This is a genomic window from Aeromonas sp. Y318-3, from assembly GCF_027706185.1.
GTDB classification, from domain to species: Bacteria; Pseudomonadota; Gammaproteobacteria; order Enterobacterales; family Aeromonadaceae; genus Aeromonas; species Aeromonas veronii.
Genome location: NZ_JAPDCN010000003.1, coordinates 375,956 through 433,626, shown reverse-complemented (window position 1 = coordinate 433,626; position 57,671 = coordinate 375,956). Strand labels below are relative to the sequence as shown.

48 protein-coding genes and 1 other RNA gene (1 of these 49 cut by a window edge) are annotated in these 57,671 nt (G+C 58.9%); 21 read left to right on the top strand and 28 right to left on the bottom strand.

All coding sequences use genetic code 11. From position 1 onward, the window contains the following. Together OKB77_RS06555 and OKB77_RS06550 are read left to right on the top strand one after the other, a co-directional pair. Nucleotides 1–366 carry the 3' portion of a molybdopterin-dependent oxidoreductase gene (locus OKB77_RS06555; protein ID WP_270817187.1) on the top strand. It extends 126 nt beyond the left edge of the window, so the window shows 366 of its 492 coding nt (coding positions 127–492); its start codon lies off the left edge, out of view; its stop codon occupies nucleotides 364–366. 8 nt (nucleotides 367–374) lie between these two features. Then, complete coding sequence (locus tag OKB77_RS06550; RefSeq protein ID WP_333563153.1) at nucleotides 375–2,201, top strand: ATP-binding protein; 1,827 nt, start codon at nucleotides 375–377, stop codon at nucleotides 2,199–2,201. 321 nt (nucleotides 2,202–2,522) lie between these two features. On the opposite strand, the gene ffs is transcribed toward OKB77_RS06550, so the two are convergent. The 8 genes from ffs to OKB77_RS06510 all read right to left on the bottom strand — a co-directional run bounded on the left by ffs (nucleotide 2,523) and on the right by OKB77_RS06510 (nucleotide 10,408). Next, nucleotides 2,523–2,619: signal recognition particle sRNA small type (gene ffs / locus OKB77_RS06545), an RNA gene on the bottom strand. Between the two features lie 102 nt (nucleotides 2,620–2,721). Further along, nucleotides 2,722–3,510 (bottom strand): sulfite exporter TauE/SafE family protein, encoded by a 789-nt coding sequence (locus OKB77_RS06540; RefSeq protein ID WP_270817185.1) that lies wholly within the window; start codon nucleotides 3,508–3,510, stop codon nucleotides 2,722–2,724. 105 nt (nucleotides 3,511–3,615) lie between these two features. After that, on the bottom strand, nucleotides 3,616–5,052 hold the full coding sequence (gene arcD, locus OKB77_RS06535) for an arginine-ornithine antiporter (RefSeq protein WP_005336921.1): 1,437 nt from the start codon (nucleotides 5,050–5,052) through the stop codon (nucleotides 3,616–3,618). A 358-nt stretch (nucleotides 5,053–5,410) separates the two neighbouring features. Beyond that, nucleotides 5,411–6,190, bottom strand: a complete 780-nt coding sequence (locus OKB77_RS06530; RefSeq protein ID WP_139429631.1) for an SDR family oxidoreductase — start codon at nucleotides 6,188–6,190, stop codon at nucleotides 5,411–5,413. Nucleotides 6,191–6,242: 52 nt separating this feature from the next. Then, nucleotides 6,243–7,145, bottom strand: a complete 903-nt coding sequence (mmsB, locus tag OKB77_RS06525) for a 3-hydroxyisobutyrate dehydrogenase (RefSeq protein ID WP_270817184.1) — start codon at nucleotides 7,143–7,145, stop codon at nucleotides 6,243–6,245. A gap of 51 nt (nucleotides 7,146–7,196) precedes the next feature. Continuing rightward, entirely contained in the window at nucleotides 7,197–8,309 is a 1,113-nt protein-coding gene (locus tag OKB77_RS06520) for an enoyl-CoA hydratase/isomerase family protein (RefSeq protein WP_270817183.1), read from the bottom strand. Nucleotides 8,310–8,327: 18 nt separating this feature from the next. Beyond that, entirely contained in the window at nucleotides 8,328–9,110 is a 783-nt protein-coding gene (locus OKB77_RS06515) for an enoyl-CoA hydratase (protein ID WP_100647261.1), read from the bottom strand. A gap of 140 nt (nucleotides 9,111–9,250) precedes the next feature. Further along, nucleotides 9,251–10,408, bottom strand: a complete 1,158-nt coding sequence (locus OKB77_RS06510) for an acyl-CoA dehydrogenase family protein (protein WP_270817182.1) — start codon at nucleotides 10,406–10,408, stop codon at nucleotides 9,251–9,253. A 305-nt stretch (nucleotides 10,409–10,713) separates the two neighbouring features. Here OKB77_RS06510 and OKB77_RS06505 point away from each other — a divergent pair, with 305 nt between their 5' ends. The 9 genes from OKB77_RS06505 (at nucleotide 10,714) to OKB77_RS06465 (ending at nucleotide 22,352) form a co-directional block, all read left to right on the top strand. Next, nucleotides 10,714–11,856, top strand: a complete 1,143-nt coding sequence (locus OKB77_RS06505) for an isovaleryl-CoA dehydrogenase (protein ID WP_270817181.1) — start codon at nucleotides 10,714–10,716, stop codon at nucleotides 11,854–11,856. After that, nucleotides 11,853–13,454, top strand: a complete 1,602-nt coding sequence (locus OKB77_RS06500; RefSeq protein ID WP_270817180.1) for a carboxyl transferase domain-containing protein — start codon at nucleotides 11,853–11,855, stop codon at nucleotides 13,452–13,454. The genes OKB77_RS06505 and OKB77_RS06500 overlap by 4 nt, the downstream gene beginning before the upstream one ends. Nucleotides 13,455–13,465: 11 nt before the next feature. Next, a complete protein-coding gene (locus tag OKB77_RS06495; protein ID WP_270817179.1) occupies nucleotides 13,466–14,320 on the top strand; it encodes an enoyl-CoA hydratase-related protein in 855 nt (284 codons plus the stop codon). Next, the gene (locus OKB77_RS06490; protein WP_270817178.1) at nucleotides 14,317–16,287 is read left to right on the top strand and encodes an acetyl/propionyl/methylcrotonyl-CoA carboxylase subunit alpha; all 1,971 of its coding nucleotides are present in this window, start codon (nucleotides 14,317–14,319) and stop codon (nucleotides 16,285–16,287) included. The genes OKB77_RS06495 and OKB77_RS06490 overlap by 4 nt, the downstream gene beginning before the upstream one ends. Then, the gene (locus OKB77_RS06485) at nucleotides 16,284–17,252 is read left to right on the top strand and encodes a hydroxymethylglutaryl-CoA lyase (RefSeq protein WP_270817177.1); all 969 of its coding nucleotides are present in this window, start codon (nucleotides 16,284–16,286) and stop codon (nucleotides 17,250–17,252) included. The genes OKB77_RS06490 and OKB77_RS06485 overlap by 4 nt, the downstream gene beginning before the upstream one ends. Nucleotides 17,253–17,254: 2 nt before the next feature. After that, nucleotides 17,255–17,665, top strand: coding sequence for a MerR family transcriptional regulator (locus OKB77_RS06480; protein ID WP_270817176.1), 411 nt, complete (start codon nucleotides 17,255–17,257; stop codon nucleotides 17,663–17,665). A gap of 36 nt (nucleotides 17,666–17,701) precedes the next feature. Then, complete coding sequence (locus tag OKB77_RS06475; RefSeq protein ID WP_270817175.1) at nucleotides 17,702–18,463, top strand: substrate-binding periplasmic protein; 762 nt, start codon at nucleotides 17,702–17,704, stop codon at nucleotides 18,461–18,463. A gap of 52 nt (nucleotides 18,464–18,515) precedes the next feature. Beyond that, on the top strand, nucleotides 18,516–21,530 hold the full coding sequence (locus tag OKB77_RS06470) for a DUF748 domain-containing protein (protein WP_270817173.1): 3,015 nt from the start codon (nucleotides 18,516–18,518) through the stop codon (nucleotides 21,528–21,530). Nucleotides 21,531–21,755: 225 nt separating this feature from the next. Continuing rightward, entirely contained in the window at nucleotides 21,756–22,352 is a 597-nt protein-coding gene (locus OKB77_RS06465) for an acetate uptake transporter (RefSeq protein ID WP_005336948.1), read from the top strand. Between the two features lie 336 nt (nucleotides 22,353–22,688). Here OKB77_RS06465 and OKB77_RS06460 read toward each other — a convergent pair whose 3' ends face one another. From OKB77_RS06460 to sdhC, 9 genes are all read right to left on the bottom strand, one after another. Beyond that, nucleotides 22,689–24,179: an autotransporter outer membrane beta-barrel domain-containing protein gene (locus OKB77_RS06460; RefSeq protein ID WP_270817172.1), complete on the bottom strand. Its 1,491-nt coding sequence runs from the start codon at nucleotides 24,177–24,179 to the stop codon at nucleotides 22,689–22,691. Nucleotides 24,180–24,456: 277 nt separating this feature from the next. Beyond that, nucleotides 24,457–25,329 (bottom strand): succinate--CoA ligase subunit alpha, encoded by an 873-nt coding sequence (gene sucD / locus OKB77_RS06455; protein WP_005346088.1) that lies wholly within the window; start codon nucleotides 25,327–25,329, stop codon nucleotides 24,457–24,459. Further along, nucleotides 25,329–26,495, bottom strand: a complete 1,167-nt coding sequence (gene sucC / locus OKB77_RS06450; RefSeq protein ID WP_005346090.1) for an ADP-forming succinate--CoA ligase subunit beta — start codon at nucleotides 26,493–26,495, stop codon at nucleotides 25,329–25,331. Before sucC ends, sucD begins: the two co-directional genes overlap by 1 nt. Nucleotides 26,496–26,599: 104 nt before the next feature. Next, nucleotides 26,600–27,787, bottom strand: coding sequence for a 2-oxoglutarate dehydrogenase complex dihydrolipoyllysine-residue succinyltransferase (gene odhB, locus OKB77_RS06445; protein ID WP_182925578.1), 1,188 nt, complete (start codon nucleotides 27,785–27,787; stop codon nucleotides 26,600–26,602). Between the two features lie 33 nt (nucleotides 27,788–27,820). Then, nucleotides 27,821–30,631 (bottom strand): 2-oxoglutarate dehydrogenase E1 component, encoded by a 2,811-nt coding sequence (gene sucA / locus OKB77_RS06440; RefSeq protein WP_270817170.1) that lies wholly within the window; start codon nucleotides 30,629–30,631, stop codon nucleotides 27,821–27,823. A 115-nt stretch (nucleotides 30,632–30,746) separates the two neighbouring features. Then, nucleotides 30,747–31,463: a succinate dehydrogenase iron-sulfur subunit gene (locus tag OKB77_RS06435; protein ID WP_005333549.1), complete on the bottom strand. Its 717-nt coding sequence runs from the start codon at nucleotides 31,461–31,463 to the stop codon at nucleotides 30,747–30,749. Nucleotides 31,464–31,479: 16 nt separating this feature from the next. Further along, a complete protein-coding gene (gene sdhA, locus OKB77_RS06430) occupies nucleotides 31,480–33,246 on the bottom strand; it encodes a succinate dehydrogenase flavoprotein subunit (protein WP_040066317.1) in 1,767 nt (588 codons plus the stop codon). A 1-nt stretch (nucleotide 33,247) separates the two neighbouring features. After that, nucleotides 33,248–33,592, bottom strand: coding sequence for a succinate dehydrogenase, hydrophobic membrane anchor protein (gene sdhD / locus OKB77_RS06425; RefSeq protein ID WP_005333558.1), 345 nt, complete (start codon nucleotides 33,590–33,592; stop codon nucleotides 33,248–33,250). Beyond that, on the bottom strand, nucleotides 33,586–33,963 hold the full coding sequence (sdhC, locus tag OKB77_RS06420; RefSeq protein ID WP_005333571.1) for a succinate dehydrogenase cytochrome b556 subunit: 378 nt from the start codon (nucleotides 33,961–33,963) through the stop codon (nucleotides 33,586–33,588). Before sdhC ends, sdhD begins: the two co-directional genes overlap by 7 nt. A 442-nt stretch (nucleotides 33,964–34,405) precedes the next feature. On the opposite strand from sdhC, the gene OKB77_RS06415 reads away from it, so the two are divergent. Both OKB77_RS06415 and OKB77_RS06410 read left to right on the top strand, forming a co-directional pair. Beyond that, nucleotides 34,406–35,692, top strand: a complete 1,287-nt coding sequence (locus OKB77_RS06415) for a citrate synthase (RefSeq protein WP_005333572.1) — start codon at nucleotides 34,406–34,408, stop codon at nucleotides 35,690–35,692. Nucleotides 35,693–35,784: 92 nt separating this feature from the next. Further along, a complete protein-coding gene (locus OKB77_RS06410) occupies nucleotides 35,785–36,105 on the top strand; it encodes a DUF4377 domain-containing protein (RefSeq protein WP_247822924.1) in 321 nt (106 codons plus the stop codon). A gap of 78 nt (nucleotides 36,106–36,183) precedes the next feature. On the opposite strand, the gene OKB77_RS06405 is transcribed toward OKB77_RS06410, so the two are convergent. Next, nucleotides 36,184–36,624: an acetyltransferase gene (locus tag OKB77_RS06405; protein WP_247822925.1), complete on the bottom strand. Its 441-nt coding sequence runs from the start codon at nucleotides 36,622–36,624 to the stop codon at nucleotides 36,184–36,186. 58 nt (nucleotides 36,625–36,682) lie between these two features. Then, nucleotides 36,683–37,528 (bottom strand): DUF5718 family protein, encoded by an 846-nt coding sequence (locus OKB77_RS06400; RefSeq protein ID WP_270817168.1) that lies wholly within the window; start codon nucleotides 37,526–37,528, stop codon nucleotides 36,683–36,685. A 299-nt stretch (nucleotides 37,529–37,827) separates the two neighbouring features. On the opposite strand from OKB77_RS06400, the gene OKB77_RS06395 reads away from it, so the two are divergent. From OKB77_RS06395 to OKB77_RS06385, 3 genes are all read left to right on the top strand, one after another. Beyond that, the gene (locus tag OKB77_RS06395; protein WP_270817167.1) at nucleotides 37,828–38,385 is read left to right on the top strand and encodes a class IV adenylate cyclase; all 558 of its coding nucleotides are present in this window, start codon (nucleotides 37,828–37,830) and stop codon (nucleotides 38,383–38,385) included. Nucleotides 38,386–38,402: 17 nt separating this feature from the next. Next, complete coding sequence (locus OKB77_RS06390) at nucleotides 38,403–38,795, top strand: NUDIX hydrolase (protein ID WP_270817166.1); 393 nt, start codon at nucleotides 38,403–38,405, stop codon at nucleotides 38,793–38,795. A 488-nt stretch (nucleotides 38,796–39,283) separates the two neighbouring features. Beyond that, a complete protein-coding gene (locus OKB77_RS06385; RefSeq protein WP_270817165.1) occupies nucleotides 39,284–40,402 on the top strand; it encodes a glycerol dehydrogenase in 1,119 nt (372 codons plus the stop codon). A gap of 106 nt (nucleotides 40,403–40,508) precedes the next feature. On the opposite strand, the gene pdxY is transcribed toward OKB77_RS06385, so the two are convergent. The 3 genes from pdxY to OKB77_RS06370 all read right to left on the bottom strand — a co-directional run bounded on the left by pdxY (nucleotide 40,509) and on the right by OKB77_RS06370 (nucleotide 42,988). Beyond that, complete coding sequence (pdxY, locus tag OKB77_RS06380) at nucleotides 40,509–41,372, bottom strand: pyridoxal kinase PdxY (RefSeq protein ID WP_019446110.1); 864 nt, start codon at nucleotides 41,370–41,372, stop codon at nucleotides 40,509–40,511. 173 nt (nucleotides 41,373–41,545) lie between these two features. Further along, nucleotides 41,546–42,322 carry a DUF429 domain-containing protein gene (locus tag OKB77_RS06375; protein WP_139436300.1) on the bottom strand — a complete coding sequence of 259 codons (777 nt, stop codon included), beginning with the start codon at nucleotides 42,320–42,322 and terminating at the stop codon, nucleotides 41,546–41,548. Nucleotides 42,323–42,406: 84 nt separating this feature from the next. After that, complete coding sequence (locus OKB77_RS06370) at nucleotides 42,407–42,988, bottom strand: VC2662 family protein (RefSeq protein WP_270817162.1); 582 nt, start codon at nucleotides 42,986–42,988, stop codon at nucleotides 42,407–42,409. 260 nt (nucleotides 42,989–43,248) lie between these two features. Between OKB77_RS06370 and ybcJ the strand changes: the two genes are divergently transcribed. Then, complete coding sequence (gene ybcJ, locus OKB77_RS06365; protein ID WP_005333598.1) at nucleotides 43,249–43,482, top strand: ribosome-associated protein YbcJ; 234 nt, start codon at nucleotides 43,249–43,251, stop codon at nucleotides 43,480–43,482. 33 nt (nucleotides 43,483–43,515) lie between these two features. Here the strand turns inward: ybcJ and OKB77_RS06360 are convergent, their stop codons facing one another. The 4 genes from OKB77_RS06360 to OKB77_RS06345 form a co-directional block, all read right to left on the bottom strand. Then, nucleotides 43,516–43,989: a DUF4442 domain-containing protein gene (locus OKB77_RS06360; protein WP_005352552.1), complete on the bottom strand. Its 474-nt coding sequence runs from the start codon at nucleotides 43,987–43,989 to the stop codon at nucleotides 43,516–43,518. A 166-nt stretch (nucleotides 43,990–44,155) separates the two neighbouring features. Beyond that, on the bottom strand, nucleotides 44,156–45,907 hold the full coding sequence (locus OKB77_RS06355) for an ABC transporter transmembrane domain-containing protein (RefSeq protein WP_005361118.1): 1,752 nt from the start codon (nucleotides 45,905–45,907) through the stop codon (nucleotides 44,156–44,158). Next, on the bottom strand, nucleotides 45,904–47,640 hold the full coding sequence (locus OKB77_RS06350) for an ABC transporter transmembrane domain-containing protein (protein ID WP_270817159.1): 1,737 nt from the start codon (nucleotides 47,638–47,640) through the stop codon (nucleotides 45,904–45,906). Before OKB77_RS06350 ends, OKB77_RS06355 begins: the two co-directional genes overlap by 4 nt. 166 nt (nucleotides 47,641–47,806) lie before the next feature. Further along, on the bottom strand, nucleotides 47,807–50,611 hold the full coding sequence (locus tag OKB77_RS06345) for a hybrid sensor histidine kinase/response regulator (protein WP_270817157.1): 2,805 nt from the start codon (nucleotides 50,609–50,611) through the stop codon (nucleotides 47,807–47,809). A gap of 187 nt (nucleotides 50,612–50,798) precedes the next feature. Between OKB77_RS06345 and trxC the strand changes: the two genes are divergently transcribed. Continuing rightward, nucleotides 50,799–51,233, top strand: a complete 435-nt coding sequence (gene trxC, locus OKB77_RS06340) for a thioredoxin TrxC (RefSeq protein ID WP_270817155.1) — start codon at nucleotides 50,799–50,801, stop codon at nucleotides 51,231–51,233. 161 nt (nucleotides 51,234–51,394) lie between these two features. Further along, nucleotides 51,395–52,777: an SLC13 family permease gene (locus OKB77_RS06335; RefSeq protein WP_005333606.1), complete on the top strand. Its 1,383-nt coding sequence runs from the start codon at nucleotides 51,395–51,397 to the stop codon at nucleotides 52,775–52,777. 63 nt (nucleotides 52,778–52,840) lie between these two features. Here the strand turns inward: OKB77_RS06335 and OKB77_RS06330 are convergent, their stop codons facing one another. Together OKB77_RS06330 and OKB77_RS06325 are read right to left on the bottom strand one after the other, a co-directional pair. Beyond that, nucleotides 52,841–55,315 (bottom strand): glycogen/starch/alpha-glucan phosphorylase, encoded by a 2,475-nt coding sequence (locus OKB77_RS06330; protein WP_236295506.1) that lies wholly within the window; start codon nucleotides 55,313–55,315, stop codon nucleotides 52,841–52,843. 375 nt (nucleotides 55,316–55,690) lie between these two features. Next, a complete protein-coding gene (locus tag OKB77_RS06325; RefSeq protein ID WP_005333612.1) occupies nucleotides 55,691–55,888 on the bottom strand; it encodes a DUF4250 domain-containing protein in 198 nt (65 codons plus the stop codon). A gap of 230 nt (nucleotides 55,889–56,118) precedes the next feature. Here OKB77_RS06325 and OKB77_RS06320 point away from each other — a divergent pair, with 230 nt between their 5' ends. Continuing rightward, nucleotides 56,119–56,604 carry a cell division inhibitor gene (locus OKB77_RS06320; protein WP_043824471.1) on the top strand — a complete coding sequence of 162 codons (486 nt, stop codon included), beginning with the start codon at nucleotides 56,119–56,121 and terminating at the stop codon, nucleotides 56,602–56,604. 412 nt (nucleotides 56,605–57,016) lie between these two features. After that, nucleotides 57,017–57,451: a YcgN family cysteine cluster protein gene (locus tag OKB77_RS06315; protein ID WP_005352569.1), complete on the top strand. Its 435-nt coding sequence runs from the start codon at nucleotides 57,017–57,019 to the stop codon at nucleotides 57,449–57,451. Nucleotides 57,452–57,671: the final 220 nt, after the last annotated feature.

Sequence of the window (57,671 nt, the reverse complement as noted above, 5' to 3'; positions counted from 1 at the left end):
CTGGCCCTGTGGGACAGCGCCATGCTGGATCAACTGCCGGTACACGAAATCAAAACCCATACCCCCTGGTATGACGAAGCCAAGACTTTTCGCGGCCCGCTGCTGCAAGATGTATTGGCCAAGGTCGGGGCAACCGGCAAACAGCTCACCATTACCGCGCTCAATGACTACTCGGTACAGGTGCCGACAAGCGATGCCGAGCAGTATCGGGTCATCCTCGCCCGCACGATCAATGGCAAGCCACTATCGGTGCGTGACAAAGGGCCGCTGTTCCTTGTCTATCCGTTCGATCAATATCCCGAACTGCAAAACAAGCTCTATTACGGTCGGGCTATCTGGCAGATCAGTGCGATAAAAGTGGAGTAGATCCCATCATGCGTTCCATGGCGGCCAGTCAACGTTTCTTGTTTGTGGTGCTTTGTGTGCTGCTCCTAGCCTTTGCCGGTATTGGTACCATCCAGTACCGGCAATTTCAGGATCTGCAGCGCAGTACCAGCCAGGGCGAAGACAACGTGATGTGGAACTATTTCCAGCTCTATAACGAAGCGCTGCGTTTTCAAAGCTCGCTGCTCCATGAGTCGCAACCGACCTTCCAACTCAGATACGATATTCTGGTCAGCCGCATGGATCTGGTGCTGGAGAGCAAGGATCGCAGCCTGCTTCAGCAAACAGAGATCTACCAGCAGGCAAGCAAAGCCATTCGCTCCTACATCTCTCTGGCGGATATCTGGCTCGGACCGGAAACCACCAAGCCGCTGGACAATCTTGCCCATCAGGAGCTGCGCCAACAACTCGCCTCTCTGCTCCCCCTGCTCCATCAGCTGACCCTGGAGGTGAACCAGCAGGCGACCCTGTTTGATGTGGCGCGTCGCGACAGCGTGAGGGAGCAGATCATCACGACGACACTCATCGCGACCCTGCAATTTGCGCTGCTCTTTGTGCTCGCCCTGCTGATCTGGCGGCAAATGAATATCTCGTTTCTGCAACACAAACTGATGCAGCAGCTCAATGACAAACTGCTGCGGGCAAATCAGGCGGCAGAGGCAGGCACAAGAGCCAAAAGCAGCTTTTTGGCCAACATGAGCCATGAAATTCGCACCCCCATGAATGGCATTCTCGGCATGCTCTCACTGCTGGCCGACCGGGATATGGATCCGAGGGAGCGAGACTATCTGGAGACGGCGCGCGAATCGGCAAACCATCTGCTCGGTCTGCTCAACGACATTCTGGATGTATCCAAGCTGGAAGAGGGCAAGATCGAGCTGCAACTGGCCCCCCATCACTTGCCCCAGCTGCTGGAGGATATCCGTGCCCTGATGCAGAGCAACTGCGATGCAAAAGGGATCAAACTAACCCTGACTGTTGCCCCTGATACGCCGGAGTGGTTGATGATCGACCCGCTGAGAGTGCGCCAGATCCTCTTCAATCTGGTGAGCAATGCCATCAAGTTCACCCATCAGGGGGAAGTAAAGATCCATGTTGATAGCACCCTGTTGGAGCAGGATCGCCACTCGATACGCATCTCGATCCAGGACACCGGGATCGGCATGAGCAAAAGTCAGCTAAAGAACCTGTTTCAACGATTCGCCCAGGCGGATGTCTCGATCACCCGCCAATATGGCGGATCGGGCCTGGGACTTGAAATATCCCGTAATCTCGCACGCCTGATGGGCGGCGATATCTCGGTAGAGAGCAGCGAAGGGCATGGCAGTACCTTTACCTACATCTGGCCCGCCAGAGCCACGACCCCCTCGATTGTTTGCCTGCCGTCCAAACCGCTGGATCAGGAGAGTTATCGCATCTTGCTGGTTGATGACAATGCCACCAACCGCAAGGTGATCGGCGCCATGCTCGACTCCGTGGGCCATCAGGTCACACTGGCCGTTCAGGGAGAAGAGGCGCTGGAGAAACTGGGTCACACCGAATTTGATCTGGTGTTGATGGATGTCCAGATGCCAGTGATGGATGGCCTGGTGGCCACCACCCGGATCCGCACCTCCCAGATGCCTTGGGCAGATATCCCCATCATCGCCCTGACTGCTGATGCGATGCCGGAATCCAAGCAATACTATCTCTCCCATGGCATGAATGGATATATCACCAAGCCCATCAATAAAGAGACGCTACTGAGCGAGATAAACAGACATATTTCCCATGGTCGGCTCAAATACAACGCCACCCTGCGTGTCACCAAGCAATAACCCCCCCCCCTGATTCCGGGCTACTGATTGCTCATGTGGGGCAACATTGATCTCTGCAGGCAACTGAATGGGCTTGGGTCTGGAATGCACACAGGCAAGCCGCTTCGCAACAGCTGCACGGGCCGTCAGCTTGTCTCGGGTATGCAGGGATTTGTTGATCTCTTTGCGGCGACCACAGGGGAGCGTGGTGACGTTCCGGTAATACCAGATGCCGTGGGGACTGAGCCAGAGATTCATCGATGAGCGCCTCATCGTCGACACAAAGTGGATGACCAAGGGCTTTGGGAAGCTAACTTATTGAATTGCAGAAACAAGTGGTGGCCCTACCAGCCACATCCCGGCACTCGAGTCCCCCGCCTTGGCTGCTACCTTCCGGTCCTGACCAGGTCGACGGGTTATCAATGCGAGAGGACCAATAGGACCACCGGCGAGGAGAATAGGCAAACTGGGCGTTCAATGCAACGGCTTTCTACCCTCCAACAGATCGTTTGCCTTATTTTTCAACAATCTGCCGAATGAATCAGCTAAACAGCATAAATTTCGCCCCCACCAGCAGCATCAGCAGAGCAAATGCCTGCTTGAGGCGTCTTGGTGACAATCGGTGTGCCAGCTTGGCACCAAGGCGGGCAAACTGGGTACTGGTCAGCACAATGCCCAGCAGGGCGGGCAGATAGATGTAGCCCACACTCCACTCGGGCAGATCGGCATGACCCCAACCCGCATAGAGGTAGCTGAGGCTCCCCGCCAGCGCGATGGGCATGCTGCAAGCTGCAGAGGCCGCTACCGCATTGCGCATTGGCACCGAGTTCCAGCTCAGGTAAGGGACGGTGAGCGAGCCACCGCCAATGCCAAACAGCGCTGACATCCAGCCAATGATGGTACCGGCGATGCCTGTGCCGAACGCTCCTGGCAGGTGTCTTTCCGCCTTGGGCTTGAGGTTAAGCCCCATCTGCAGCGCCATAGTCCAGGCGAAGCAGCCGATAATGATATTGAGGGTGCCGGTACTGAGCAGATTGGCCGTCATACCACCGAGCCAGGCACCAACCAACATACCAGCCCCCAATCTGCGGATCATCACCCAGTCGACGGCGCCCGCTTCCTGGTGCGCTCTAAGCGAGCTGAATCCGGTAAAGATCATGGTGGGAAGGGAAGTGCCGAGGGCCAGATGGGTAATTATTTCAGGGTCGATACCCTGAGCGCGAAAGGTCATGACCAGCACGGGGACAATGATCAATCCACCGCCAATCCCGAACAGCCCCGCCAGCATGCCGGCAAAGGCGCCCAGCAGGAGGTAACCCATAAACAGCATAAAAATTCCTGTGTTAAACAAAAACTGGCCAACACGGCCGGGCAACAGTGGATATCTGCATGAAAAAAAAGAGATGGCGCGAGGGCCATCTCTTCATTGTGCCGGTTAGTGCAGTGGAATGGTACCGTCCATCACCTTGTAGAAGGCCAGCACGGCACAGCCGAGCAGGGCCGCCGTCATCCCCTGCTCCAATCGGTTAAGGCCGCGCAGACCGTGATGCTGACGCGCCTTCCAGTAGATGAAGATGCCCGGACTATAGAGCAGCGCCACCAGCAACAGGTACTCCACACCGGCAGCGTAGACCAGCCAGCAGCCGTAAACGGTCGCCACCAGGGCCAGCAGCAGGTCACGCTTGCGCTGATGAGGTTGACCCTGATAGGTCTCCCCTTTCAATGCCAGCTTCAGGCCATAGGCACCGGAGAAAACGTAGGGCACCAGCGCCGCCGAGGTGGCGATGTTGACCAGCGCCAGATAGGTGCTGCTCTGGAAGTAGATGATGATCAGGAAGATCTGCACCAGACAGGTGGAGCACCAGAGGGACACCTGCGGCGAGCCGTTTTTGTTCTCCTTGGCAAACCAGCCCGGGAAGACGCCGGTCTTGCCTGCGATATAGGGCACTTCAGCGGCCAGCACGGTCCAGCTGAGCAGAGCACCCATTACCGACACCACCAGACCGATGTTGATAAGCCAGGCGCCCCAGGGGCCGACTACGGCTTCAAGGATCATGGCGGTCGAAGGGTTCTTGAGCGCCGCCAGTTGCGGCTGGCTCATGACACCCAGCGAGAACAGGGTCACCATCACGTAGAGCGTCAGGGCGCCGAGCAGCGCCAGCACGGTGGCACGGCCCACATCCTTGCGATGACGGGCACGGGCAGAGACTACCACGGCCCCTTCAATCCCGATAAAGACCCAGAGGGTCACCTTCATGGTGGACTTGACCTGATCCATCACGGAGCCCAGCTCCATGTTGTTCTGGCCCCAGATATCCAGAGTGAAGGTATCCATGTTGAAGGCCAGCAGGATCGCAACACAGAAGACGATGAGCGGCACCATCTTGGCGATGGTGGTGACGATATTCACCAGCGCAGCGACCTGCACCCCGCGCAGCACCAGCGCATGCACCGACCAGATCAGGATGGAGGCCAACGTGATGGCGACCGGCGTATTGCCGTCACCGAAGATGACGTTGTCCGGCGTATCGAAGAAGTAGCTCAGGGCGCTGAACACTACGATGGCGTAAGAGACGTTGGCCAGCAGTTGGCAGAGCCAGTAACCCCAGGCAGCGTTGAAACCGATGAAATCGCCGAAACCGGCTTTGGCATAGCTGAAGATACCGCCATCGAGATCGGGGCGGCGCATGGAGAGGTTCTGATAGACCAGCGCGAGACAGATCATGCCAAGACCGGTGATGGCCCAACCCAGGGCGACCGCCCCGGCACTGGCATGCGCAGCAATGTTTTGTGGCAGACTGAAGACCCCGGCGCCGACCATGGAGCCGATCACCAGCGAAATGAGGGCGCCCAGCCCTAGTTTCTTGTCCATTTCAATCCTGTTTATTTAGGCGGCGGCAGAGCGTCCGTATTCATACTGCGCGCAATATGGGAGGGGCTGGGAATCCTGACCCCGTGAAAAAGGCGGCAACTATATTGCATGACTATTCCGACCGCAATCCCTCGTCCCGTCAATCATGCACCGCCTTGACCGCGCGCAATTTTACAGCACTGACCCATATGGCCTGTGAGCTGGCTCAAATTAACCAAGACCCATTGATATTTCTCATTTTTCTGCCAACACAACCTGACTCGCATGGTTCCTATGCATCGCCATTCAGGCGCTCTCTGTATAAATAATCTGCATAAAAAAGCCCCGGTGGAAACACCGGGGCCCATTATGTAAATCCCTATAAACGCAAACCGCCATCCAGTTCTACCATCCGCCCCGACAGATAGTCGTTGGCAAAAATAAAGCTCACCGTCTCGGCCAGCTGTTGCGCCTCGCCAAGGGTGCCGACCGGAATGGCCTGCTGCATCCGCGCCATCGCCTCCGGCTTCATCGCCGCCGTCATGTCGGTGGCAAACACCCCAGGGGCAATTCCCATGACCCGAATGCCATGGCGAGCCAGCTCCCGCGCCCAGGTCACCACCAGCGAGGCAACTCCCGCCTTGCTGGCGGCATAGTTGCTCTGGCCGATATTGCCGGCGCGAGCAATGGAGGATATGTTGATGATGACGCCCCCCTGCCCCCCTTGCGCCATCAGCGCCGCCCCCTCGCGACCGCAGAGGAAGGTACCGGTGAGGTTGACGTCAATCACGCTCTGCCACTGGGCCAGCGTCATCTTCTCCACCAGCTCACCCTCTTTCACCTTGATCAGCATGCCATCGCGCAAAATGCCGGCGCAGTTGATAAGACCGTGCAGCACGCCAAAACGCTCCTTGATGCCAGCAAAAACCGACTCAACCTCGGCTTCGCTCGCCACATTGCAGACAAACAGCTCGCACTGGCTATCTTGATCGCACTGATCATTCTGACTGCGCACCAGGGCGGCGGTCGCTTCCAGATCGGCGCGATTGATGTCGAGCAGTGCCAGCGTCGCCCCCTGTGCGCCCAGGGCCAACGCAATGGCCCGTCCCAAGCCACGTCCGGCGCCGGTAATAACGATGACCTTATCTTTGATATCCATCAATGCTCCTTGTAGCTGGTCGAAGGGAGATGCCTTGAAGAGAGGTGGCCCGTCAGGCGGGACCCTGTTTATCCAGATAGAGTTCGACGATGCTCGAGAAATCGCGACTCCCCTGCCCCTGGGCGGCATGCAGGTTGAACAGGTTGCGGGCCAGCGCCCCCATGGGCACAGCGCTGTGCCCATGCTCGGCCAGCGCCATGGCCAATCCCAAATCTTTCACCATCAAACGGGTCATAAAGCCCCCCTGATAGTTGCGAGCGGCAGGGACATTCTCCATCACCCCGGGCCAGGGGTTGTAGCGCTCCAGACTCCAGTTGTTGCCGGAGCTCTTGCCCATGATGGTGGAGAGCACGGCGGGATCCAGTCCCTCCTTCACCCCGAGGGCCAGCGCCTCGGCAGTGCCCGCCATATGGATCGCAAGCAGCATGTTGTTGCACATCTTGGCGATCTGCCCGGCACCCAGCGTCCCGGCGTGAAACAGGTTCTGCCCCATGCAGGCGAGCAGAGGTTTCGCCGACTCGAAATCTGCCGCGTCGCCGCCAACGATAAAGGTGAGCGTCCCAGCGGCCGCACCGACGACACCGCCCGATACAGGGGCATCGATAAAGCGCAAACCACGGGCGCGGGCTGCCTCCCCGACCTGACGGGCAGAGTCGACATCGATAGTGGAGCAGTCGATCACCAGTGCACCAACCGGCAGGGCTGCCAGCAGATCCTGCCCCTCAGACAACCAAAGGTCGCGCACATGCTCCCCCGCAGGTAGCATGCTGATCACCACCTCGCAGCCGGTCACCGCCTCTCGGGCATCCCCCGCTGCGATACAGCCAGCGGCGATGGCGCGCTCAATGTTTTGAGCAACCAGATCAAACACCTGCACCGTGTGCCCGGCCCTGGCCAGATTGGCCGCCATGGGCCCGCCCATGTTGCCGAGCCCGATAAATCCTATCCTTGTCATCCCGCTTGCTCCTTGCGTTGCTGATGGCGGCGTCCGACGGTTGCCAACCTGTTATTCCTTGCAGGCCAACGGATTGCTCCCCTGCGGCCAGCGATAAAACTCATCCAGCCACTCCCCCTCCGGTGGTAGCTGCTGCCAGCGGGGACCTTTATCCTTGTCGATCAGCAGTGCTCGCACCCCTTCCACAAAATCGCCCTTGAGCACGCAGTTGACCGAGAGGGTCAGCTCCTCGGCAAGTACCTCGGCCAGGGAGTAGCGGCGAGCCTGCCAATATTGGCGCCACAAAATGGCACGGCTGATGGGGCTGCCGGTGCGGCAGAGCTGCTGCGCCTGCTGGAGTACCGCCTCCTGTTCATCGAACTGAGCCTCGAACAACCGCGCCAATACCCCTTGCAGCGTGCGCCCCGCCAGCAGGGCATCGATCCTCTGTTGATGGGGCAGCAGCACAGGCGCTGGCAAGCGGGCCGCCACCTCACTGTGCAATTCCCTGAGCAACAGATCGATCTGCTCACGGGGATCACCACTGCCAGTCCAGTCGAGCACGGCGAAGCGTGACAACAGCGCACTGCGCTCGCCACTGGCGATTGCGTGATCCGCCAGCCCAAGACCGATGGCATCACTCCCGTTGAAGCGGGCGCCAGTCAGACCGAGCCAGAGCCCCAGCCGCCCCGGCATCCGGCTTAAAAACCAGCTTGCCCCCACGTCGGGGTAGAGGCCGATGGTCACCTCCGGCATGGCGAACAGGCCTCTTTCGGTCACCACCCGAAAATCAGCTCCGGCAAACAGGCCAATACCGCCCCCCATGCAGATACCGTCCGCCACGCAGATAAGGGGCTTGCGGTAAGAGTGGATGTGGTGGTCGAGCCGGTACTCCTGCTCGAAAAAGTCGCGGGCATACTCGAACAGTTCCTCCTCGCTCGCCTCCTGTTTGCGGTAATAGAAGGAGCGGATATCGCCACCGGCACAGAACGCCTTCTCACCCGCCCCCTGCAGCAGCACACAGACGATGGCGGGATCCTGCTCCCAACGGGTCAGCGTCTGTTGCAGGATCTGGATCATCGGCAGGCTCAATGCGTTGAGAGACGCAGGGCTGTCGAGGGTCAACACCCCGATCTGATGACCATCTTCGGTGGGATAACAGCTAACCTTGACCGACTCACTCATAAACGGCTCCGTATGGATTTATTCTGTTGGGCCATATTGCCAGCGCGGTAAGCGTTTCTCCAGAAAGGCGGCCACCCCTTCACGCTGATTGGCATCGCTAAAGAGATCGAGAAACAGCGACCGCTCACGAGGCAAGGCGGCATCCCGCGGGCCACTGCGGCCCTGATTGATCAGGGTTTTGCAGGCGCGCAGGGCACTCGGGCTCTGGCGCTCCACCAGATGGGCCATCTGGTGCGCGGCCTCCCATGCCTGACCGGTTTTCACCACCTCCTCCACCAGCCCCATCTCGTAGGCCAGCGAGGCACTCACCTTCTCACCGCAGAGGATCATCCGCTTGGCCCAGCCCGGCCCCACCAGTTCGGTCAAACGCTGGGTGCCACCGGCACAGGGAAGCAAGCCCACCGAGGCTTCCGGCAGTCCCAGCAACGCCTGCTGCTCGGCGATGCGGATATCACAGGCCAACGCCACTTCCAGGCCACCGCCCATGGCATAACCATTGATGGCGGCGATACTGACGCCATGAAAACGGGCCAGCGCCTCGAAGGCCTTGCCAAAGGCCTCGGCTACTTCGCGGGCCAGCTCGACATTCCCCTCGACAAACATATTGAGGTCGGCACCGGCGCAGAAAAATTTGTCGCCCGCACCACGGATCACCAGCGCCACCACATCGGGACGACTGTCGAGCTCCACCATCATCTGCAAAAAGGCCTGCAGGCTGGCGAGGGTCCAGGTGTTGGCAGGGGGATGGTCGAGAGTGATATAGGCCACGTGGCCATGATATTCGAGTCTGATCCTTGTCATAACATTGTCCTTGTCGATGAAGCTGCTGCCATGATGACAGGCTTGAATGACGCCAACCTGTGGCTGGCTCACAAAGCCGAAACCGGCATGGCATGGTGCAAATCGGGTGGCAGGCAACACACCCTTGATGCGACCACCGATTAGCCCAGCGACAAACCGGGATCGGCCAGCAGGCGGCGCGCGATGATGAGTCGCATCACCTCGTTGGTGCCCTCCAGAATGCGGTGTACCCGGGTATCGCGCAGGTAGCGCTCGAGCGGATACTCGCGGATATAACCATAGCCGCCAAAGAGTTGCAGAGCCTCATCACAGATTCGATAACCCACATCGGTGGCAAACCGTTTGGCCATGGCACACCAGGCACTCTTGTCGGGTGCCCCGCGATCCAGCTTGTCGGCGGCCTGACGTACCAGCAGGCGGGCGGCAGCCAGCTCTGTCGCCATATCGGCCAGGCGAAACTGCACGCTCTGGAATTCGCTGATCGGGTGACCAAATTGCTGGCGCTGCTGCACATAGGCCAGCGCATCGTCCAGCGCCTGCTGGGCTGTGCCCACCGAACAGGTGGCAATATTAATGCGCCCCCCATTGAGGGCCTGCATGGCGAACTTGAATCCTTCCCCCTCTTCGCCCAACCGATAACAGGCAGGAATGCAAACCCCGTTGAAAACAACCTCCCGGGTCGGCTGGCTGTTCCAGCCCATCTTCTCTTCTGCCTTGCCATAGCTCACGCCGGGGGCATTAGCCGGCACCATAAAGGCAGAGATCCCCTTCGCACCTTCACCACCGGTACGGGCCATCACCACCAGCACGTCAGTGCTGCCCGCTCCCGAGATAAAGACCTTGGTTCCCTCGATGAGGTAGCTATCACCCTCGCGAGTGGCTCGGGTCTTGAGCGCCGCCGCATCGGAACCCGCACCCGGCTCAGTCAGGCAATAGGAGCCCAGCAGCTCACCGCTGGCCAGTTTGGGCACCCACTCCTTGGCAACCTCGGTGGGCAGCCAGCTGCCCAGCATCCAGCTCACCATGTTGTGAATGGTCAGATACGCCGTGGTCGAGGTACAGCCCATGGCGAGGCGCTCGAAGATGAGACTCGAGTCAAGTCGCGGCAACCCCAATCCGCCAAACTGCTCCGGGGTATAGAGACCGCAAAACCCGAGCTCGGCCGCCTGCTTGATGGTCGGGATCGGAAACTCATGCTCCTTGTCCCAGCGCGCGGCATGGGGTTTGAGCGCCTCATCGGCAAAGGCGGCGGCCGCCTCCACATACGCCTGTTGATCATCGGTCAGGGTAAAATCCATCTTGTCGTTCGCTCCCTTGTTGCCCCGCGCTTCTTTTCCTGAGTTAGTGCTTTATGACGCGGCGCCCACACGCTGCGTCTGTCGGATCTGCCACTATGGCGCTGTTGTCGTGGCAGCTGATGACGCTCTCACTACCACCGCTTTATCAACACACAACAGATTAACAATTGATTTACGTTTACGCTAACGTAAACTTGTGGCAGAAGTGAAGTACAAAATGGACCGACCACTGCCAGCCGTAACGCCGAGTCAGCCGGTCGAACCAACCTTCCAAACCGACTGTCATATCCGCAAGGAGAGCATGGATGCAGATGGATGAGACCCTGAATGCCCTGACCGAACAGGTTGCGGCCTTCTGCCAGAAAGTGATCGCCCCGCGCGCCAGCGAGATCGATCAGAGCAACGCCTTTCCCCGTGATCTCTGGCCCCGGATGGGTGAACTGGGGCTGCACGGCATCACAGTGGCGGAGGAGTATGACGGGGTGAACCTCGGCTATCTGGCCCACGTGCTGGTGATGGAACAGGTAAGCCGCGCCAGCGCCTCGGTCGGCCTCTCCTACGGCGCCCACTCCAATCTCTGCATCAACCAGATCCACCGCCACGGTACGGCGGAGCAGAAAGCACGCTACCTCCCCCCGCTGGTGAGGGGCGAGCATGTGGGGGCGCTGGCCATGAGCGAGCCGGGAGCCGGGTCCGATGTGGTCAGCATGCGCCTGACCGCGGAGCGCGAGGGCGATCACTTCGTTCTCAACGGCAACAAGATGTGGATCACCAACGGCCCGGATGCCGACACCTTCGTCATCTATGCCAAGACAGATACCAGTGCGGACCCCAAAGGAATTTCTGCCTTTATCGTTGAAGCCGGCACTCCCGGTTTTTCTACCGCCCAGAAGCTCGACAAGCTGGGGATGCGCGGCTCCAGCACCTGCGAGCTGGTGTTCGACAACTGCCGAGTGCCGCAGGAAAACCTGCTGGGCCCTCTGCACGGCGGGGTCAAGGTGCTGATGAGCGGGCTCGATTACGAGCGGGTGGTGCTGGCTGCGGGCCCCCTTGGCATCATGCAGGCCTGCATGGATGTAGTGCTGCCCTATGTGCGTGAGCGTAAGCAGTTTGGTCAAGCCATCGGCGAGTTCCAGCTGGTGCAGGGCAAGCTCGCCGACATGTATACCCGCCTCGCCAGCAGCCGGGCGCTGGTCTACTCGGTGGCGAGCGCCTGCGATCAGGGTCGCACCAGCCGTAAAAATTGCGCCGCAGCCATCCTGTTTGCCGCCGAAAACGCCACCCAGATGGCCCTCGACGCTATCCAGCTGCTCGGCGGCAACGGTTACATCAACGAATACCCCACCGGCCGTCTGCTGCGGGACGCCAAACTCTACGAGATCGGAGCCGGCACCTCGGAGATCCGCCGCTGGCTCATTGGCCGCGAGCTGATGGGAGAAAATGCATGAGTCGTATCCACTCCCGCCTCGACACGGCGAGCCCGGAATATGCGGCCAATCGGGCCGCCATGCAGGGGCTGGTCGACGATCTCCACGCCCGCATTGCCGAGATTGCGCAAGGGGGCGGCGCGGCCAACAACGCCCGCCATCAGGCCCGTGGCAAGCTGCTGCCCCGCGAGCGCATCAATCAGCTGCTGGACCCGGGCTCCCCGTTTCTCGAACTGTCGGCGCTGGCTGGCTGGCAGGTCTATGACGAGCCGGTACCCGCCGCCGGTATCATCACCGGCATCGGCCGGGTCTCGGGCAGGCTCTGCATGCTGGTGGTGAACGACGCCACCGTGAAGGGTGGTACCTACTACCCGCTCACGGTGAAAAAACACCTGCGCGCCCAGACCATCGCCGAGCGGCTGCGCCTCCCCTGCCTCTATCTGGTGGATTCCGGCGGCGCCTTTCTGCCGATGCAGGACGAGGTGTTCCCCGACCGGGATCACTTTGGCCGCATCTTCTACAACCAGGCCCGCATGTCGGCCCAAAACATCCCTCAACTGGCGGTGGTGATGGGGCTCTGCACCGCAGGCGGCGCCTACGTGCCCGCCATGGCTGATGAATCCATCATGGTCAGGGAGCAGGCCACCATCTTTCTGGCGGGTCCGCCGCTGGTCAAGGCCGCCACCGGCGAGGAGATCAGCGCCGAGGCCCTCGGCGGCGCCGAGGTACACTGCGCCCACTCCGGCGTTGCTGATCATATGGCCCGTGACGATGCCCATGCGCTGGCTATCGCCCGCACGCTGGTTACTCATCTGGGTAACGAGCCGGTAGAGAGCAGCCCCGGCTACGAGCCCCCCAGCTACCCGATCGAGGAACTCTACGGTCTGGTGGGCACCAGCCTCAAACGCCCTTACGACGCCCGCGAACTGATCGCCCGACTGGTGGATAGCTCTGATTTTGACGAATTCAAGGCGCTGTTCGGCACCACACTGGTGACCGGCTTTGCCCGTATTTGCGGCATGGAAGTGGGGATCCTCGCCAACAACGGCGTGCTGCACAGCGACAGTGCCCAGAAGGGGGCCCACTTTATCCAACTCTGTAACCGGCGTGCCATCCCGCTGCTCTTTTTGCAGAACATCACCGGCTTTATGGTGGGGAGCAGCGCAGAAAAAGAGGGGATCGCCAAGCACGGCGCCAAGCTGGTCACCGCCGTGGCCTGCAGCCGGGTGCCCAAGATCACCCTGATCGTCGGCGGCAGCTTTGGTGCTGGCAACTACGGCATGTGCGGCCGCGCTTATGAGCCCGATTTTCTCTTTAGCTGGCCCAACAGCCGTATCTCTGTCATGGGGGGCGAACAAGCTGCCGGAGTGCTGGTACAGGTGCGTCGGGACAAGCTGGCTGCCGAGGGCAAAGAGTTGAGCGAGCAGGAAGCGGCCGCCATCCGAGCCCCGGTGATCGAGCAGTATGAGCGCCAGGGTCACCCCTACTACGCCAGCGCCCGCCTCTGGGATGATGGCGTCATCGACCCGGCCCAGAGCCGCACCGTGCTGGCGCTGGCGCTCGCCGCCTGTCAGGGTGCCCGCATTGAAACCGAGCAGTACGGCATCTTCCGGATGTAAGGAGCAAAACGATGTCAGATCCACTTACTTCCTCAGCACTTGGCTCTTCAACACAGGGCCCGTTTCGGCTGGAGCGGCACGGCCCACTGGCCGAGCTGGTGCTGTCGCGCCCGGCCCGCCACAACGCCTTTGATGCCGACCTGATGCTGGGGCTGCTCGACTGCCTCGATGATCTGGCCCATCTCCATGGTCATGATCTCGCCGAACGTCCTCACGCCCTGCTGCTGCGGGCCGAGGGCAAACACTTCTGCGCGGGCGCCGACCTCAACTGGATGCGTAATCTGGCCCACGCCGATTTCGAGCACAATCGCGAAGACGCCCGGGTACTGGCGCGGCTGATGCAGACCCTCGACGAGCTCCCCTTCCCTACGGTGGCGCTGGTGCAAGGGGCCGCCTATGGCGGGGCGCTGGGGCTGATCTGTGCCTGCGATCTGGTGCTGGTCAGCGACGATGCCCGCTTTTGCCTATCAGAGGTAAGCCTCGGGCTAGTGCCTGCGGTGATCAGCCCCTACGTGGTACGCGCCATGGGAATGCGTCAGGCGCGCCGCTACATGCTCACTGCCGAGCCGTTCGATGCCATCACCGCCTGTCGGCTCAATGTGGCACACCAACTCTGCCAACCGGATCAACTGCTGGCGGAGGGACGGGTGCAAGCCCTTCGTCTGTGCCGCAACGGGCCGGAAGCGATGAAAGAGACCAAACGGCTGCTGGCGGCGATAGAGGCCCATCCTTCCCGCCTGCACGAAGAGAAAACTGTTGAGACCATCGCCCGGGTTCGGGTGGGGCTCGAAGCCCAGGAGGGGATGCAGGCCTTCTTTGACAAACGCCCTCCCGCCTGGCGTCCCCGTTTCAAGGATGAGACATGACCCATCACACTCAAATTAAGCGCCTGCTGATTGCCAATCGCGGCGAAATCGCCGTGCGCATCATCAAGACGGCTAAACGCCTCGGCATCCACACCATCGCCCTCTACTCCGGTGCCGACGCCCACGCCATGCACACCCGTCTGGCCGATGAGGTCTGGCATCTGGGGCCCGCACCGGCCAGAGAGAGCTATCTCGACACCGGCAAGGTGCTGAAGATTGCCAAAGAGGCGCGCGCCGATGCCATCCATCCCGGTTACGGCTTTCTGTCGGAAAACAGCGATTTTGCCACCGCCTGCGAACAGCGCGGCCTGCGCTTTGTCGGCCCAAGCGGCGCCGCCATTCTCGCTATGGGCGATAAATCGGGCGCCAAGGCGCTGATGCAGGCTGCCGGTGTACCTGTGCTGCCCGGCTATCACGGCACGGATCAGCGGCCGGACTTTTTACGCGATCAAGCGAGCCAGATTGGCTTCCCGCTTCTTATCAAGGCCGCCAGCGGCGGCGGTGGCAAGGGGATGCGCCGGGTCGATCAGCTGGCCGACTTTGACGAGTCGCTGGCGGCAGTCAAACGGGAAGCCAAGGCCGCCTTTGGCGACGATCGGGTGCTGCTGGAGCGCTATCTGCCCCAGGCTCGCCATGTTGAGGTGCAGGTCTTTGCCGATAGCCTCGGCAACGCCATCTATCTGGGGGACAGGGACTGCTCCTTGCAACGACGCCATCAGAAGGTGATCGAAGAGGCGCCCGCCCCCGACATCCCTCCGGCTCTGCGCCGCGCCATGGGGGAGGCAGCCGTGGCCGCAGCCAAGGCCATCCACTATCAGGGGGCTGGCACCATCGAGTTCCTGCTCTGCAAGGATGAGTTCTTCTTTATGGAGATGAACACCCGGCTGCAGGTGGAGCATCCGGTCACCGAAGCGGTGACCGGGCAGGATCTGGTGGCTTGGCAACTGGCCGTGGCCGAGGGCAAGCCACTGCCACTCACCCAGGATGAGGTGGTGCTGCGCGGCCATGCGGTGGAGGCGCGCCTCTACGCCGAGGATGTGGCGGCCGGTTTTTTGCCTGCCAGCGGGCCTATCCACTGGCTCCACTGGCCCGTTGGCGTGCGCATCGACACTGGCGTCACCGCTGGCGATGAGGTGAGCCCCTATTACGATCCCATGATCGCCAAGCTGATCGCCCACGGCCAGAGCCGCACCGAGGCGTTCGCCAAACTTGCCGATGCGCTGGCTGCGCTGGATCTCGGCCCGCTGGTGCACAACGGCGCGCTCTTGCTACGCCTTTGTGAAGAGCCTGACGTCTTGGCCATGGGCCACCATACCCAGTGGCCCATCCCCACCACAGCGCAGCCCATTCCTGAACTCGCCTGGCCGCTGGCCACCCTCTGGCTGGCGAGCCGCCCTGCGGGTCACTCCCCCTGGCAGCAAGCCTGCGGATTTCGGCTGGGACCGGATCGCTGCTGGACGGCGGCGGTACGCATCGGTGATGAGCGCCGGGTATTGACCCTTCACGATCATGGCGGCCAGTTTGAGTGGCAAGGGGAAACCCGTTGCTACCAGAGAGGTGATGATCATATCTGGCTGCAGCAGGGTGACTGCTGGCAACAGATCCCCATTCAGACGGTCGCAGGCTCGGAGGCAGCCTTCATCATGACCCTGGGGGGCCAGCGCATCCGCTTCGCGGCCGATGATCGGCAGCACAGCCACCACCATGAGCAGGCAAACGAGAAGGCGCAGGGAGCCATCGCGCCCATGCACGGCATAGTGGTAGCCGTGCTGATCGAGCAGGGGCAAACAGTCAGCAAGGGGCAACCCCTGCTGGTGCTGGAGGCGATGAAGATGGAACACCAGTTGCGTGCAGAGCGGGACGGGGTAATTGAAGCCCTGCAGTGCAAACAGGGCGAGCAGGTAAGCCAGGGAACTGTGCTGGTGCGCTTTGCCGAAGAGATAGCTTCACAGGAGGATCACCCATGAACCGATCACAGGACGTCCGTGACGACAGGGTCAGTTTGGTGGAGATGGGGCCGCGAGATGGCCTGCAAAATGAAGCTGCGCCCCTCTCCCTGGTACAGCGGCTGGAGCTGATCCAGCGCCTTACCGACAGCGGCCTGCAACGCATCGAGGTGGGTGCCTTTGTCTCTGCCAAAAAAGTGCCGCAGATGGCGGACTCCGCAGCGCTGTTCGAGGCACTGCCGCGCAAGGGCTCAACCCGTTACGGCGCTCTGGTGCCCAATCTGCAAGGCTTGCAGGCAGCCATTGCCGCCCGCGCCGATGAGATTGGCCTCTTCACCGCCTGCTCCGACGGTTTTACCCGCGCCAATATCGGCATCAGCGTGGAGGAGTCGCTGGTGCGCTTCGCCCCGCTGGTGCAGGAGGCGCGCCGCCTCGGCATCAAGGTGCGCGGCTACCTCTCCACCGTCATCGCCTGCCCGTTCGATGGCCCGACCCGGCCGAAACGGGTCGCAGCCATGGCCGAGCAACTGCTGGATCTCGGTTGCCACGAAATTTCGCTGGGGGACACCATAGGCGTCGGCACTCCGGGCACCGTGGCCCCCATGCTGGATGCGGTGCTGCACGAGATCCCGGCGGGGCGACTCGCGGTCCATTTTCACGACACCTACGGCCAGGGGTTGGCCAACCTGCTACCCGCGCTGGAGCGCGGCATTCGCACCATCGACTGCTCGGTGGCGGGGCTTGGCGGCTGCCCCTATGCGCCGGGCGCTTCCGGTAATGTGGCGTCAGAAGAGGTGGTCTACCTGCTGCACGGCCTTGGCATGACGACGGGGGTGGACCTCGACACACTGGCGGCCACCGGCCAGTGGGTCAGCGAGCAGCTCGCTCGCCCCAACGGCTCGCGGGTCGGTCAGGCCCTGCACGCCAATGCCGAGCGGCTGCGTGCCCGCCTCTGCCAGCCACACGCCCAGCAACAGGAGTCATGACCATGTCCCGTTCCCTGCCCAGCAAGGAGATCACCTACAGCATCTCGGAGCTGGCCCACGAATTCGATGTCACGCCACGCACCATCCGCTACTACGAGGATGAGGGGCTGCTCACCCCGCTGCGGGAGGGGCAAACCCGCATCTACAGCCATCGGGACAAGATCCGGCTCAAGTTGACCCTGCGCGGCAAACGGCTGGGGTTTAGCCTGGCCGAGATCCGCGAGCTGTTCGATATGTACGACACCGACAAATCGAGCAAAAACCAGCTCAACTCCATGATCAGCCTGATCGAAAGCAAGCGCAGTGCCCTGCACCAGCAACTGGAGGATATCCAGATGGTGATGGCCGAACTGGAAGCCGCCGAACAGCGCTGTGTTAATTCCCTTAACAGCTTGAAAACTGGCGCAGATTAACCGAATCTGGGAGCAAGCTATTGCCCTGGGGATCCCATGAGATATTGGTGCTGGTTTTTGCTCTTGTTCAGCCTCTCTGGCTGGAGCCATCCCCTCATCAAGGTTGGCGGATACCCCTATGCCCCCTTTGTGGTCAAACTCCCCGATTCCCGCTATGAAGGGCTAACGCTGGACCTCATCGCCAAACTCAACGAGATCCAGCAAGAGGTAAGATTCGTGTTTGTTCCCACCTCGGCCGCCAACCGTTACAAGGCGCTCGATCTGGGCCGTTTCTCGCTGATGCTGTTTGAAGACACCAAATGGGGCTGGGACACCGATAAATTCAAGATGACAGCCCCCTTCCTCGGTGGTGGCGAGGTCTATGTGGCCCTGAACAAAGCGGGCCGGGATCAGCGCTTTTTCGATGACCCCTCTCGGCATCATCTTATCGGGGTGACCGGCTACCACTACGGCGTGGGCCAGTTCAATGCCGATCCCGTCTACCTGCAGCGCAAGCTCAATATCACCCTGGTCAAAGACAACGTCAGCGCCCTGCAAGCGCTACTCAAAGGGCGCGGCGAGGTAGCCATTATCAACGTCTCATACCTTAACCAGTATCTGCTGGCCCACCCCGACACAGCCGATCAGATGCTGATCTCGCAGAAATGGGATCAACGATATCAACACCGCGCCATCCTTCACCCTGAGGCCCCCATTACCCCTGCCCAGCTGGAACAGTGGCTGGCAGCGCTGCAACAAAAGGGTGAACTGGATCGCCTTTGGACAAAGTACGGCGTACAACAGCACGCAACCCCATGATTACTATCCAGCTTTTCTGTACCATGGCGGGAATCAAATGGGAGTGCACCAAATGAACACCACCGAGCCCGCGTCCCCCAAGCTCCGCTTGCTGCGCTACCTTGCCTACGCTTTCCTGCTGTTTCTTATCCTGATCACTCTGCTGCTGTGGCAAACCCCCCGTCTGATCCAACGCTATCTGCCCGGCTGGCTGGCCGAGCACTATGGCCTGCAACTGACGCTGGGGGAGATTGACGTAGGAGTGCGCAACCCTTCTCTCACCCTCGGCGCGACCGCCCTGCTCGATGCCAAGCAGCAGCCCATCATCGGTTTTGAGCAGCTCTTTATCACCCCAAACCTGCAAGCCAGCTGGCAGCAGAAAGGGGTCGTGCTTTCCACCGTCACCCTGATCAAACCCGTGGTGCAGCTGCAACGGCTGGCAGACAAAAAGGGGGATGTTCGACTCAATCTGACCGATGCGCTGACAACCCTGCTCGCCCCTGCGCCCGCCCCCGAGCCCGAGCCCGAGCCCGAGGCAGCCAGCGCCCCGCTACTGGTCGACATTGCCAGTATCGCGGTCACTGACGGTGATGTGCGCTATCAGGATCAGCGCAAGGAGAGCGAACCCGGCTGGTTGCCGCCCCTCAATCTGGAAAAAGTGACCCTCAAGCTCGATAACCTGCGCACCGAGGCAAATCACCCGACCGCCTATCAGCTGAGCGCCGCCATCAACGGCAAAAGCAGCCTCGCCGCTCACGGCAAACTCGATGTGATGAGCGGCATGGGTCAGGGCAAGGTGAGCCTCAAGCAGGTCGAGCTGAAACCCTTCGCGCCGCTCTGGGCACCCTATCTCAAGCTGGATCTGGCCAAGGGCCACGCCAATGCAGAGGTGGAGTACCAGCTTAAAGAAGGCAAGCAAGGGGTGCTGTGGCAATTGTCCAAAGGCAAGCTGACCCTGGACAACTGGCAGCTTAAAAAACACAAGGGCGACGAATTTGCCCGCTTCGGCCAACTGGCCCTTAGCGATTTGGCTGTCGATGGCCAGAAACAGTCGCTCCAGATCGGCAAGGTGACCCTGCAACAGCCCCTGCTCAAGGCCACCCTCAACCCACAGCAGGAGCTTGATCTGGCTGACTTGCTGATTGAACAGGCCCCCGCCAAGCCCGTCAAAGGGGCCCACGCCGCAAACGAGGTGGCCAACAATGCGGCGCCCAAATCGGCACAGCAAGCAAAGGCAGCCGGTAACGGCAAGAAGCACGGGGCAGACAAACCCTGGCAGTGGCAGATCAAGCAGATCCTTATCGAAAAGGGCGATCTCACCCTCACCGAATCGAGCAGCGGCAAACCGCAGGCACGCCAGCTCTCCGGCCTCAAGCTGGCGCTGGGGCCACTGGGCAGCAAAGGGGAGCAACCGAGCAAACTGACTCTGGCCACCCAGTTCAACCAGAGCAGCCCCCTCGCCTTTGATGGCCAACTGACCCTGACTCCTTTCACCTTAAGCGGCGACATCAACCAGCAGGGGCTGCCCCTGACGCTGGCACAGCCCTATCTGGCCGATCTGGTGCGTATCAAGGTGCAAAACGGGCTGCTGAGCAGCAAGACCAGACTTGATCTCGCCACCACCGCCCAAGGAGATCTCAGCAAGCTGACCCTGCAAGGGGGGCTCGATATCAACGGGCTCAAAGTAGTCGATCGGGCAGACAATCAGCGGCTGCTGGAGTTCAACACCCTGGCACTCACCGGTCTGACGTATGACGGCATCAGCCAGCAGATGCGGATCAAGGACATTGCTCTGAACAAGCCCTTCGCCCGCATCGAGATCAACGAAGATGGCACCACCAACCTGCAACAACTGCTGTTACCGCAGCCAGCGGCAGCCAAAAGTACTCAAGCGGCGGCCGGCAGCAAGACTCCCGACTTTCGTTTCACCATCGACCAGCTGCGCACCGAGCAGGGCAACCTTCGCTTTGCTGATCGCAGTCTGAGTCAGGATTTTGTGGCCGATATCGCCTCACTGGGCGGCCAGAGTCGCCATATCAGCAATATTCCGGGGCAACATTCCGATCTTGCCTTCAACGGCAAGGTGGATCGCTATGCGCCGGTGACTATTCGCGGCGGTACCAACCTGCTGGTCGCCAACCCGATCCTCGACATCGCGGTCGCCTTCCACAATCTGGAGCTCACCACCTTCACCCCCTACTCGGGCACCTATGCCGGTTATGCCATCGACAAGGGGCAGCTCTCCATGAAACTGCACTACAAGCTGGAGGGCAACCGGCTGGAGGGAGATAACGACATCACCATCAAGAAGCTGCAACTGGGCGAGAAGATAAAGAGCGATCAGGCCAAGGATCTGCCGCTGGGGCTGGCCATCGCCCTGCTGAGCGATGCCAACGGGGTGATACAGATGAACCTCAAGGTGAAGGGCGATCTCGATCAACCGGACTTCAGCATCGGCAATATCTTCTGGGATGTGCTGGGCAACACACTGAGCAAGGCGATCACCTCCCCCTTCTCCCTGCTCGCCTCGCTGGCCGATGGCACCGAAGATCTCGACGAACTTCCCTTCCTGCCGGGGGATCCCGATCTCACCCCCACCCAGCAGGAGAAACTGGTCAAGCTGGCGCAGGCCCTCAAGGATAGACCCAAGCTCAGCATGAACATTCGCGGCAAGGTCAACTTCAACGAGGAGCGCCCCATCCTGCAACGACAAAAGCTGGAACGGGTACTGGCCAAGCTCACCGGCAATCAGGCGGATCTCGACCTGCTGGAACAGGACCCCGCCCTGCAAGAGGCGCTGGCCCAGGCCTATGAAGAGCGCTTTGGCGAAGATCTGGAAGATCTGGCGGACCGCCTCCATCTGGATGAAGAGAGCACGGCACTGCGAGCCCAGGCGGTGATCCTGCTGCGGGATCAGCAGCTCATCACCGCCAAATCCCTGCGCAATCTCGCCATGCGCCGGGCGCAAAATACCAAGGAGTTTCTGGTCGACAGCCAGGGGATCGCCCCGGAGCGGCTGTTCGTGCTCGACAGCCAGGTCAAGGAAGAGGACAAGGAAGCCAAAGTGATCCTGACACTGGATCAGTGACGCCGCCGCACTTCGTAAAAAGCGTAATAAAAATACAACCCCTCAACTATTTTGACACCTTTTGCTCACCAAACAGCCTGCCTTGGTGAGCATTTGGCCTCTGATGCAAATAATCACGTAGTTTTTTTACGATTTATCCCCATTGCCCCCTTGCGGGCGCGCCACAGCCTGCCTAAAATCGCGCGTCTTTTGTTAACCCCCACCTCTATTTTTGGAGAACGCCACGTGAGCGAAAAATTGGCCAACCCTGCCCCTCTGGGTCTGATGGGTTTCGGTATGACCACCATCCTGCTGAACATCCATAACGCAGGTTTCTTCCCCATCAGCGCCATGATCCTGGCCATGGGCCTGTGCTACGGCGGCATCGCCCAGATCATTGCTGGCATCATGGAGTACAAGCGTGGCAACACCTTCGGTGTGACCGCGTTCACCTCCTACGGCCTGTTCTGGCTGAGCTTGGTGTTCCTGCTGATCATGCCGACCATGGGTCTGGCCGAAGCCACTCCGCACGCCTACATGGGTTGGTATCTGCTGATGTGGGGCATGTTCACCCTGTTCATGCTGGTTGGCACCATCAACTACCCGCGCGCCAAGCAGTTCGTGTTCGCCTCCCTGACCGTGCTGTTCTTCCTGCTGGCCGCCCGTGACTTCACCGGCAGCACCCTGATCGGCACCATCGCCGGTTTCGAAGGCATCATCTGTGGCGCCAGCGCCATCTACTTGGCCATGGCCACCGTGATCAACGAGCAGTTCGGCCGTACCGTGATGCCGATCGGCGATCACAAGAAAGCCGCCGCCGTACAGCTGAAAGCCGCTGCCTGATAGGCAAGCCACTCAGATTGTGAAAAAGGCACCCTCGGGTGCCTTTTTGCTATCTCGCAAAGCTGACGTTCCTGCGCACACATCTTCCCTTTTCAGCCCTACATCCGGATATCCGTCTCTAGCTATTCGGCACTCCTGCCCCTCCCATTTGTGGATATATCCATCAACTAAATAAGGCTCTCACGGACCACCACAAGGGATGCAGTTTGTTATTCGGTATGAAGCCGTATGACCACTCCCTTTTGTTGGCAACTGTCAGGTGAATACCATCTCCATACATGTAATTTAAATCAAAGTGCCGACCAAGATATCGGTACTTTTATCTCCCTATGTAAGTTAAAAATTCACTGCGGCGTTAAATCTAATATCCCAGAGGTCAAGGTCCTGACGCCCGATACTGTAATAACCGGTAATAACTTCAAAACGCTGATGACGCTGAGGAGCTACCGCCAGTACAATCCGTGCAGATCCACTCCACGGAGTCGTACTTTCCATTGTCAGATTTTCATTCAGGATCTGACCGTCATTGGGACGCTCAATATCATAACGAACCCCAAGACGCAGGGCCGGTATAATTTGAACACCATCGGTTGTGGTGAAAATACGACTGATATCCCCTGATGCTTCACTGGTGGCATATTCAAAAGAGTTTTCATTAACCCGTAATGTCACGTTATAAATCTGGTTTGCATAAGGCAATGAGCCTGTGTAATCAAACGCATCGGATTTATTGTGACTGTAAAAGAGGGCAAGCTTGGGCCGCAGCAGATATTCACCAACGTCGTAGCCACCGGTCAGGTTGGCTGAGATCAACCCGGTCGTTGACTTGAAACTCCCTTTAAGTACATCGAGTTCGGTATCGTTATCAGTTCGTCCCCATGCAGCCCAGCCATCCAGCAGCCAGTGCGTATCTAGCCTATAGCCGCCATATGGCCCGACAAAGAAACTGTCCCCCTCATTTCGTACCGAACTGCCAAACGTGCCAAGAGAGGTTTTGCTATTGGCAAATGCAATACCGCCCAGCCCGTCTTTACCAAGGGATCTGTGTATACCGATCAAAAAGCTGTTGGCATGTCCGGATGTGTCTATCTCGTTACGATCATCGGAGACTCCGGTATGGCGTACATCAGTCCATACCTGCCACAACCCCTTTTGACTGGCAATATCTTCAAATTGGTCAAGCCCGACAACGACACGATCTGAAATACTGAGAGAGCCGCTCAAATAGCCCATCAAGGTATCTGCACTGATACTGGTCACAATATTGCGGATCGGGTCACTCCCACCACCGGTGCCACCACCACTACCACCATTGCTGCCATCCCCCCCGCCAGTTCCGCCACCAGATCCACCATTGCCGCCATCCCCACCGCCGGTTCCGCCACCACTTCCTCCATTACTGCCGCCACCACCTCCGGTTCCGCCACCAGTGCCACCGTTACTGTCCCCCCCATCGATCGGGGGAATATTTGGAAATACAGGATTGTTCTGGTTTCTCGAATCGAGGAAGCAGTTGAAAGAACCATCCGCATTGAGGAGATCCAGTTTGTGAGTCCCGTTAAGGTCATCAAGTACTACAGGTGAGACACTCAAGTGCAACGACGCGCGGTTTGCATTCCAACTATCGATTTCAGATACCCCGGGAGCAGAGAGGCGAAAATTACCCCCAGAACCTGGACTTGAAAGCCATAGTGATACCGAATTGTCAGCCGAACGCCCAAGAAACTCTAGATGCTGCCCCGGTTGCCTGTTCGGGCAATCCGCCGCCCATGCTGTTGGCAAGCAGATACTGGTAAGGCAGCCAATTCCCAGAATACGTGAAATCATTATGTCCTCCTGACACTACGTTATCTCACTGACATCCTTGCGTGACTTTTAGCATTACCCACAAACAGGTCACTCGATGCAATGGGTAAAGGAACCAATCAATCTGACAAGTTCAAATCGCAGATTATTTTAGTATCCACACTGTTTCTGGTCTCCTGTAATAAAATTCGTTTAGCGCCTGAATCGCGATGATTGATTAAATCAAACCACTTTAAAACCCATAAAAAAAGCCGCCCATTGGGCGGCATTTTTATTAGAGATAACGGGCTAACAGGAATTACCAACCGGTCACTTCGCGCAGGGCCTTGCCGATATCGGCCAGGGAGCGGACGGTTTTCACGCCAGCATCTTCCAGCGCGGCAAACTTCTCGGCGGCGGTACCCTTGCCACCGGAGATGATGGCGCCAGCGTGGCCCATCCGCTTGCCGGGAGGGGCTGTAACACCGGCGATATAGGAGACCACCGGCTTGGTGACGTGGGCCTTGATATAGGCGGCAGCGTCTTCCTCGGCGTTGCCACCGATCTCGCCGATCATCACGATCGCTTCGGTCTGCGGGTCGTTCTGGAACATCTCCAGAATGTCGATGAAGTTGGAGCCCGGGATGGGGTCGCCACCGATACCGACGCAGGTGGACTGGCCAAAGCCCTCGTCAGTGGTCTGCTTGACCGCTTCGTAGGTCAGGGTGCCGGAGCGGGAGACGATGCCCACCTTGCCCGGCTTGTGAATGTGGCCCGGCATGATGCCGATCTTGCACTCACCCGGGGTGATAACGCCCGGGCAGTTCGGGCCGATCATCCGCACGCCGGTCTCTTGCAGCTTCACTTTGACGTCCAGCATATCCAGGGTCGGGATGCCTTCGGTGATGGTGACGATGAGCTTGATACCTGCGTCGATCGCTTCCAGGATCGCGTCCTTGCAGAACGGTGCCGGCACATAGATGACGGTGGCGGTGGCGCCGGTCGCTTCGACTGCGTCACGGACGGTGTTGAACACCGGCAGGCCCAGATGGGTGGTGCCGCCCTTGCCCGGGGAGACGCCGCCGACCAGCTGGGTGCCGTAGGAGAGCGCCTGCTCGGAGTGGAAAGTACCCTGACCGCCGGTGAAACCCTGGCAGATGACTCGGGTGTCCTTGTTGATCAGTACGCTCATCAGTTGGCCTCCGCTGCTTTGACGACTTGCTGCGCGGCATCGGTCAGACTCTTGGCCGCAATGATGTTGAGGCCGCTCTCGGCCAGCTTGATACCACCCAGCTCGGCGTTGTTGCCTTCCAGACGGACCACGACGGGCACCTTGACCCCCACTTCCTTGACCGCACCGATAATGCCTTCCGCGATCATGTCGCAGCGCACGATGCCGCCGAAGATGTTGACCAGCACCGCTTTGACGTTGCTGTCGGAGAGGATGATCTTGAACGCCTCGGTTACGCGCTCCTTGGTGGCGCCGCCGCCGACGTCAAGGAAGTTGGCCGGCTTGCCGCCGTGCAGGTTGACGATGTCCATGGTGCCCATGGCCAGACCCGCGCCGTTGACCATGCAGCCGATGTTGCCATCGAGAGCCACATAGTTCAGCTCCCACTGGGCAGCGTGCGCTTCGCGGGGGTCATCCTGTGACGGGTCGTGCATCTCGCGCAGCTTGGGCTGACGATAGAGGGCGTTGGCGTCGATGTTGATCTTGCCATCCAGGCAGTGCAGGTTGCCCTGCGCGGTGATCACCAGCGGGTTGATCTCCAGCAGCGCGAAGTCGCAGTCGAGGAACATCTGGCCCAGACCCATGAAGATCTTGGTGAACTGTTTGATCTGATCGCCGACCAGACCCAGTTTGAAGGCCAGCTCGCGCGCCTGATAGGGCTGCGGGCCAACCAGCGGATCCAGGGTGGCCTTGTGGATCAGATGGGGGGTTTCGTGGGCGATCTTCTCGATGTCCACGCCACCTTCGGTAGAGGCCATGAAGACCACGCGACGGGAGCCACGGTCAACCACGGCGCCCAGGTAGAGCTCTTTGGCGATGTCGGTGCAGGATTCAACCAGGATCTTGGTGACCGGCTGGCCGTTGGCGTCAGTCTGGTAGGTCACCAGATTCTTGCCCAGCCAGTTCTGGGCAAAAGCACGGATCTCATCCTTGCTCTTGGCCACTTTCACGCCGCCCGCTTTACCGCGGCCACCGGCGTGTACCTGGCATTTCACCACCCAGGTATTGCCGCCAATCTTGTCGGCCGCTTCGGCCGCTTCCTGCGGGGTAGCACAGGCATAACCTTCGGAGACCGGCAGGCCATACTCGGCAAACAGCTGTTTTGCCTGATATTCATGCAGATTCATAGATGCTCTATCCGTGTTGTAGGTATTTCCGTCCGGGGCTCGTGTTTCTCAATCCCCTGTGAGTGGGGGCCTCGGGGGCCCCTCGTTATCTTTCAGTTGGTTGCTCAGACGTCCAGCAGCAGGCGGGTCGGATCTTCCAGCAGCTCCTTGACGGAGACCAGGAAGCCTACCGATTCGCGCCCGTCGATGAGACGGTGATCGTAGGAGAGGGCCAGGTACATCATCGGCAGGATCTCGACCTTGCCGTCAACGGCCATCGGGCGATCCTGGATCTTGTGCATGCCCAGAATGGCGCTCTGGGGCGGGTTGATGATCGGGGTGGACATCAGGGAGCCGAACACACCACCGTTGGTGATGGTGAAGTTGCCGCCAGTCAGCTCATCCACGGTCAGTTTGCCGTCACGGCCCTTGCCGGCCAGATCCTTGATGGCCTTCTCGATGTCGGCAAGGCTCATGTTGTCGCAGTCACGCAGTACCGGCGTCACCAGACCACGGGGGGTGGAGACGGCGATGCTGACGTCGAAGTAGTTGTGGTAGACGATGTCGTCACCATCCAGCCCGGCGTTCACTTCCGGATAGCGCTTGAGGGACTCCACTACCGCCTTCACGTAGAAGGACATGAAGCCGAGCTTGATGCCGTGCTTCTTCTCGAAGATCTCGCCGTACTGCTTGCGCAGATCCATGATGGGCTTCATGTTGACCTCGTTGAAGGTGGTCAGCATGGCGGTGGTGTTTTTCGCTTCCAGCAGACGCTCGGCGATGCGCTTGCGCAGACGGGTCATCGGCACCCGCTTCTCGCTGCGACCGGCCAGCGCGGCAACCGGTGCGACCGGCGCAGCAGCCACCGGCGCGGCTGCGGCAGGCTTGCTCAGCGCCTTGATGTAGGCTTCCACATCATCCTTGGTGATGCGACCGCCCTTGCCGGTGCCGGTCAGCTTGGCCACGTCGATGTCGTGCTCGCCAATCAGACGACGCACGGAGGGGCTTAAGGCCTCGGCGCCATCATCGGCAACCGCTTCAGCCGGCTTCTCCTTGGTCTCTTCACCGGCCACGGCAGCCGCCTTGATGGTGGCGATCAGCTGGCGGGAGAGGACGGTTGCCCCCTCTGCCTGCAGGATGTCGCCCAGCACACCAGCTTGCGGTGCCGGCACTTCCAGCACCACCTTGTCGGTTTCGATGTCGACCAGCACTTCATCACGGGCAACCAGATCACCCGGCTTCTTGTGCCAGGTGGCAATGGTGGCATCCGCCACTGATTCCGGCAGGTCCGGTACCTTGATCTCGATAGTCATCTAATCAGTTCCTTGTTACTTCTTGTTCAGGGCTTAGGCCAGAGTAAGGGCATCTTCCACCAAGGCTTTCTGCTGCTTGGCGTGGACGGACATGTAACCAACCGCCGGCGAGGCGGACGCCGGACGACCGGCATAACGCAGGGTGGCTCCGGTCGGCAGCACGTCATCGTAGTTGTGACGGGTGCAGTACCAGGCGCCCTGGTTTTGCGGCTCTTCCTGACACCAGACAAAATCGGTGACGTGGCTGTAATCGGCCAGAATGGCGCGCACTTCCTCTTCCGGGAAGGGGTAGAGCTGTTCGATACGCACGATCGCCACATCCTTCTGCTCCGCCTTGCGACGGGCTTCGAGCAGGTCGTAATAGACCTTGCCAGAGCAGAAGACCACCCGCTTGACCGCTTTCGGATCCAGCGCGTCGATTTCGCCAATGGCGTTCTGGAAGGTGCCTTCCGCCAGATCTTCGAGCTTGCTGACCGCCAGCGGATGGCGCAGCAGGGATTTGGGCGTCATCACGATAAGCGGACGGCGCATCGGGCGCACGACCTGACGACGCAGCATGTGGAATACCTGAGCCGGGGTTGAGGGCACGCACACCTGCATGTTGTGCTGGGCGCACATCTGCAGATAACGCTCCAGACGGGCGGAGGAGTGCTCCGGCCCCTGCCCCTCGTAACCGTGCGGCAGCAACATGGTCAGGCCACACATCCGGCCCCACTTCTGCTCGCCGGAGGAGAGGAACTGGTCGACCACCACCTGAGCGCAGTTGGCGAAGTCACCGAACTGGGCTTCCCAGATGGTGAGGCCGGCCGGCTCGGCGCTGGCGTAGCCATATTCAAAGGCCAGTACCGCGTTCTCGGTCAGTACCGAGTCGTAAATCTCGAACGGACCCTGCTCGTCGTGCAGGTTGCACAGCGGGGTGTAGGTGCTGGCATCGGTCTGGTTGTGCAGCACGGCGTGGCGGTGGAAGAAGGTGCCACGGCCGGAGTCTTCACCGGTAAAGCGGATGCGGGAACCCTTGTCCACCAGAGTGGCGTAGGCCAGGGTCTCGGCAAAGCCCCAATCCACCAGCTTCTCGCCGGCAGCCATCAGACGGCGGTCTTCGTAAATCTTCTCGACCTGACGCTGCAGCACATGGGTCGCCGGATACTGGCTCACCCGCTCGCCGAGGGCTTTGAGGTGATCCATCGGCACGGCACTCTCATATGCCATGTTCCAGTCGTGGCCCAGATAAGGGGTCCAGTCGACGGAGTGCAGCTCCATCGGCCGCCACTCTTTGCTTACGCGCTCGCCGCGATCCAGCGCTTCGCGATACTCGTTGACCAGTTCAGTCGCCCGCTCCTGAGCGAGGCTCCCCTCGGCCACCAGCTGATCGGCGTAGATCTTGCGCGGGGTCGGGTGCTGCTTGATCTTCTGGTACATCAGCGGCTGGGTCGCGCTCGGCTCGTCCGCTTCGTTGTGACCGTGACGACGGTAGCAAACCAGTTCGATCACCACGTCGCGTTTGAAGGTGTTGCGGTAATCCAAGGCAATCTGGGTCACCAGCACCACGGCTTCCGGATCATCCCCGTTGACGTGCAGCACCGGCGCCTGCACCGCCTTGGCGATGTCGGTGCAATATTCGGTGGAGCGCAGGTCACGGATATAGGAGGTGGTGAAACCAACCTGGTTATTGATGACGATGCGCACCGTCCCGCCGACACCATAGGCGCGGGTCTGGGACATGTTGAAGGTCTCGGCCACCACGCCCTGACCGGCCATGGCCGAGTCACCGTGAATGGTGATGGGCAACACGCTGGAGCCATCCTTGTCACCGCGACGATCCATACGGGCACGGACCGAGCCGATGACAACAGGGTTGACGATCTCGAGGTGAGAGGGGTTGAACGCCAGCGCAAGGTGGACGTTGCCACCCGGGGTGGCGAAGTCGGAGGAGAAGCCCATATGGTACTTCACATCACCGGTGCCCCAGGATTCGCCATGCTTGCCGGCAAACTCGTCGAACAGGTCCTGCGCCCGTTTACCGAGCACGTTGATCAGCACGTTGAGGCGACCGCGGTGGGCCATACCGATAACGGCCTCTTTGCAGCCCTGCTCACCGGCGCGACGGATCAGCTCCTTGAGCATGGGGATCATGGCGTCTCCACCTTCCAGCGAGAAGCGCTTAGCTCCCGGGAACTTGGCGCCCAGATATTTCTCCAACCCTTCGGCGGCGGTCAGGCTCTCGAGGAAACGGGTCTTCTCTTCGAGGGTGTAACACCCCTTCCCTTCAATGGATTCGAGACGCTGTTGCAGCCAGCGCTTCTCTTCCGTGGAGGTGAGGTGCATGTAGTCGGCGCCGATGGAGCCGCAATAGGTCTTCTTCAGCGAGGCGTAGAGGTCGGAGAGCACCATGGTCTCGCGACCGATGGCGTAGGAGCCCACATTGAAGGTGGCCTCCATATCTGCGCCCTGCAGGTTGTGGAACGCAGGATCCAGTTCGGCAACGGTTTCACGCTGCCACAGGCCCAGCGGGTCCAGATTGGCATTCTGGTGACCACGGAAACGGAAGGCGTTGATCAGCTGCAATACCCGCACCTGCTTGGCATCCACTTGCGGATCGGAGACAGGCGCGCTGTAACGGGAGGGATCCTTGGCCAGACGACGGAAATAATCGCGGACCTGGGAGTGGGGTTGTTCAACCGCATGGCCATTGACCTGGGGCAGCTCGCTAAACAGGCTGCGCCACTCGTCGGACACGGAGTCAGGATTTTCCAGGAAGGATTCGTACAAATCCTCAATATAGCTTGCATTCGCACCAGCCAGGTGAGATGACTCCAACCAGGCCTTCATCACGCCGTTATGCATTTCTATCCCTTGTACTTCTTGTTACTGCTGCGCAGCTTGTAGGGGTCAAATAGCCATCCTGCCACGGGTGGGATGGCTATCCAGAGGTCGGGCCAGCACCTGGCCGGCCCTGATACTAAACAGCCCGATTGAGCAACATCGACTTGATCTGGCCAATCGCCTTGGTCGGGTTCAAGCCTTTCGGACAGACGTTCACGCAGTTCATGATGCCATGGCAGCGGAACACGCTGAAGGCGTCGTCCAGATTCCCCAGTCGTTCGGTGGTCGCGGTGTCGCGGCTGTCAGCCAGCCAGCGGTAGGCGGCGAGCAGCCCGGCCGGACCGATGAACTTGTCGGGATTCCACCAGAAGGAGGGGCACGAAGTGGAGCAGCAGGCACAGAGAATGCACTCGTACAGGCCGTCAAGCTTGGCGCGCTCTTCGGGGGATTGCAGGTGCTCACGCACCGGCGGCAACTTGTCATCATTGATGAGGAAGGGTTTGACCTTCTCCCACTGGGTGTAGAACTGGGTCATGTCGATCACCAGATCACGGATCACCGGCAGGCCGGGCAAGGGGCGGATAACGACGTTATTGCCCTTCTTCAGCAGGTCGGAGAGCGGGGTGATACAGGCAAGACCGTTCTTGCCATTCATGTTGAGACCGTCTGATCCACAGACCCCTTCGCGGCAAGAGCGGCGGAAGGCGAGCGTGGGATCCAGCTCTTTCAACTGGATCAGTGCGTCGAGCACCATCATGTCGGAACCTTCAGGAATATCAAGACGATATTCCTTCATATGGGGGACGTTATCAACATCCGGATTGTATCTGTAGACAGAGAATGTGACGTTCATAGGGCTGGCTCCGCAATCAGTAAGTCCGGACCTTGGGCGGGAACGCCTCACGGGTCTTGGGTGACATGTTGACAGCGCGACGGGTCATGGACTCGGTGTCCGGATGATAGAGGCTGTGGCACAGCCAGTTCTCATCGTCGCGATCCGGGAAGTCGAAGCGGCAGTGAGCACCGCGACTCTCGGTACGGAAGTTGGCGGCAACCGCCGTGGCAAACGCCGTCTCCATCAGGTTGTCCAGCTCCAGGCACTCGATGCGCTGGGTGTTGAACTCTTTGGAGGTGTCATCCAGACGGGCTGACTTGAGGCGTTCGCGGATAACCTTGAGCTCGGCCAACCCTTCTGCCATCGCCGCACCTTCGCGGAATACGGAGAAGTTGTTCTGCATGCAGCGCTGCAGGTCTTTGCGGATCTGCACCGGGTCTTCCCCGTCACGGCAATTTTCCCAGCGGTTGAAGCGGGCCAGTGCGGCATCCAGATCCGACTCGGAAGCATCGCGGCCGTGATCCATCTCGCCCAGGGTGTTGACCAGATGCATGCCGGCCGCGCGGCCGAACACCACCAGATCCAGCAGGGAGTTGCCACCCAGACGGTTGGCACCGTGTACGGAGACACAGGCAATCTCGCCCACCGCAAACAGACCGACTACCGGCACATCGTTGCCGTTCTTGTCCTGGGTCAGGCACTGGCCATTCACGTTGGTCGGCACGCCGCCCATCATGTAGTGGCAGGTCGGGATGATCGGGATCGGCTCTTTGACCGGATCCACGTGGGCGAAGGTGCGGGAGAGTTCGCAGATGCCCGGCAGACGGGATTCCAGCACCTCTTTGCCGAGGTGATCCAGCTTGAGCTTGATGTGCGGGCCCCAGGGACCATCGCAGCCACGGCCTTCACGGATCTCGATCATGATGGAGCGGGCCACCACGTCGCGACCGGCCAAGTCCTTGGCATTTGGCGCGTAACGCTCCATGAAGCGCTCGCCATCTTTATTGAGCAGATAGCCACCTTCACCACGGCAGCCTTCGGTTACCAGCACCCCTGCCCCGGCGATGCCGGTCGGGTGGAACTGCCACATCTCCATATCCTGCACGCCGACGCCGGCACGCAGCGCCATGCCGACGCCGTCACCGGTGTTGATGTGGGCGTTGGTGGTGGACTGGTAGATACGACCGGCACCGCCAGTCGCCAGCACGGTGGCCTTGGCCTTGAAGTAGACCACTTCACCGCTCTCCATATCGATGGCGGTACAACCCACCACATGGCCATCCTGGTTTTTCACCAGATCCAGCGCATACCACTCGGAGAAGACGGTGGTCTTGTTCTTGACGTTCTGCTGATAGAGGGTGTGCAGCAGGGCGTGACCGGTACGGTCGGCGGCCGCTGCGGTACGAGCAGCCTGCTCGCCACCGAAATTCTTGGACTGACCACCAAACGGACGCTGGTAGACAGACCCGTTGTCGAAACGGGAGAAGGGCAGCCCCATGTTCTCCAGCTCATAGATAGCCTCGGGGCCGGTTTTGCACATGTACTCGATGGCTTCCTGATCACCGATGTAATCGGAACCTTTTACCGTGTCATACATATGCCACTGCCAGTTGTCATCATGGGCATTGCCCAGCGCAACCGTGATCCCGCCCTGAGCGGAGACAGTGTGAGAACGGGTTGGAAAAACCTTGGACAACAGAGCGCAGCTCTTGCCGGACTGGGCAATCTGCAGCGCGGCGCGCATACCGGCACCACCGGCACCAATCACCACCGCATCAAATTCACGAGTTGGAATAGTCACCTTACACACCCCACAGCACGACGAAACCCGTCATCAGATAGACAAACAGCACCACGACCAGGGCAAATTGCAGCGCCCCGCGCAGCCCTACCGGCTTGATATAGTCAGTCAGCACCTGCCACAGACCAATCCAGGCGTGGATCAGTACGCAGAGCAGGGTCAACAGGGTGAATACTTTGGTGAATGTTTTGGCGAAGAAGCCTGCCCACACCTCGTAGGTGATGTCGTTGAACGCGACAAAGCCCACCAGATAGAGGACATAACAGGTCATGATGAGGGCGGTGGCGCGGATCAGGATGTAATCGTGAACGCCGCTGCGCCCGAAGGTTGCAGAATTGGTTACCATACAAGCACTCCCGCCAATACAGCCAGGATCGCGGTGATCACGAAGGCCACGCGGGCGCTCTGATTGCCGGATTCCAGCTCTTCCCAATAGCCCATATCCATGACCAGATGACGCAAGCCGCCCACAATGTGGTATGCCAGCGCAGTCAGGATCCCCCACAGCACGAGTTTGACCAGGAAGTTGTCCATGATGGCAACCACGGTTTCAAACCCTTCGGGAGAGGCGAGTGAAGTACCAAGCATCCACAGCAAGATGCCCAGTGCAACAAAGGTAATGACCCCTGAAACACGGTGCAGGATGGATGCAATGGCAGTGACAGGAAAGCTGATCGTCTGTAGGTCGAGGTTGACCGGTCTCTGTTTGTTTTTCACGCTTGCCCACTCAGCTCCATTGAGCACGTTAGTTATTGTTTTAACTCACACTTGAGGGCACGGAATGGTGATTGTTGGTTTTTTGTTACCAAAACACTCTGAAAAAGCCAAAACGCGAGTTTTCGGTTTCACATCAGGCTTTGCCAAAGCGTTTCAAACACCCGCAGCCATGACCCACGTGGCGCAGTATATCGGCGGCCTTAACCGAAGACAATCAATTAGCTACAAAGAAAACACAAAACCGCAAACTCGATCGCATATTTAATTTAACATTTCATTAATGCCATTAATGGGGTTCCAGCAAAATTGACATTGATAAGGAACTCTGTTTCAAATAAGGCGCTCCAGCCACTTCGGTATGGGTAACAACCTTTGCCAGCGTCATAAAAGTCGTAATAGAGTAGGACTGGAACCAAATTATAAAGAGCAAAGGAGACGTGCTATGGCTGATAAGATAGCCACCCTACACCTGCCCGGAAAAGATCCGGTCGAATTGCCGATCCTCTCCGGCACCATCGGCCCGGATGTCATCGATGTCAGAAAATTGGGATCACAGGGGTATTTCACCTTTGATCCCGGTTTTATGGCCACCGGTTCTTGCAAATCTGCCATTACCTACATTGACGGGGATCAGGGTGTCTTGCTGCACCGTGGTTACCCCATCGCCCAGTTGGCCACTCAGGCCACCTATCTGGAAGTCTGCTATATCCTGTTGTACGGCGAAGCGCCGACCAAGGCCCAATATGCCGAATTCGAACGCCTGGTCACCCGCCACACCATGGTGCACGAGCAGATCGCCTTCTTCTTCCGCGGCTTCCGTCGTGACTCCCACCCCATGGCCATCATGTGCGGTGTAGTCAGCGCCCTCTCCGCCTTCTATCATGACGCCCTCGACATCAATAACGAGCAGCATCGCGAGATCTGTGCCTTCCGTCTGCTCTCCAAGATGCCGACTCTGGCAGCTATGTGTTACAAGTACTCCATCGGCCAGCCGTTCATGCAGCCGCGTAACGCCCTCTCCTATGCCGGTAACTTCCTGCACATGATGTTTGGCGTGCCGACAGAAGAGTACAAGGTCAACCCCATCGTTGAACGCGCCATGGATCGTATCTTTACCCTCCATGCGGATCACGAGCAGAACGCCTCCACTTCCACCGTTCGTCTGGCTGGATCCTCCGGTGCCAACCCGTTCGCCTGTATCGCCGCGGGGATCGCCTCCCTGTGGGGACCGGCCCACGGTGGTGCCAACGAAGCCTGCCTGCGCATGCTGGAAGAGATCGGCTCGGTGGATCGCATCCCCGAGTACATCGCCAAGGCCAAGGACAAGAATGATCCGTTCCGTCTGATGGGCTTCGGTCACCGCGTCTACAAGAACCACGACCCCCGTGCCACTGTGATGCGCGAAACCTGCCACGAAGTACTGACCGAGCTGCAGATCAAGGATCCGCTGCTGGACGTGGCCATGGAGCTGGAACGTATTGCGCTCTCCGACCCCTACTTCGTCGAGAAGAAACTCTACCCGAACGTGGACTTCTACTCCGGCATCATCATGAAGGCGATCGGCATCCCGATGAGCATGTTCACCGTGATCTTCGCCATCTCCCGCACCATCGGCTGGATTGCCCACTGGAACGAGTTCCACTCAGACCCGGACAGCAAGATTGGTCGCCCACGCCAGCTCTATGTGGGTCACCCGTTGCGCGAGTTCACTCCACTCGAGCAGCGCTAACCACTGCGCTGATATGGTTTGTTACAAAGGCGGTCATTGACCGCCTTTTTGTTTGCCGCTCTAATGCCCCCTTTCGCGTTAAGGAGTCCATTATGAAACCACTGTTTATCAGCGCAGCCTTGCTGCTGACCGCCTGCCAGAGCGCCCCCGCCCCGTCACAGGGGGATACTCTCTATATCAACAGCCAGCTGGTCGATTGCGTCGGAGTTGGCCCGATGCAGTGCATGCAGGTTCGCAGTGATGAGCAGCAGCCCTGGACGCTGTTCTACCAGAATATTGAAGGTTTCCAGTTCGAGCCGGGCTACCGGTATCAGCTCACAGTCAGCAAGGAGCAGCTCACCGATGTGCCGGCCGATGCCCCCTCCGTGCGCTATCAGCTGATCAAGGTGGTGAACAAGGTCGCCAGCAAGTAACAAACACGATCAAAAAAACGGGGGATGGCTGATGCCATCCCCCGTTGGTTTATGGGTACTGTGCCTCATCAGGCACGATCAGGTCGGCGCCAGCGCCATATGCAGCAGCGGATAGGGCTTGCCCTGAGCATCCAGCGGCGAGCGACCCGTCACGGTGAATCCCATCTTCAGATAGAAGCCCACCGCCTGTTCGTTCTGCTCGTTGACGTCAACCTGCGTCGCGCCGCCCTGCGTGATGGCATGTTCCACCAGCCGGCCCCCCACGCCACTACCGCGCGCCTCGGGTGCCACAAACAGCATCTCCAGCTTGCCCTCGTACACTCCGCTAAAACCCGTAATCAGCCCCTCTTCTGTACGGGCACTGTGCAGTGTCACCGCATCGAAGTAGTGCTCCAGAATAAGCGGTTTGAGAGCCAGGATCTCGGCCTCGGGCAGGAAGTGGTGGGTCGCCCGAACAGAGGCCTCCCACAGATCGATCAGGGCCAGATAATCGGCCCGCGTTGCAGTATCAATCTTCATCAATGACTCTTTGTTGCAGCCCGCAGGATGGCTGTGGCCTCCCTGCGGGCCCATCTGATTAGCGTGCCTGCACCGCTTGCAGCAGCACCGACACATCGGCACCAAAACTGCGGGTACGGATCGCTTCGCGGATATCCGCTTCGCTATAACGGCTGCCCGGGTAGACCACCACGCAGGAGGTGTCGCCCGGTTTGAGGAAGTGGGTCTCGCCAAACGGGGTATAGCGGGTGGCACCGATACTGATGAGCGCATGGGGAGGATGTCCCGCCTGCGCCAGCAGTCCCTGAATGTGCTCCGCCGGCCCCTCATCCTGCTGATGATTGAACTTGTCGATGGCCCAGTCGAGCAGCTTGCCGTGGAAGTAGCTGTAGTCGATGGCTGCGCTATCTACCCCGTAGGCGTGCAGCTCACCGTCCCGCTCCAGATAGCAGGCGATGCGATAGTCATCGAGCTCGCCACCGGCGGTAAAACCGGAAAGCGGCAGCAGGTTGGCCGCCAACCCCTTGCTCTCTTCGCCCCAGTTCTTCTTCTCGCTGATCTTCTTGGCGTTGGGACGGCGGATGGAACAGTCGTTATAGGCGCCAAAGGCGCGGGGATGGATCGCCACCACCTGCTTGCCGGCATACTCCAGCTCGCACCAGAGGGCTATTTCCGGCTCGATCTGCACCTTCTCGTCACCACTGACCGCCGCTTCCGGCAGGAAGATCGCCTTGTCGCTCAACGGAAATACCCCGAGCTGACCCGGATGGCCCGGCACGAAGAAGGGGAACAGCGCCTTGGGCGCCGTGGTATCGCGCACCACGACCGCTACGAAGTCCGACGCTTCACCCGCCTGCTCCAGATGACCGGCGAAATTGCCCGCGACCCCGAGTCCGATAAACTTGCTCTCTGCTGCTATCTGCATCTTGCTCACCTGCATCTTGCCAACGCAAGGTAGCAGGCTCGTCGCCTACTACCGCTAAAGTGGCAAGATTAAACCACAAGGACCCCGCCTTCGCCCAGTCCGGCCCTGTCGTGATGTGCGCCAGTCCGCTTTTTTAGTGACGAGAAGGCTGTGGTGAACCAGCCATTGCGCACTCATTCAGCTACGCGGTCACCGCGCTGGAAACAGTGCGTTTCCGGCATCTCCCCTCTTTCTCCTTGGGACTCAACTTCATCTTTGTTAGGCTGCCTGCCACACAGGCTCACAGAGGGATCTTCTTGATGTCACAGGCGCACTTTCAGGGCCGCTTCGAAGTCGAGTTCAAATATCAGCTGACGGATCGCCCCGCCTTCCTCAAGGCACTGCTCGCCCTCAATCCGGAGATCATGCTGGAGGATAATCTGGAGCAGGATCGCTACTTCGACACCCCGGATGATGCCCTTGCCCAGGCTGGCAAAAGTCTGGCTATCCGCACCATGCAGCCCTCCGGCATCCAGCTCTGGATCGTCAAGGGGCCCGAGGCGGATCGCTGTGAAGCGGTCAATATCAGCGATGCCGACAAGGCTGCCAACATGCTCCTCACCATGGACTACCGGCAGACCCTCGAGATCGCCAAACAGCGCAGCATCTACTTCCTTGGCCCGTTTCACGTCACCCTGGATTATCTGGCCGAGATCGGGGATTTTGCCGAGCTCGCCATCATGACCGATGACGAGGAACGCCTCCCGGCGTTTCGCCAGCAACTGCTCGCGCTGGCAGATCAGTTGGGACTTTCTCCCGATGCGCAGGAGCCTCGCTCCTACCGCACCCTGTACATGCAGGCAATACACACCATATAACCAGAGGATGCAACTCAATGATCGACAAACTCGCCTGGCTCACCTTTAAAGATCAGCAGCTGCTCTGCGCCCGCTCCCACGGCAAGGACATCTATTACATCCCGGGCGGCAAGCGTGAACCGGGCGAGAGCGACGAGGCGGCACTGATCCGCGAGATTGAGGAGGAGCTGGCCGTTACCCTACAGCCCGATACCCTGCGCTTTGTCTGCGAGTTCAGCGCTCAGGCCGATGGCAAACCGGCAGGAGTCGAGGTGCGACTGTGCTGTTACACCGGCGAAGCGAACGGCACCCCGATCGCCTCGGCAGAAATTGCCGAGCTGCGCTGGCTCGACAGCAGCCATCTCGACGAGCTCTCCCCCGTCTCCCGCCTGCTGTTTGCCTGGCTGGTTGAGCAGGGGCTGATCCGCTGACAAGCCGTACTCGCGGCGAGCATAAGTCCCCACCTGATATGAACCAGCAGTGGTAGCCAGCCACATAACAGCGCAACGACAAGGATGTCAGATGGACATTGTGGAAGTTAATAGCGCAGCAAACTACCAAAGTGCACGCAACTCAGATGGCACTCTTGCTGCAACCGTCATCTTCTACAAACCACTCTGACCATCCCCTATGCCTTATCCAAATACAGCAGGGCCGCACCAAGCGGCCCTGCTTGTTGCCAGCGTGACTGTTTGTTGCAGCAATATGGCTTGCGACGGATTGCCACGATACGGCCATTGCGCCTGTATGCCTCAACACCGCCAATCGCTCGCCCCAAAATACAACCAAACAAACAGAAAGATTAATTAATGATTAAAACGCCCCCCTTTTCTTCTTCATCTATTGCCTCATCAGGCGTATCGTGAGAGACCCATTTGATAATCAAATCTATGTTGTTCACTGCCTTGAGGAATAATGGATGCCCACTTTGCCCCGTACAGTTACCTCCCCCAAAAAGTTCATCATCGGTCAACACCTTCTCCCGCAACTCCATGAGCACGTTAAAGATTTTGGTGACTATGCGTTGCTCATCAGCGATGAGTTCATTCTGGAGCGGGTACGGGAAGAAGCTTTGGCAGGGCTCTTGCAGGCAGGCCTCAGGGGAGTGGTCGACAAGTTTCGCTACGAATGCACCGAACAGGAGATCCACCGCCTGACCCACCTTGCAGAGCAATATGGTGCGAACGTGATTGTCGGGATCGGCGGCGGCAAGACGCTGGATGTCGCCAAGGCCGTGGCCTTCTATCTGCGCCGTCCGGTTGTGCTGTTCCCGACGATTGCCTCTACGGATGCCCCCTGTACGGCGCTGGCGGTGATCTACAACCAGGCGGGTGAATTTGAACGCTATCTGTTCCTGCCGCAAAATCCGGACGTGGTGCTGGCTGACACGGCCATCATTGCCGCCGCCCCTCCCCGCTTCTTTTCCGCTGGCGTTGGCGATGCCCTGGCCACCTATTTCGAGGCGCGCGCCTGCTATCGGGCGGACGGGCTCAATCTGGTCGGCAAGCGCCCTTCACGCACTGGCCTTGGTCTGGCAAAGCTCTGTTACGAGCTGCTTGGTGAGAACATCGAGCTGGCCATGGATGCGATACGCCACCATGTCTCGACCCCGGCGCTTGAGCAGGTTATCGAGGCCACCATCTACCTCAGCGGGGTAGGCGCAGAAGCCGGTGGACTGGCCGCCGCTCATGCCGTCAACAACGGCATGTCACTGATAGTGGAGCTCCATCGCGCCCAGCATGGCGAGAAGGTGGTCTTCGGCCTGCTGACCCAACTCGTGCTTGAGCGCGCCCCGCAACATGATCTTGATGAGGTGTTTCGCATCATCGACTGTGCAGGTCTGCCCATGACGCTGCAAGAGCTGGGGCTCACCCACTTTGATGAAAACGAGTGGCGCAAGGTGGCGCAGTTGGCTTGCGATCCTCTCGATACCATGGGCAACATGCCAATGACCGTGAGTGAACAGGATGTCTACGCCGCCATGGTAGCGGCCAATGCCATGGCTGAGCGTTATCGCCTCCGCCATCCCCGCGCCTGATTGCTTGCCGCACTAAACAGGCAAACAGTAAAAAGGCTTGCCCATTGGCAAGCCTTTTTCATTTGCGTCCCATCCCTTGTCGGGATAGACGAAAGTCCGCGCTGACTCAGGGCAGTTTCACCGCTCGCACCGCAACCTCTGGCAGGGCGAAGGCATCTTGCGCGGCGATGAGTTGCAGCTCGTAAGCCTGCTGGCGCCAGGTCTCCTGCAGCACCGCATCCACCGAGGCGTTGGTGCGCTCGAACGCGCTGACCGCATCGTGACCGGCCAGCAAATTGGCCAGCATCAGGGCGCTGATAAGATCGCCCACCCCCACCGGCTGGCGGGCAAAGTCATAGAGCGGACGGGCAATCAAGTAATCCCCTTGCGGGGTGGCCAGCAGCATCTCGAAGCGGCTGGAGTCCTGCGCCGCACGACCGAGATGCTTGACCAGCACCAGCTTGACGCCGCGGGCCAGCAGCTGATGGGCAGCCGCGCGGGTCTGATCCAGATCAGCCAGATGGGTATCGCAGAGGGTCTCCAGCTCCAGCAGGTTGGGGGCCATCATGTCGGCCACCGGCAGCGCCTGCTCGGTCAGGAAACGGGTGACGCCAGGAGCGACGATACACCCCTTCTCCGGGTGACCCATCACAGGGTCGCAGAAGTAGATGGCATCCGGGTTGGCCGCCTTGACAGCGTTGACCACGGTCAGGATCTCGTCCCCCTGCTCGGCGGAGCCAAGGTAGCCACTCAGCACGGCGTCACACTGGCTCAACACCTCGATATTGCCCAATCCTTTCACCAGCGCACTGATATGACCCGCCGGCATCGCCATCCCCTGCCACCCCTGGGCATATTGGGTGTGGTTGGAAAACTGCACCGTGTTGATGGGCCATACATCCATACCAAGGCGGCGCATGGGGAAGACGGCCGCGCTGTTGCCGGCACAACCAAAGACCACGTGGGACTGAATAGAGAGAACGGATTTCATCGGGAATACCACAGCAAAGGATCAGCAAGGTGGGCAATATATCGGATGAAGATAACGATGCGCCACCTTGGCGCGGGATGAACAGGCAATTTCCTGACTAAAGACAGGTTTTTTGCGCCATTTGGCCCGCCTCCACAGGGTGAGCGGCGCCATGATGTGCCGCGTCCCCGTCGTCACATGCCGTTGTGCTCTACAGCATGACGGGCAAAGTGATAGACCCATCCCTCATCACAAGGCATGTCACTGGGTGGCGAAATCAGCTCAGGCAATACCGTCACCTTGCCACCAGCGGCATATTGCAGCGCCATCAGGGCGCAGAGCACCGCATCGTAGCGATCGGTGCCGACCAGCACGTCCGCAGGCAGTAAGGCCGCCAGCTCGGGCCGTGCCGGGGAGGCCTTGCCGCCCACTTTGGCCAATGCCGGATAGACCTCCAGCACGGCACGACTGGCCTTCGGGGCAACGGTCGGCACCAGTTGCAGATCAGAGAGCCGCGGCAGCATGGAGAGCGCCAGAGTGGCGTTGTTGCCGAGCCGGTCGAAGGTGGCCGACAGCGGCTTCTTGCCATACTGCTGATACAACCAGCGCTCGCAGTCACGATAGGCGTAGGGGTTGTCTATCTCCCGTTCGGGCACGGCGCAGCTGTGTGGCTGGCCGTTGAGCAGATCCCGCAAGGCACGGGGAAAGGCGAGCGGAGCATCGATACCGAGCGCCAGTTGCGGGCAGGCTTCTATCTGCATCAGGGTCAGCTCGTTTTGCAGGGCCGGACGCAACAGGGCGGCCAGATCCGGCGCCACCCGCGAGCTCAAGCGAAACAGCGGCGACACCCCGAGCCAGTGCAGGCTGTTGGAGTCGGCCTGCCAGCCCACCACGGCCACCGCCTGGGCACTGCCCTGCCAGCCACGCACATCCCAGCCGATCCCGATTGCACTCATCTGCCCTGCCGTCATCAATCACCTCTGTTCGCCTGTCACAAGTTACAAGAGGCACAGGGTAATCAGCAGAGGCCTTTAACGCAAAGCGAACCGCCTTGGTCAGAACGATTTCTGGAAGTTCACCAGCGGCAAAATGGGGAAAACGCCGTTGGCGGCGTAGTTGGCCAACCCGATCTGCAAGCCATCGAGATGCTGGGTCGCATTGATAAAGCCGATCTGGAAGGTGGTACGCTCGGCGTAATTGACGAAGCCGACGTTGGCCAGCGCATTGCCCCTGGCGATATTGACCGCCCCCCAGTTGAGCCCCTGCACATTGTTGGTCAGGTTGACCAGCCCCAGATTAACGCCGGTATCCTGCCCTTCGTGCCAGTTGATGGCGTTGATGGCGACCCCGCCAAACTGGTGGCGCACCCGGCCAGCACCGAGGAAAATCCCGAGCTGCAGGCCGCGGAACTGATCCACATCGGAGAGGGCGAAGATCGGCAGATCAATGCCCTTCACCTGACCGGTCCGACCGTAGAGCAGCGAGGCGCGCGCCCCTTCCACCTGATGGGACGCGGGCAAATTGACCCCGGGCAGAGAGACCTGCACCGGGGTACTGGCCTGCGCGACACCGCACAGAGTAAGGGCGCTGCACAGGGTAAGGGCGCTGCGCGCCAGCAGCAGTCGGGAGAGTGTCATGGGAAGTTCCTTGGGCCATTGAGAGTGGCCCGATCCTAACAGTCAGGGGAGAGTGTGGGCACACCAGCAGGGACGAGGTGCGTCACGATACGTCACGGGTGGCCCTCTCACCTCTCCATCAGGACTTGCGAAAGCGCCACCTCAAGGACAATCGGCCACTTTTTCGCAACGAGTGGCCCCTCTTCCTTTCTTTGCCTGAGCGAACTGCCTAAAATAGTCGCCCTGCTGTATCCGGCATTCATCCATCTAGAGGATTTCCCATGGAGACGTTTCTGCTCGAAGGCCACCCCTTCGTTGCCTTGTGTGACCTTATCAAACATCAGGGGTGGGCCGATTGTGGCGGCGCCGCCAAAGCCCTCATTGCCGAAGGGCTGGTCGAGGTGGACGGTCAGGTGGAGACCCGCAAGCGCTGCAAGATCGTGGCCGAACAGGTGGTCAACTTCAACGGCATGAAGGTCGTGGTGAAAGAGGGCGTCAGCCCGGAGATTGGCTAAACCCGTTTCGGGGAGCCACTCTCCGGCAACCCGCTAGCTGGCCTTGATCGACAGGGTCAGCACAAAACGCGCCATCGCCTCATCCCCGTTCAATGACGGACAGGTGGCTACCACCCGGATGGGGCGATTGATGCGCTGACCGCTTGCCAACGATTCGTCGATCATGGCGTCAATCTCCTCCCCCGCTGCGCAGTCGAACTGCACATCCCCCTCCGGGCGTTTCAAAAACTCCCCCTGCACATCCTTGAAGGCAAAGTGCACCTTCTTGCGCCGCTGCCGCCCCTTCTCCATCACCAGCAGACCGCCTACCAGATCGGCGCCGGTCGCCAGCGCGCCAAAATACATGCTGCCCAGATGGTTGCGGGTACGCCATCCAAGGGGAATGCGAATGCGCAGCGCCTTGGCGTTCATCTCTTCGATGATCGGGGCACAAAACCCGATGACGGGAATATAGCGCCAGGCAAACAGCCGAAGTGCCAGATTGGCTTTGAAGCGTTGCAAATCCATATGCGAACTGATCCGATGAGTTAATGTAAACAACATGTTGCCTGCATCTGCGCCATTCGACAAGCACAGGGATCACGCTTACGACCTTTTGCCCAACGCAAAAAACAGAGGGAACCGTATCGGTTCCCTCTTTTCGTTCATGTCGCTGTTACAGCAAATGTGCCGCTCAGGCGCGCTTCTCTTCCAGCCAGGCCCCCTGACTCTGCATCTCGAACAGCTGGGCATAGTGACCGCCGAGGGCCATCAACTCACCATGGGTACCCCGCTCGCTCACCTGACCGCGGGAGAGCAGCAGGATCTCGTCCGCATCGACGATGGTCGAGAGGCGGTGGGCGATGGCGATGGTGGTGCGGCCACGACGGGCAGCAGAGATCGCCTGCGACAGCGCCAACTCGGTCTGGGAGTCCACGCTGGCCGTCGCTTCATCCAGAATGAGGATACGCGGATCCCCCACCAGCGCGCGGGCAAAGGAGAGCAGTTGCCGCTGACCGGCGGAGAGGTTCTTGCCCCCCTCCTCCATCAGGGTGTTGATCCCCTGTGGCAGGCTGCGCACAAAGTCGGCCAGCTGCACCTCGCTCAACGCCTGCCAGAGCCGCGCTTCGTCTATTCCGGCGCGGCCGAGACGCAGGTTCTCCGCCAGGGTGCCGACGAAGATAAATGGATCTTGCTGCACCAGCCCGATGCTGCGGCGCACCGCCGCCAGCGACAGGGTATCCAGTGCGTGATCATCGAAACGGATCTGCCCCTGATCCAGCGGATAGAAGCCCATCAGCAAGCTGATAATGGTGGACTTGCCGCTGCCGGTATGGCCCACCAGCGCCAGCATCTGGCCCGGTTTTGCGGCAAAACTGACCTCCCGCAGCACCTGCTGCTCACCATCGTAGGAGAAGCTCACCCGCTCGAAACTGACCCGCCCTTCCAACGGGCGCAGCTCGCCCTCGGTGCTCTCGCGGGTTTCATCGAGCAGGGCAAAGACCCGCTCCCCCGCCACCATCGCCTGCTGCAACTGGTTAAGCTGGTTGGTCATCTCGATGAGCGGTTCGATCATCCGTCCCAGATAGCTGATAAAGGCATAGAGCACCCCTACCTGAATAGCACCCGCGTGGCTCCCCCCCTCATGGGCAAACAGCGCCAACAGGCCGATCAGCACCATCATGTAGAAGAGATCGATTAGCGGACGCAGCAAAATGCCGTTGATCTTGAGGCTCTTGATCCGTGCCGACCAGTGTTGCTGGTTCACCTCGGCAAAGGCGTTGGCAAAGTGGCGCTCCTGCACCATAGCCTGAATGACCGGCATCCCCTGCAGCGACTCGTTGAGGCGGCTGTTGATGTCGGAGAGCAGGCTGCGGGTCGCTCGCACCACCGGCACGCTCAGTTTCTGGTAGAGCCACATCACCCCGCCCACGGCGGGCAGCAACAGGGAGCAGACCAGCATCAGCCGCAGATCCAGCAGCGCCATGGAGATGAGGATGCCGCACAAGAGCACCACTTTTTGCACCAGCAAGCCGATCACCTGCACATAGAGGTTCATGATCGCCTCGGTGTCGTTGGTGATGCGGGAAATCAGCGAGCCGGAGCGATGCTTGTCAAAGTAGCGGGCCGGCAAGCGGATGGCGGTGGCAAACACCTGCTCGCGCAAGGTTTGCACCACCGCCTGGGCGATACGGTTAAAGCGCAGGGATTGCAAATAGAAGCCCGCCGCCGAGAGTACCTGCAAGCCCAGATAGCCCGCTGCAATCAGGGCTATGGTGGGCAGCACGATATTGCGAGGCGCCAGATAGTCATCGATAAAGAGCTTGATCAGCAGCGGCCCGGCCACTTCGGCGCCGGTGGCGAGCAGCAGGCAAATCCCCGCCTGGATCAGCCAGCGAGGATACTGGGCGCAGTAGGCGAGCAGTCGTTTAATGGTCGGATTCACAGGCTCTCCTCCACCGCTTCTTCGAGACGCTGATAACGCACCATATCTGCGTACCAGCCATTGTGCGCCATCAGGGCACCGTGATGACCCCGCTCGCTGATGGCCCCCTGCTCCAGCACCAGGATCTCGTCGGCCTGCTCCACCGCCGTCATGCGATGGCTGACCAGGATCAGGGTGCGACGATGGGCCTTGAGGGCATGCAGAATTTGCTGCTCGGTGTGGGCATCCACCGCCGAGAGCGCATCATCGAGCACCAGAATGGGCGCATCCAGCAGCAGGGCGCGGGCAATGGCCAGCCGCTGTTTCTGGCCGCCGGAGAGGGTCACCCCTTTCTCCCCCACCTCGGTCTCATAGCCCTTGGGGAAACGCACGATATCATCGTGGACACAGGCAATGCGCGCCACCCGTTCGACCTCCTCGCGGCTCGCATCGGGTTTGCCGAGGGCAATATTGGCAGCGATGGTGGTGGAAAACAGGAATGGCTCCTGCGGCACATAGGCAAACTGGCTGCGCAATGTGGCGAGCGGCAGCTGGTCAATCGGAACGCCACCCATGACAATCGAACCGTGAGTCGGATTGGCAAGGCGCATCAACAGCTTGAGCAGGGAGCTCTTGCCTGCCCCGGTGCGCCCCACCACCCCGAGCATCCCCCCTTGCTTGAGGGTAACGTCGATATCCGCAAGCAGGGTGCGCTGCTCAAGTTGATAGCTCACCCCTTTGATCTGCAAAAGAAAGGCAGAGGTAAACGCGGCCGGCTGGGCAGGCTCTTCGATATCGCTGCGCTCCCCCAGCAGGCTTTCGATACGGGAGTAGGCGGCGCTGCCCCGCTCGATGATGTTGAACAGCCAGGCGATGGCAAACATCGGCCAGATCAGCTGGCCGAGGTACATGGTGAAGCTGGTGAGCTCACCCAGAGTCAGCTCATCGCGCAGCACCAGCACACTGCCCCCCGCCACCGCGAGGAAGTAGGAGCAACCGATACAGAGATAGATGACCGGATCGAATTTGGCATCGATGCGGGCCACCGCCATATTGCGCTCCCCCGCCTGTTTGGTCAGCTCGGCAAAGCCTTCATCTTCCAGCGATTCAACCGCATAGGATTTCAACACCCGCACGCCGGAAAGGGCCTCCTGGGTCTTGTTGTTGAGCCTGGAGAAGGCCCCTTGCGCCGCCTTGAACTGGGTGTAGATCTGGGTGCCGAAGCGGTTCATGAAATAGGCCATCACCGGCAGCGGCAACAAGGAGACCAGCGTCAACTGCCAGGAGTACTGGCTACACATGATGGAGAGCACCAATACCCCGACCATGATGGAGTCCACCAGAGTCAGCACCCCTTCGCCAGCGGTCATCTCCACCGCCTGAATGTCGTTGGTGGCATGGGCCATCAAATCGCCAGTACGGTGGCGCTGATAAAAATCGGGGCTCATCCGGGTGAAATGACTGAACAGGCGATTGCGCAACACATAGGCCAGACGGTAAGAGGCACCAAACAGCATCACCCGCCAGACGTAGCGCAGCAGATAAATCAGCACACCCAGACCAAACAGCCCCGCCAGATAGCGCATCAGAGTGTCATTGTCGAGACCGCCCTTGGTGATGCCATCCACCACCCAGCCCACCACTTTGGGCGGAATAACGGTCAACAGGGCCACCATCAGCAGCAGGGAGATAGCGGCCAGATAACGGGGCCACTGCTCCTTGAAAAACCAGCTCAATCGTAGAAATACGCTCACACCACCAACCTTTAGCGCTCTCTGCCCGTGACCGCTCCAAGGAGCGGCCATCAGAGAAGCCACGCAGAAATAGAAGAATGAAAACAATCGCCTCCGGCTGGAGGCGATTCGAACGAAAGCTCATCATATCCCGAACCGGGATGGTTGAGAATAATTACTATTTAATTCACTGTGACATGCGATCATCCCCTGATGAATAGGGATTATACGAATTTTCATGCTGCTCACCGGTCAACAGGAAGTGTGACACCTCTTCCCGGGTCTGGCTAAAGACCTGTTGCAACTGCTCCAGATCCGTCTCGCTCAGCACCTCGTTTTGCCGCAGGCGCCACTCCAGCTCGCCAGCCACCAGTTGCAAACGGGCCGCCGAGATATTGGCCGACACCCCCTTGAGGGTGTGCAGCAACTTGCTGGCCACCTCGGGCTGCTGACGGCGCAGGGCAGAGCGGATCTCCCACAGGTCGTCCTTGTGCTCCGACATGAACAGCTTGAACAGGATCTGCAACGCCTCCTTGTCCTGCTCCAGCCGCTTGAGGGCATCCTGCAGATCGAGGATCCCGATCATATCCGGCGGTTTCACCTCCATGATCCCTGCATGCTCCACTCCTTGCGGCTTTACCCACTGCAGCAGGTTGTTGTAGAGATCCAGCTTGCTCACCGGCTTGGTGACATAGCCATTCATCCCCACCCCCAGGCAACGCTCCTTGTCACCGGGCATGGCACTGGCGGTGAGGGCAATGATGGGCACATCGTGTTTGTCGACCATCTTGCGGATCTGGCGGGTGGCATCGAGTCCGTCCAGCACCGGCATCTGCAAATCCATCAGGATCACGTCAAAAGGCTGCTCGGCGACCCGCTCCACCGCCTCCCGACCATTGCTGACCACACACACCACCGCATCGACGCGCCGCAGATACTCGATGATGAGCTGCTGATTGACCCGGTTGTCTTCCGCCAACAGCACTCGGGTGCCCTGCAACAGGGATTTGAAGTGTTGCTGATCCCCCTGTGCCTCGGCCTTGCGCAGGTTGAGCTCGTAGGAGCTGCCGTTGAGCAGCTCGTCCACCTTGGCCAGCAGGGCATTTTCGGTCATCGGTTTGGGCAGAAAATGGGTCAGCCCCATGCTGTCCATCCGGGCGTGCAGCCCCTCTCTGGCCCAGGCACTGATCATCAGGATGGGGATCCGCCGCCACTGGCTGTGCTGATACATCTCCAGCGCCAGATCGAGCCCATCCTCCTGACCCATGCGCCAGTCGAGGATCGCCAACCGCAGATTCGGTCCCTCTTCACGGAGCAGCTGACGGGCACGGGAAAGGGAGTTAACCGGCAGCACCCGCACTCCCGCGCGAGTTAGAATGTCCCGGGCCAGATCCAGCACCAGTTCGTTGTCATCCATCACCATCACCAGCGGCTGGTTCTCGAAGAAGACTTTCCGTCCAGCCACGCCGTAGACCGCCTGCGCCATCGGGATATCAAACTTGAACAGAGAGCCGACGCCAGGCTTGCTCTCTACGGTGATCCGCCCCCCCATCAGCTCCACCAGCCGCTGGGAGATGTTGAGCCCAAGACCCGAGCCGCCATATTTTCGGGTATTGCCCGCCTCCAGCTGGGTAAACGCCTGAAACAGTTGGGTCTGCTTCTCTTCGGCAATGCCGATTCCGGTATCGCGCACACTGAAGCGGATCCGCATTGGGTGAGGATTGGCCAGCTCGATGCAGACTTCGACTTCACCGCGTTCGGTAAACTTGATGGCGTTGTTCACCAGATTGACCAGCACTTGTCCCAATCGCAAGGGATCCCCACGCAAAAAGACCGGCACCTCCGGTGACTTGCGAATAACCACTTCCACGTGTTTGCGCTCCGCCAGATCGGCAAACATGCCCGCCAGCGAATCCAGCTGCTCGCTGAGATCGAAATCAATCTCTTCCAGCGTCAGCTTGCCTGACTCCACCTTGGTCAAATCGAGGATATCGTTGATCAGCAGCAGCAAGGTATCTGAGGAGGACTTTATCTTGCCAAGGTAATCACGCTGTTGTTGATCCAGCTCGGTTTGCAGCGCCAGCGAGCTAAAACCTATGATGGCATTCATGGGGGTGCGGATCTCGTGGCTCATGTTGGCCAGAAAATCGCTTTTGGCCTGGGCCAGCAAGCCGGTCTGGCGCGACAACTCGCTCAGCTTCTGGTTGCGGCGCCACAGGGTGAAGGCCACCAGCGCAAAGCAGATCAAAGCCCCGCACAGCACCATCAGATAGAAGCGGTTCATCAAAGAGGAGGCGCGCTCCAGCTTGTCGAGTTTCCAGCGCACCAGACTCTCGATCACATGCATGTCGATGAGCTGGTAACGCAAGGTGTGATAGGCAATCACCTGCTGGCTCATCTCCTTGCTCAGGCGGATCAGGGTAGCGATCTCCGGCAAGTTGCCATAACGGGATTGCAACTGCTGTTGCAGCAGATCCAGCGTAGTCTGTTCACGTTTGTCCCAACTGCGCTGCAGATAGTTGCTCAGTTGCGCCAGCTCCTCCAGGTCGCGATGAAGCGCACTGTCTGACGGGCTTATCCCCCGCACCTTTTGAATCTGGGCCTGCAGGGGCGCATTGAGATACTCGATAGCCATCTCAATGGCATGAAGCCTGGCCAGCGCCATCAGATAGGTGTCCATGTCCTCAAGCAGTGCCTGGGAGAGATCGTCTTGCACCAGCTCGGGATCGCTTCTGACTTCCCGTACAAAACCGTCAAGGGTGATGGATAACTGGTTCAGGCGCTGCTGGACATTGCTGTCATTGGCCTGCTCCCGCCCAAGCAGATAGACGGTATCGGCGTTGATCCGGTTCAGCACCACCTCGGCCGCGTCGTTCAGGTCGTGGGCCTGTTGCTGCTGACTGAGCGACTGCCAGCAGTAGCCCGAAAAGGCGAGCAGCAAGGCAACGATCAGCCCTGGCACAGCACGGTTTTTCCGTGATCCTTTATTCATCCCGTCTCGACTCTCATCTGGTGGTCGCTGAATTATCCGGTTAGGCAATGAACCCAGGGGGAATTATCCACTCCCGCTGGGCACTGTGTTACCGTTATTGCTCTGATATTTCGCTATTGTTTCGCGATTGCTTCATTCTGGCTTCTCATCATATCCCCGGCCAGCGCTGATTTAGAAGGAACCAATTATGTCATTTATCACTACTTATTGTAGCCACTGCTTTACCAGGAACCGCCTGCCCGTTACCCATATCGATACATCTGCCAAATGCGGGCGCTGCAAATCCCTCCTGTTCAGCCAGACCCCTTGCCTCGGGAAGGCGGATAACTTCGATACCCTGATCAACTCAGATATCCCGGTCGTGGTCGATTTCTGGGCCAGCTGGTGCGGCCCCTGCCAGCAGTTTGCTCCGGTATTTCATGAGGTTGCCCATGAACTCGAACCACGGATGCGCTTTGTCAAAGTCGATACCGAGCAGCAGAGCACCATTGCCGCCCGTTACGCCATTCGCAGCATCCCCACCCTGATGGTCTTCAAACAGGGCAAACTGGTGAACCAGATAAATGGCTCCTTGCCCAAGAGCATGTTCAAGCAATGGCTGGAACAGTTCATGGATGTTTGATTTATATTTCGCACATGTTTTATTTATGTGTTCATTTCCTCATTTTTATCAATGAGTATGTGAGTAGAGGCTGATTTTCAACATGTGAGTCTGTTTCAAACAAGTGAATGGATGTAATCTCGGCAACACAAAAACAACCATAAATTAACCAAGAGAACATTATGCACACATCAGCTGTACCCTCTGCTCCATCTCGCTGGCTGGACATCAAATCAGGGATCGTCATCCTGGATGTCTTGCTACTTTGTGCCATGCTCGCCTGGCTCCCGTTTGACCCCATGGTCAACAAGGGGCTGGGCATTCTGGTCTTTATCGCCATCCTCTGGCTGACCGAAGCACTGCACGTCACCATCACCGCGCTGCTGGTACCCCTGCTGGCTACCGTGCTCGGGGTGTTTGACATGAGCAAATCCCTCACCGATTTTGCCAACCCGATCCTGTTCCTCTTTTTTGGCGGTTTCGCCCTCGCGGCAGCCCTCTCCAAACAGGGACTGGATACCCTGATGGCAGGCAAGGTGATGCACCTGGCCAATGGTCATCTGGGTTGGGGCGTCATCCTGCTCTTTACCATCACAGCCGCCATGTCGATGTGGATCAGCAACACCGCTACCACCGCCATGATGCTGCCACTGGCGATCGGTATGCTGGCACGCCTCGATAGCAAAAAAGAGCGCGCCACCTTCGTCTTCGTATTGCTGGGGATCGCCTACAGCGCCAGTATCGGTGGCATCGGTACCCTGGTGGGTAGCCCACCCAACGCCATCGCAGCCGCCCAGATGGGGATTGGCTTCACTGACTGGATGAAATTCGGTGTTCCAGTAGTGCTGATCCTGATGCCCTGCGGCATTGCCCTGCTCTATCTGGTAACCCGCCCGCGTCTCAGCCACCGCGTCGAGATCCAGGATGTCACCATCAACTGGACCCGCGAGCGTAAAGTGACGCTGGCAATCTTCCTGACCACCGTTGTGCTCTGGATCGGCTCACAACCCATCTCCAACGCCTTTGGCGGTATTCCGCAACTCGACACCCTGATTGCCATGGGCGCCATCGTAGCCATCGTGGTCAGCCGTGTCGCCAGCTGGGATGACGTCAACCAGAACACCGACTGGGGCGTACTGATGCTGTTTGGCGGCGGTCTGACCCTGAGCGCCATTCTCAAAGCCACTGGTACCAGCGCCTTCCTGGCCAGCCATCTGTCGGCCGTACTCTCCAACGCCAACATTTTTGTTGTGTTGCTTATGCTGGCCGCCTTCGTGGTGTTCCTGACCGAGCTGGTCTCCAACACCGCCACCGCCGCACTGTTGGTTCCCCTGTTTGCCGGTGTCGCCGAGGCGCTGGGGGTATCACCTGTGGTGATGTCGGTGTTGATCGCTATCGGTGCCTCCTGTGCCTTTATGCTGCCGGTCGCCACGCCGCCCAATGCCATCGTCTTTGCCAGTGGCCACATCCGCCAGAGGGAGATGATGAAAGCCGGTATGGCTCTGAACGTGGTCTTTACCGTGTTGCTCGCCCTGCTGGCCTACTTCGTTGGCGATATCCTCTGATTCAACTCCCCCCAATAAACAAAAACCCCCGCATTGCGGGGGTTTTCTCATTTATGAATCTGATTAGCCGATGTTGCAGGCCTTCAGATCCCAGATCCGATCCACATAGTCCTGAATAGAGCGGTCGGAGTTGAACTTGCCCATGGTGGCCGAGTTGATGATGGCCTTCTTCGCCCACAGTGCCGGATCCCGATACCAGGTATCGATCAGCTTGTGTGCATCCGAGTAGGACTGGAAGTCCGCCAGGGTCAGGTAAGGGTCTCCCCCTTCCAGCAAGGAGCGCTTGATGGAGGCCAGTTCACCCGGACGACCAGGCGTGAAGTAGTCGGTATCAAACCAGTCCAGCACGGCTTTGAGCTCGGAATTGGCATAGTAGAAGTCGTACGGGTTGTAACCGCGCGCCTTCAGCGACTTCACTTCGTCCACGTTCAAACCGAAGATGGCACAGTTTTCGGCCCCCGCCTCTTCGGCGATCTCGATGTTGGCTCCATCCAGCGTCCCGATGGTGATTGCACCGTTGAGTGCCATCTTCATGTTGCCGGTACCGGATGCTTCATAACCTGCAGTAGAGATCTGCTCGGAGACATCTGCCGCCGGGATCAGCTTCTCGGCCAGACTCACGCGATAGTTCGGCATGAACACCACTTTCAGCTTGCCCTGGATACGAGCATCGTTATTGACCCGATCCGCCAGCTTGTTGATGGCATAGATGATGTCTTTGGCCAGCTTGTAACCGGGCGCCGCTTTGGAGCCGAAGATAAACACGCGCGGATGCATGTCATAGTCCGGGTTGGCCAGCAGGCGACGATAGAGCGCCATGATGTGAATAAGGTTCAGCTGCTGGCGCTTGTACTCGTGCAGACGCTTGATCTGGACGTCAAAGATCGCCTCGGCACTGACATCGATACCGGTTTCGTCCTTGATGACCTTGACCAGCTTCTCTTTGTTGTGACGCTTGATGGTCATGAACTGCTGCTGGAACGCCTTGTCGTCGGCAAACTTCACCACGCCACGCAGTTTGTCCAGTTGCAGCGGCCACTCCTTACCCACCACTTCGTTGTAGAGACCCGCCAGCTCCGGGTTGCACGCCAGCAGCCAGCGACGCGGGGTTACCCCGTTGGTCACGTTGCACATTTTTTCCGGCCACAGCTCGGCATACTCGGGGAAGAGATCTTCCTTCACCAGCTTGGAGTGGATCTCGGCCACACCGTTCACTTTGGACGAACCGATCACGCACAGGTTGCCCATGCGAACCTTGCGCACATCTCCCTCTTCGATGATGGAGAGCTTGGCTTTGATAGCATCGTTGCCCGGCCACTTGGGCTCCACCAACTCGTTCAGGAAGCGGGCGTTGATCTCGTAAATCACCTCCAGATGGCGAGGCAGTACTTTCTCGAACAGGCTGACCGACCACTTCTCCAGCGCTTCCGGCAACAGAGTGTGGTTGGTATAAGAGAAGACCTGATAAGAGATAGCCCAAGCGGCATCCCAGTTCAGATCTTCCTCGTCAACCAGCACCCGCATCAGTTCCGGGATGGCGACAGTCGGGTGAGTATCGTTGAGCTGAATGGCAATTTGCGCGGCAAAGTTGCTGAAGTCACTGCCATGGACCCGCTTGTAGCGGCGCATGATGTCCTTGATGGAGCAAGCACAGAAGAAGTACTGCTGGATCAGACGCAGCTCTTTACCTGCATCGGTCTCATCGTTCGGATACAGCACCTTGGAGATGGTCTCGGCCTGGGCTTTCTCAGCCTGGGAGTCGATGTAACCACCGGCGTTGAACACGTCCCAGTCGAAAAACTCGGAGGCGCGGGATTCCCACAAACGCAGGATGTTGACGGTATGACCGCCAAAACCGACCACCGGAATATCCCAAGGCACCCCTTTAATCTTGCGACCGGCGTGCCATACCTTCTTCAGGCCACCATTGTCACCAAACACGGTCTCGACGTAGCCATAGAGCGGCACTTCTTGCACCGACTCGGGGCGGCAGATCTCCCAGGGGTTGCCATATTCACGCCAAGAGTCCGGACGCTCGATCTGGCGGCCATCCTGGATTTCCTGACGGAACAGACCGTGTTCGTAGTGGATACCGTAACCAACCGCCGGATAGTTCAGAGTGGCCAGCGAGTCGATAAAGCAGGCAGCCAGACGACCCAGGCCGCCGTTGCCAAGTGCCATGTCCGGCTCTTGCTCGCACAGGTCGGTCAGTTCCAGACCGAGTTCGCCCAGCGCCTCTTCGCAAGTCTTGTAGAGGGAGAGGTTGTGCAGGTTGTTGGAAGTCAATCGTCCCATCAGGAATTCAGCAGAGAGATAGTGAATCGCACGAGTATCTTTCTTGAAATGAGTCTGCTGAGTGCGGGTCAGGCGCTCGTACACCTGTTCATTGACGGCCGCCGCAGTGGCTTTCCACCACGCTTCGGGAGAGGCTTTCTGTTCGCTTGTTCCCAAGGTAGAACGCAGGTGACGCACGATACTCGCCTTGAGCTGATCTTTATCCAGTTGGAGATCCTGGTCTGTCTTCTTCTTGGTAGCCATAAACCATATTCCTTCGTTACAAATAAAATTGTTATCCCGCTTGCGGGACCGGCGCTGTTGTTATCTCAAAATATGTACCGGCGTGAGAATACTAACTAAAGCGGCAGAATTAAAAGTTAACGCAAGTCACACTTTAACCGATAAAAACAGCCTGAAAAGCTTGAAAACCCTTTCCTTTAATTGATCGCACAAAAACAAACATTCCCTTTATTATCATAAGCTTAATGAAACAATAAAAATATTCTGGCATGAATAGGTTTTCAGAGATTGCCAAGCCTTGAAAATCCCTGAAAATAGGCAGCAAGACGGCACATTGAAACCGGTTTCAATGTGCCTGAAAAATTACCGTATAAATATGAAGCAATCATTGCACCCTTAAAGATGTGCCTTGAACTGATTACTCAATGGATCGTAATGGTACCCAATCTGATCCAGACGTCCTGCCAACTGCTCTTCACTCATATCGTAATAGGCCAGCAACTCCTCCAACCCGTCACACTCAAGCCTTAGCTTCTCATTGATGATGCCCAGTAAGATGTTGGCATCAAGACGTTGCAAGGTACTGATATCCATGGCGGCACCTCCTGTAAATGACCTGTATAACCATGGGCGGTTACGCAAGGTTTGTCCATAGTACGAAAAACACCCAGTCTGTTTTATATTAAATAGTCTTTAAAAACATAACCTTACTAACGACACATGCCAACGCCATCACATTATTCAGCAAAAACACCTTGTCACTGCCACAGGATAGAACTACTGTATACACATACAGCTTGGATATTCATACAGGAACCCCATATATGAACCAGCCCCTGCACTCACTGCCCTTTGCGATGAATCGTGTCATGAGCAAGCCCTGGCCAACCAGAACCGCCTGCAAAGCGGAGTTGCCCCATTATGGTGTGACTATCCAGTCTGATGATCAGTTTCTGAGCGAGCTGACAAAGCTTGGGGAGGCTCATACCGGCTGGATCTTGTTGATCGCCCCGCCGGGACGCCCCACAGTCAGCCGTCTGGAAGAGCGAGGTATCGATCCCAAGAGAGTGCTGGTGGTACATAGCCCCAAAATCAAGAACTGGCAGCAAACCCTGGAGCGCAGTCTGGGCAATGGTCACTGCGCCGCCGTATTTACCTGGCTACCCGAGCAGATCGAGCTGGATCACGTCAAGCTGCAGCGACTGGGACAGCAATCTGGCGTACTCACCCGCTTCTTTGGCGCGAAACGGACTAACCTCGGCACACCTCTGCTGGCCTATGCAGAGCAAGATATCTATCTCAATCATTAAGACAAAAAACGAACGCCTACGCAGGCTCTCCTGCGGGTCGCAGTGACAGAAGGGCGCAAACAATATGTGACCAGCGGCTTTATTTGAAAGACAAGCTTGCAACAGCCTGACGGTAGGCATCGGAGATCATTTGATCCTGCTTGCTGCAAGCAGACAAACATCAAAAGATGCAACGGATAAAGCAGCAGAAAATAAAATCTGAACTGGACAATCATGCAGCCCAAGTATTCAAACCTGCAGGACTTCCTGCCCACCAGCGAACCCGTTTGAGCAATATGATGAGGCTGAAAGTCATTGCATTCATTTGAGCTGATCACGACAATTTGTCCACCGGAGTGACCCTCTCCTTGAAATACCGGGTAACAAGGGGTATAACCACGCGTTTTATCAGGTGTAATAAGTGAGCGGTATGATGCAAGCCCCCTTTTGGCAGACCAAGAGTCTGCAGCAGATGACTGAATCCGAATGGGAATCCCTCTGCGATGGTTGCGGAAAATGCTGCCTCAACAAGCTGATCGATGAAGATACCGACGAACTGGTTTTCACCAATGTCGCCTGCAATTTGCTTAACACCAAGACCTGTCAGTGCTCTGATTACGCCAATCGTTTCAAAAAAGAGCCTGACTGTCTGCAGATCACCCATGACAAGATCGCCGAATATGACTGGCTCCCCTCAACTTGCGCATATCGCCTGCTGTCTGAAGGTGACGCTCTTCCAGAGTGGCATCCTCTGCTGACCGGCAGTCGTTCCGCGATGCATCAGGCTGGTCAATCCGTCCGTGGCAAGGTCATTCACGAGGATCAGGCGGGTGAATGGATCGATCACATCATCACCTGGGCCAGCTAACGCGCTCAACCCGCTATTTTCCAGAGACAAGGGCTGCACAATGTGCAGCCCTTGTTGTTTCTGCAAGCAGGGTTTGTAGCTTCACACATATCTGGCTGGCTAAACCAGACACCCTCCCAGCTGCGCATTGAGAGAGGCCGAGACAGAGGCAGAGGCAGAGGCAGAGGCAGAGGCAGAGGCAGAGGCAGAGGCAGAGGCAGAGGCAGAGGCAGAGGCAGAG

Bases quoted from the DNA above. Each gene is read 5' to 3' on its own strand.
- OKB77_RS06550 (WP_333563153.1), top strand. From the start codon at position 375: ATGCGTTCCATGGCGGCCAGTCAACGTTTCTTGTTTGTGGTGCTTTGT.
- OKB77_RS06540 (WP_270817185.1), bottom strand. From the start codon at position 3,510: ATGCTGTTTATGGGTTACCTCCTGCTGGGCGCCTTTGCCGGCATGCTG.
- arcD (WP_005336921.1), bottom strand. From the start codon at position 5,052: ATGGACAAGAAACTAGGGCTGGGCGCCCTCATTTCGCTGGTGATCGGC.
- OKB77_RS06530 (WP_139429631.1), bottom strand. From the start codon at position 6,190: ATGGATATCAAAGATAAGGTCATCGTTATTACCGGCGCCGGACGTGGC.
- mmsB (WP_270817184.1), bottom strand. From the start codon at position 7,145: ATGACAAGGATAGGATTTATCGGGCTCGGCAACATGGGCGGGCCCATG.
- OKB77_RS06520 (WP_270817183.1), bottom strand. From the start codon at position 8,309: ATGAGTGAGTCGGTCAAGGTTAGCTGTTATCCCACCGAAGATGGTCAT.
- OKB77_RS06515 (WP_100647261.1), bottom strand. From the start codon at position 9,110: ATGACAAGGATCAGACTCGAATATCATGGCCACGTGGCCTATATCACT.
- OKB77_RS06510 (WP_270817182.1), bottom strand. From the start codon at position 10,408: ATGGATTTTACCCTGACCGATGATCAACAGGCGTATGTGGAGGCGGCC.
- OKB77_RS06505 (WP_270817181.1), top strand. From the start codon at position 10,714: ATGCAGATGGATGAGACCCTGAATGCCCTGACCGAACAGGTTGCGGCC.
- OKB77_RS06500 (WP_270817180.1), top strand. From the start codon at position 11,853: ATGAGTCGTATCCACTCCCGCCTCGACACGGCGAGCCCGGAATATGCG.
- OKB77_RS06495 (WP_270817179.1), top strand. From the start codon at position 13,466: ATGTCAGATCCACTTACTTCCTCAGCACTTGGCTCTTCAACACAGGGC.
- OKB77_RS06490 (WP_270817178.1), top strand. From the start codon at position 14,317: ATGACCCATCACACTCAAATTAAGCGCCTGCTGATTGCCAATCGCGGC.
- OKB77_RS06485 (WP_270817177.1), top strand. From the start codon at position 16,284: ATGAACCGATCACAGGACGTCCGTGACGACAGGGTCAGTTTGGTGGAG.
- OKB77_RS06480 (WP_270817176.1), top strand. From the start codon at position 17,255: ATGTCCCGTTCCCTGCCCAGCAAGGAGATCACCTACAGCATCTCGGAG.
- OKB77_RS06475 (WP_270817175.1), top strand. From the start codon at position 17,702: ATGAGATATTGGTGCTGGTTTTTGCTCTTGTTCAGCCTCTCTGGCTGG.
- OKB77_RS06470 (WP_270817173.1), top strand. From the start codon at position 18,516: ATGAACACCACCGAGCCCGCGTCCCCCAAGCTCCGCTTGCTGCGCTAC.
- OKB77_RS06460 (WP_270817172.1), bottom strand. From the start codon at position 24,179: ATGATTTCACGTATTCTGGGAATTGGCTGCCTTACCAGTATCTGCTTG.
- sucD (WP_005346088.1), bottom strand. From the start codon at position 25,329: ATGAGCGTACTGATCAACAAGGACACCCGAGTCATCTGCCAGGGTTTC.
- sucC (WP_005346090.1), bottom strand. From the start codon at position 26,495: ATGAATCTGCATGAATATCAGGCAAAACAGCTGTTTGCCGAGTATGGC.
- odhB (WP_182925578.1), bottom strand. From the start codon at position 27,787: ATGACTATCGAGATCAAGGTACCGGACCTGCCGGAATCAGTGGCGGAT.
- sucA (WP_270817170.1), bottom strand. From the start codon at position 30,631: ATGCATAACGGCGTGATGAAGGCCTGGTTGGAGTCATCTCACCTGGCT.
- OKB77_RS06435 (WP_005333549.1), bottom strand. From the start codon at position 31,463: ATGAACGTCACATTCTCTGTCTACAGATACAATCCGGATGTTGATAAC.
- sdhD (WP_005333558.1), bottom strand. From the start codon at position 33,592: ATGGTAACCAATTCTGCAACCTTCGGGCGCAGCGGCGTTCACGATTAC.
- OKB77_RS06415 (WP_005333572.1), top strand. From the start codon at position 34,406: ATGGCTGATAAGATAGCCACCCTACACCTGCCCGGAAAAGATCCGGTC.
- OKB77_RS06410 (WP_247822924.1), top strand. From the start codon at position 35,785: ATGAAACCACTGTTTATCAGCGCAGCCTTGCTGCTGACCGCCTGCCAG.
- OKB77_RS06405 (WP_247822925.1), bottom strand. From the start codon at position 36,624: ATGAAGATTGATACTGCAACGCGGGCCGATTATCTGGCCCTGATCGAT.
- OKB77_RS06400 (WP_270817168.1), bottom strand. From the start codon at position 37,528: ATGCAGATAGCAGCAGAGAGCAAGTTTATCGGACTCGGGGTCGCGGGC.
- OKB77_RS06395 (WP_270817167.1), top strand. From the start codon at position 37,828: ATGTCACAGGCGCACTTTCAGGGCCGCTTCGAAGTCGAGTTCAAATAT.
- OKB77_RS06390 (WP_270817166.1), top strand. From the start codon at position 38,403: ATGATCGACAAACTCGCCTGGCTCACCTTTAAAGATCAGCAGCTGCTC.
- OKB77_RS06385 (WP_270817165.1), top strand. From the start codon at position 39,284: ATGCCCACTTTGCCCCGTACAGTTACCTCCCCCAAAAAGTTCATCATC.
- pdxY (WP_019446110.1), bottom strand. From the start codon at position 41,372: ATGAAATCCGTTCTCTCTATTCAGTCCCACGTGGTCTTTGGTTGTGCC.
- OKB77_RS06375 (WP_139436300.1), bottom strand. From the start codon at position 42,322: ATGACGGCAGGGCAGATGAGTGCAATCGGGATCGGCTGGGATGTGCGT.
- OKB77_RS06370 (WP_270817162.1), bottom strand. From the start codon at position 42,988: ATGACACTCTCCCGACTGCTGCTGGCGCGCAGCGCCCTTACCCTGTGC.
- ybcJ (WP_005333598.1), top strand. From the start codon at position 43,249: ATGGAGACGTTTCTGCTCGAAGGCCACCCCTTCGTTGCCTTGTGTGAC.
- OKB77_RS06360 (WP_005352552.1), bottom strand. From the start codon at position 43,989: ATGGATTTGCAACGCTTCAAAGCCAATCTGGCACTTCGGCTGTTTGCC.
- OKB77_RS06345 (WP_270817157.1), bottom strand. From the start codon at position 50,611: ATGAATAAAGGATCACGGAAAAACCGTGCTGTGCCAGGGCTGATCGTT.
- trxC (WP_270817155.1), top strand. From the start codon at position 50,799: ATGTCATTTATCACTACTTATTGTAGCCACTGCTTTACCAGGAACCGC.
- OKB77_RS06335 (WP_005333606.1), top strand. From the start codon at position 51,395: ATGCACACATCAGCTGTACCCTCTGCTCCATCTCGCTGGCTGGACATC.
- OKB77_RS06330 (WP_236295506.1), bottom strand. From the start codon at position 55,315: ATGGCTACCAAGAAGAAGACAGACCAGGATCTCCAACTGGATAAAGAT.
- OKB77_RS06325 (WP_005333612.1), bottom strand. From the start codon at position 55,888: ATGGATATCAGTACCTTGCAACGTCTTGATGCCAACATCTTACTGGGC.
- OKB77_RS06320 (WP_043824471.1), top strand. From the start codon at position 56,119: ATGAACCAGCCCCTGCACTCACTGCCCTTTGCGATGAATCGTGTCATG.
- OKB77_RS06315 (WP_005352569.1), top strand. From the start codon at position 57,017: ATGCAAGCCCCCTTTTGGCAGACCAAGAGTCTGCAGCAGATGACTGAA.